This window comes from Sphingomonas sp. M1-B02 (assembly GCF_026167525.1).
Lineage (GTDB): Bacteria > Pseudomonadota > Alphaproteobacteria > Sphingomonadales > Sphingomonadaceae > Sphingomonas.
In genome coordinates this window covers 1,415,430-1,470,224 of sequence record NZ_CP110679.1, presented here as the reverse complement: position 1 = coordinate 1,470,224, position 54,795 = coordinate 1,415,430, and the positions used below count along the sequence as shown (strand labels likewise).

The following is a 54,795-nucleotide window of genomic DNA, read 5'->3' as shown; positions in this document are numbered from 1 at the left end:
ATGTCGTGTTTCCGAAGGTGACGGTAGAGGAGAATGGCAAGGGCGCCTGAGACCCGCTGGGAGGAGATAGGCCGATTGAGGTTGCTCTGCGTCCTCAGCCGCATTAAGTCAGTCCGGTGACCGGCCGCCCGTGAAGGGCGGCCCTTATTGTTTCTGGAGACTAAGATCGTGGCCCAGCCGCTGATGCCGCATGCGACCGCTTCCTGGCTGGTCGACAATACCGCGCTCTCTTTCGAACAGATCGCGGAATTCTGCGGCCTGCATATTCTCGAGGTCCAGGCGATCGCCGACGATACCGCGACCGCGAAGCTTACCGGTCGCGATCCGGTTCGGGCGCATGAGCTGACGATGGAGGAGATCGAGAAGGGCCAGGCCGATCCCGACTATCGCCTCAAGATGCTCAAGGGCCCCGAGCAGGTCCGCCGCACCAAGGGGCCGCGCTATACGCCGGTCTCCAAGCGCCAGGACAAGCCGGACGGCATCGCCTGGATCCTGCGCCATCATCCGGAAATTTCGGACGGCGCGATCGGCAAGCTGATCGGCACCACGCGCACGACGATCTCGGCGATCCGCGACCGCAGCCATTGGAACATCGCCAACATCACCCCGAAGGATCCGGTGACGCTGGGCCTGACCACCCAGCGCGAACTCGACGCTTTGGTCGCGAAGGCCGCCAAGGCCGCCGGCATCGAAGCACCGACCGACACTCGGCTCGAAGGCGACCGCGAAGCGCTGATCGAGCAGCTTCGCGCCGAACGTACCCAGCTTGCCCGCGACGCCGAGGCGGGCGAAGAGGGTGCCGATGTGCCGGTCGAGCGCACGGCGGAGAATCTGTTCCGCAGCTGATCGCTATTCCGGCCTTTTCGACAGGCGATCTGGCAGGCTTGCGAACGGTGGGCGCGCGCATGGCTTGCGTGTAGCCTTCGCCTCGACGACTCGGGCTCGTGCCCGGACTGCGCGCCCAAGGAGAGAGCCATGTGTGACGACCTGACCGAAGCCGACAATGCGCGTTTTGCGGCCGATGGCCTGTCGCGTCGCGCTTTCGGCACCGCTGCCGCGGCCGTCGGGATCAGCGTCTTGCTGCCCAGCCCGGCCAATGCGCTGGCGGTCAAGGGTCGCGATGTCACGATCAAGACCCCCGACGGCACCGTCGACGCCTATTTCGTGGCGCCCGCCAGTGGCAGGCATCCGGCGGTGCTCGTCTGGCCCGACATCTATGGTCTGCGCCCCGCCTTCCGCCAGATGGCCGATCGGCTTGCCGCATCGGGCTATACAGTTCTGACGGTGAATCCTTTTTATCGCTCGACGACAGCCGCCGCGCTCGCCGCCAGCGGAGATCGCACTGCGGTCCGCACCAAGGCCGGCGAAGCGCGCAAGCTGCTTACCCCGCAGGCGGCGGTCACCGACGCCACCGCGTTCGTCGCCTTCCTCGACAAGCAGGCACAGGTTGATACCAAGCGCGGCGTAGGTACCACCGGCTATTGCATGGGTGGCCCGCTGGTCATGCAGACCGCTGCCGCGGTCCCCGGCCGCATTCGCGCCGGCGGCACGTTTCATGGCGGGGGGATGGCATCGGAACCGATGCTCGCGCTGATCCCCCAGATGAAGGCCGGCTTCCTTGTCGCCATCGCCGAGAATGACGATGCCAGGGCGCCGGGCGACAAGGACAAGCTGCGCGTGGCGTTCGATGCCGCCAAGCGCCCCGCCGAGATCGAGGTCTACAAGGGTACGATGCACGGCTGGTGCCCGCCGGACAGCGAAGTCTATAACCAGGTCCAGGCGGAACGCGCCTGGGCGCGGCTGCTCCATCTGTTCGAAACGACCTTGTAACGGCTTGACTTGTCGGCCGTCTTGCGTTCACTTTCTGTTCTATCGAACGAGGAGTCGCTGCGATGGCTGACGATCTGATATTCTACACCAACCCCCAGTCGCGCGGGCGGATCGCCCGCTGGATGCTCGAAGAGACGGGCGCCGATTATCGCACCGAGCTCGTCGACTATTCGGCGATGAAGGATGCCGACTATCTTGCGGTGAATCCGATGGGGAAGGTCCCGGCGATCGTCCATCGCGGCAAGGTAGTGACCGAAGGGGCGGCGATCTGCGCCTATCTGGCCGATGCATTTCCGGAGGCCGGGCTGGCTCCCTTGCCCGAGGAGCGCGCGGATTATTATCGCTGGCTGTTCTTCGCCGCGGGCCCGGTGGAACAGGCCGTGACCAATCATGTCGCCAAGTTCGAGCCTTCGCCTGAACAGTCGCGGATGTTCGGCTATGGCAGTTATACGGCGGCGGTGGACGTCCTCGAGGCGGCGGTAGCCGCGCACCGCTTCATCGCCGGCGATCGCTTCACAGCGGCCGATGTCTATGTCGGCTCGGCAGTGGGGTGGGGCACCATGTTCGGTACCTTGCCCAAGCGGGAGGCTTTCTCGGCTTATTTCGAGCGCCTGAGCGGGCGCGAGGCCTATCAGCGTGCGGCAGCGAAGGACGATGCGCTGATGGCGCAGACGGCAGCGGATTAAGGCCCAGGACTGCGCGAGCGGTTGGCCCGGGCGAGTTGGTCCATCCGTTCGGGCAACGCATCCATCACCACGGCGCGATCCTCGTCCGCGGTAGCGCCCCAGCGCACGATCTCGTCGATGGTCCGGCCGCAGCCGATGCACCAGCCGGTGGGCTCGTCCATCTGGCAGAGCGCGATGCACGGCGACACGATCGGTGCGGCGTGCATGCGCGAACGCTTCAGGCGCCGAGCGTGAACTTCAGGAAATCGGGAACCGGGCCGTTCCAGCCGTCGTCCGGGCCATCCTCGCCGGAGCGGGGCTGGGGGCGGGGCCGCTCCTCGGCTTTCGGGCCGCGGCCGCCGCGGGCGCGACGCGGCGCTTCGCTGCGCTCCCGATCGCGCGGCGGTCCCTCCGCTTTGGGCGCGACAACCGGCTCGGGCTCCGGCGCACGCGCCGTCTCCGCCGGTGCGGCTGCGACAGGCTCGGCCTTGGCAGCGCGCGGCGAACGACCGCGTCCGCGCCCGCTCGGCGCCTTCTCGGTCTCGGCCCTGGCAGGCGCCGGATTGCCCGCCGGCGCGCCGACGCGCTCGATCTTCATCCCCGTGAGCTTCTCGATTTCCGAGATATTCTCGGCATCGTCCGGGGTCACCAGCGTATAGGCAACGCCCGTCGCGCCCGCGCGACCGGTGCGGCCGATGCGGTGGACATAATCGTCCGGATGCCAGGGGGCATCATAGTTGAAGACATGGCTCACGCCCTTGATGTCGAGCCCGCGCGCCGCGACGTCGGAGGCGACGAGGATGTTGACGTCGCCCTTCTTGAATCGCTCCAGCTCGGCGATTCGCTGCGGCTGCTCCATGTCGCCATGGATCTCGCCCGAGCGCAGGCCGAGGCCCTGCAGGCTCTTGTTGAGTTCGCGAACGGTGGTCTTGCGGTTGCAGAAGATGATCGCGTTGGTCACGTCCTCGGCGCGCAAAAGCTCGCGCAGGACCGAGCGCTTGGCGGTCTGCGACGCGACTGGCACGACCCACTGGCGGATGTTGACGTTCGCGGTCGCCGGGCGGGCGACCTGGATCTGCTTGGGATCGGTCAGGAACTTGTCGGCAAGCTTCTTGATCACCGGCGGCATGGTTGCCGAGAAGAGGAGGGTCTGGCGCTGCTTGGGCAGCTTGGTGCAGATTTCCTCGATGTCGGGGATGAAGCCCATGTCGAGCATGCGATCCGCCTCGTCGATGACGAGCAGGCTGCAACCGGTGAGCAGGATCTTGCCGCGGCCGTAAAGGTCCATCAGCCGGCCGGGGGTGGCGATGAGCACGTCGACGCCCTTTTCCAGCGCCTTGACCTGATCGCCCATCTGGACGCCGCCGATCAGCAACGCCATCGAGAGCTTGTGATTGACGCCATATTTGTCGAAATTCTCGGCGACCTGCGCGGCAAGCTCGCGCGTCGGCTCCAGGATCAGCGAGCGCGGCATCAGCGCGCGGGTGCGGCCTTCGCCGAGGATGTCGATCATCGGCAACACGAAGGCCGCGGTCTTGCCCGTCCCCGTCTGGGCGATGCCGATCAGATCCTTGCCCATCAGCACCGAAGGGATTGCCTGGCGCTGGATCGGGGTCGGCTCGGTATAGCCCGAGTCGGTCACCGCGCGCAAAAGTTCATCGGAAAGGCCGAGGTCGGCAAAGCTCATGCGAATGTCCGGATTATGGGCGTGTCCATCCACGCCCTAAAAGCCGTCACGCGCTTGCGGATTCTGGGCGCAATGTCAAGCTGAAGCGCGTCAGCGCGCCGCGGAGAGCGAGGTAAAGGCCTGTACGCCGCACGACCTGCCCGAGCGCGAGCGGATGGCGTCGCGCTTCGCGCAGATCTTCTTGTCCTTGGTCGCGCGGACATAGAAGCCGTTGTAGAAGCCCAGTGCCGGGCATTCCGCGCCGAGCTTCGCGCGCAGCAGCGTCCCGTCCTTCAGCACCAGATCGACGCTGTCGAAGCGATTGACGGTGAAGCCGGCGAGATTCTCCATCTTCACGCAGTCGTCGGCCTTCTTCTCGACGAGCGCGCGCGGACGCGGTGCGCGCATGATGATCGTCGTGCTGGTCACCGTCACGCGCGGGACATGCACGGTTACACGCTGCTGCATCAGCTTCACCGCGCCCTCCCAATCGGGCCGCTGGGGGGCGGGGGCCGGCGAGGCGAGCAACAGCAGCAGGCTGGAAGAGGCAAGCAGCGGATTGAGCATGTCGGCACGCTTCTAGGGCAAAGGTTTGAACGGTGGATGAACTGGGTATCGGCATGCTAACCCGCGGACATGACGCCTGCACAGTCCCAGCTCGTTCGAAGCGTGACGGAACGCTTCGGCCCCAAGGTAGCGATCACCGATCCGGAGGCGATCGCCCCCTGGCTGAGCGACTGGCGCGGCCGCTACCATGGCATAACGCCGGCATTGCTGTCGCCGGGATCGACCGAAGAAGTCGCCGCGATCGTCCAACTGGCGGCGGCCGCGTCGGTCCCCTTGGTCCCGCAAGGCGGCAATAGCGGCATGGTTGGAGGCGCGACGCCGCCGGCGGACGGATCGGCGCTGCTGGTTTCGCTTCGCCGGATGAACCGGATCCGCAGCCTGTCGCCCGCAGGTGGACTGGCGGTGGCCGAGGCCGGGGTGATCCTGGCGGACTTGCGCGAGGCGGCCGAAGCACAGGGTCGCCGCTTCCCGCTCGATTTGGGCGCCCGCGGCAGCGCAACGGTGGGCGGGCTGGTCTCGACCAATGCCGGGGGCACCCAGGTGCTGCGCTTCGGCACGATGCGCAGTCTGGTCGCCGGGGTAGAGGCGGTGTTGCCCGACGGTTCGATCCATGACGGCCTCTCCGCGCTGAAGAAGGACAATCGCGGCTACGACCTCGATCAGTTGCTGATCGGAGCAGAGGGCACCCTGGGTATCGTCACCGCCGCGACGCTGCGACTCGTGCCGGGCGCCACTGCGCGCGCCGTCGCGTGGGTCGGGCTCGATAGTCCCGCGAGCGCGCTGACCCTGCTCCGCCAGCTGGAAGCGCGGACCGATTCGATCGAGAGCTTCGAGATTTTGCCGGACGAGACCCTGGCGCTGGTGCTCGGGCACGTTCCCGGGCTGCGGCCGCCGCTCGGCAGCGCGCATCGCTGGCATGTGCTGATCGAGGCAGTCGTCACCGATGTGGAAGCGGAATCGCCGCTGATCCTGCTCGAACGGCTGCTCGCGCCGGCGCTGGAGGATGGGCTTGCCGGCGATGCCGTGATCGCGGCGAGCGAGGCGCAGGCCGAGAGCTTCTGGCGGATCCGCCACTCGATCTCGGAGGCCGAGCGCAGCGCAGGGCCTGCCGTCCAGCACGACATTTCGGTGCCGGTCGACGATATGCCGCGTTTCATGATCGAAGGCGGGGCGACCGCTGAGGCGCGCTTCCCGGGGACCCAGGCGGTCGCCTATGGCCATCTTGGCGACGGCAACGTCCATTTCCACGTCCGTGCGCCCGTCGGCGCGGATCGGGAGCGCTGGTATGCCGAGGATGGGCCAAGGATCACCCGTCTCGTCCACGATATGGTGGCGGCAGCGGGGGGCTCGATCTCGGCCGAGCATGGCATCGGCCAGATGAAGCGCGCCGAGCTCGAGCGGCTCGGTCCGCCGTCGCGCATCGCCGCGCTGCGGGCGATCAAGCGCGCGCTGGATCCGCAAGGCATCCTCAATCCGGGAAAGCTTGTGGCGCTTGCGCCTGAGCCTTCCAGGCCATAGACCCGCGCCCGATTTAAGGTTCCCCGCAGATCCAGGAGAGTAAGATGGCCAGCGCGCCACAGCAGTCGCTTCCGTTGTTCTACAACCAGCTCGAGCCGCTCTCGAGCCAGACCCATGCCGACTATCGCGTCCGGCCTTTGGACAAGGCTCCGTTCCTTGCCAAGCAGCATGCGGTGCCGGTTACCGTCGAGGAATTTCCGCTCGTTCAGCGCTTCATGCCGATCGTCTTCTCGGTGGGTGACGATCCCGTGCCTCTGGCGCTCATGGGGTTGAACGAAGGCGTGAACACCTTCTTCGATGACGAAGGCAAGATGGACGGCTCGGACTTCTACGTGCCCGCTTATATTCGCCGTTATCCCTATCTTCTGGCGCGGCTGCGTCCCGATAGCGACGAGCTTTCGCTATGCTTCGATCCCACGTCCGACACGATCGGCGCGTTCGAGGAAGGCGAGAAGCTGTTCGACAATGGCGAGCCGAGCGAGATGACGAAGAACATCCTGCAATTCAATGAGCAGTTCGAGCAGGCGGGCGCGCGCACTTCGATGTTCATGAAGGAGCTGATGGAGATGGGCCTGCTGATCGACGGCGAGGTCAGCATCCAGCCCGACGATACGCAGCAGCCCTTCGTCTATCGCGGATTCATGATGGTCGACGAGAACAAGCTCACCGAAATGCGCGGCGATCAGCTTCGCAAGATCGTGCAGAACGGCATGCTTCCGCTGATCTATGCGCATCTTTTCTCGCTGACGATGATGCGCGAGCTCTTCGCCCGTCAGATGCGCGCCGGAAAGATGCCTCAGCCGCAGCTCGTCAACCCGGCCTGATCGCCGCGCGGCGGGCGGCGCGATTGCCGGCGCGATTCCCGTGTCGCCTGCTCGCTGCGCCGCCCGGCGATGTCGGCGAATAATCGAGGCTTTCAAACGGCTTGTCGCTCTCGAAGCACGGTTTCTCGCAACCGCGCGAGAACCCTTGAAGTCTCCGCCCTTCCCCTTATATTCGATCTGTACGGCGTCGTGTTCTCCCCCTTTCGCGGCACCGTGCGACACGCTTTCGAGCGTGTCTCCTCCCTGAACCTTGGCCACCTCGTGGGAAACCACGAGGTGGTTTTTTTGTGGGGTTCACTCGGCGGCGATCGCGCCCGGGAGTGCCTCATCGCTGACGGCGTTGATGATCGCGCGGAGCAAGGCGGCGGAGGCGGGTAGGCCGGCGCCAGGCCCGTCCAGCGTCCCGTCGAGATAGAGCGTCCGGTCGAACTCGAGCTGCACCGCGTGGATGCCGCGCCTGGGGTCGCCGTGGCGCTCGAGGATGTGGCCGCCCGAATAGGGTGCATTGACTGCAGTGGAGACGCCATGTGCCCGCGCCACGCTTTCCACTCTGCCGACGAAGCGGGCTGCCGCCGACTTTCCGAACCGATCGCCCAGCACCAGGCGTGGCGCGCGTTCGGGCGATCCGAGCGGGGGCATCGAATGGATGTCGAGCAGCACTGCGACTCCGAAGCGCGCGTGCGCCGCTTCCAGCGCCGCGGCCAGGGCCATATGATAGGGACGATGATCGGCGAAGATCCGCAGCGCGACTTCGTCGGCGGACAGGCGTCGCTGCCAGATATCGCCTGAATTTCCCACGCGGCGTGGCACCAGTCCCAGCCCGCTGCGCAGCTTCGCGGATTGCGGCACGCCGATCGAGTTCGCGCCGTCGTCGAGCCGCGGGTCGCGCTCCTGCTCGCTGCGATTGAGATCGATCCATGCCCGCGCACGCCGGGCGACGAACATGGTCTCGGTGTCGCGCGCGTCGAGCGCCAGCGCATCGACATATCGGTCTTCGAGCCCCCGCAGCGCGACCAGCGGAACCCGCAGCGCCGCGCGCAGCTGCAGCGGATATTCGCGTCCGGCGTGCGGCACCGACAGGATGATCGGGCTCGGCGGCTCGGCGGATCCGTGACGGTCGAAGGAAAGCGCTGGAATCACCCTTTCCTGACTAGGGACAGCGCCCTGGGGCGGCAATCATGTTCGCGCTGGAAAGTCTTAAGGGCTTGGCGCTATGGTGCGAGCCTTCGATAGGTTGGGGTAGTGATGATCCGGATTTTGCTGGCCGAGGACGACCGCGTGATGCGCGAATACCTCACCCGCGCCTTGGAACGCTCAGGCTATGCGGTCAGCGCCGTCGATCGCGGCACCGAAGCGATCCCCTTGCTCGAGACCGAGCGGTTCGACCTATTGCTCACCGATATCGTCATGCCGGAGATGGACGGGATCGAGCTGGCCCAGCGTGCCGGCGACATCGCCCCCGACATGCGGGTGATGTTCATCACCGGCTTCGCGGCGGTGACGCTGAAGGCCGGCAAGCAGGTCCCGCAGGCGCGAATCCTGTCCAAGCCATTCCATTTGCGCGACCTTGTGCTGGAAGTGGATCGGCTGTTCCAGGCGGAGAATGTCAGCTTGATCTGATTTCGGGCACGGGGCGCTTGCACAGTGCGAATAGCCCCGCTAAAGCCCGCCCTCCTTGGGGGCGTGTAGCTCAGTGGTAGAGCACTGTGTTGACATCGCAGGGGTCGCAAGTTCAATCCTTGCCACGCCCACCATTTTCTCGGCTGACACCAGCGAGATGGACGAGCCCGGCCGTTGCACGGTCGGGCTCGAACCCACTTTCCAGGAAGCTCGAAATCCTTGGTCTGTCGGGCGCCGGCGACGATCCGTATATCTGAACCTCGCTTTGGGCATCGCGCAGGCCGGTGCGCGCTCCGCGGGGCAGATCCCTCGGTCGGCGAGGTCCAGGCCGGGTTCAAGCCTTGCTACGCTCGCCTTTTTGATGCCCTAGGTCTCCATGGACGACACCGATAACGCCTTATTGTGCTTGAGCCAGGCGCTGCGGAGCCGCGGCTACGGCTTCGTCACGCCTACTCCGGCAACGCATGGCCGGGTGGTCGCCCGGCCGGGGCGCAAGCGGGCGCGGGTGCTGACGGACGTGCTGGGGTGGAGCCTGCCCTTCGAAGCGTCGCTGCTCGATCCGGAGATCCTCACCTTGCTCGATCGCGCAAACGGGCTGGAACGCATGGACGGTGCCTTGCTGCGCAGCAGATATCGCATCTCGTCGCTCAAGGATGGGCTGTACATCCATTCGGCCTATCCGACCGAAGACGAGGATGCGGTCTTCTTCGGTCCCGACAGCTATCGGTTTGCAGATCTGATCGAAGCGGAACTGACCCGATTGCCCCCGCGCCCGGGCGCGGCGATCGTCGATATCGGCACAGGATCGGGAGTCGGCGCGATCGTGGCTGCGAAGCTTTGCCCGGATGCGACGGTGGCGATGACCGACGTCAATCCCCAGGCGTTGCGACTGGCCGCGATCAATGCCCGCGCGGCGGGCGTCACGGCCCGTGGCGTTCAGGGTGACGATCTGCGCGGCATCGACGGGGCGATCGACGTCGCGCTCGCCAACCCGCCTTACATCATGGACGAATCGGACCGCACCTATCGCGCCGGGGGGGGCATGCACGGCGGCCAGGTTTCGTTCGACATGACGCGGATTGCAGCCGAACGTCTGGCTCCGGGCGGGCGCGTGATCCTCTACACCGGCAGCGCTATCGTTGACGGCGGGGACGGCCTGAAGGCTGCGCTGCAGCGCTTTGCCGCGCAGGGGGGCCTGGCGCTGGCCTATCGCGAACTCGATCCCGACGTCTTCGGCGAGGAATTGGAACTACCCGCTTACGCCGATGTCGAGCGGATCGCCGTCGTCGCCGCAATCCTTACGAAACCCTAGGCTGGCCCGAACTGCGCAGGGTCTCGTCGAGGATCGTCGCCAGCGTCTCCAGCCGATAGGGCTTGAGCAGGACCGGCCGTCCGCCGGCGCCCGAACGCGCGATTTCGTCGCTATAGCCGGTGGTGAGTACGATCGGCAGCCGCGGGTGCAGCTTGGTCAGCGCGGCGGCCAGCTCCAGACCGCTCATTGCCGGCATCACCACATCGGTCAGTACGAGATCGAAGCGGGCGACCTTGGCCAGTTCGAGGGCTTCTTCGCCGGAATGCGCACGGACAACGCGGTGGCCAAGCTCGCGCAGCAGCGCCTCGGCGAACTCGCCCACTTCCTCATTGTCTTCGACGAGCAGCACGGCGCCGGTCATGCGATCGGGTGAATCGGTGGGCGCGACGTCCTCTGCGACGACTTCGCGGCCGCTGCACGGCAGCAGGATGGTCACCTGCGTGCCTTCGCCGGGGCTGCTTTCGATTCGCAGATCGCCGCCCGATTGCGTCGCGAAACCATAGACCTGGCTCAACCCCAGCCCGGTGCCCTTGCCAGCGCCCTTGGTGGTGAAAAAGGGCTCCATTGCTCGCTCGATCGTCTCGGCGTCCATCCCGGTGCCCTGATCCGAGATACACAATGCGATCATCGCGCCGTCCTCCTCCTCCAGGCGAGCGGTGCCGATGTGCAGCTTGCCGCCGTCGGGCATCGCGTCGCGGCCGTTGACGGCAATGTTGAGCACCGCGGAGACGAGCTGTGCGCGATCCGCCTCGACGGTGCAGGAGCCTTCTGCCAGATCGATTTCGATCTGCACGCGCTCGCCCAGCGCGCGATCGAGCAGCTCGATCATGCCGGTGATCATCGCATTGACGTCTATCACTTCGGGTTGGAGCGGTTGACGCCGGGCGAAAGCGAGCAATTGTCCGGTCAGCGCAGCGGCGCGGGCGGCGGCTTGGACGATCGCGTCGGCGTAGCGGTGGCGGCGATCCTCGGGCAGATCGGGCCGCAGCAGCATGTCCGCCGAGCCCTGGATGACGGTCAGCAGATTGTTGAAATCATGCGCGATGCCGCCGGTCAGCTGGCCGAGCGCCTGCATCTTCTGCGCCTGGCGAAGCTGTTCCTCGGCCTTGGTCCGCTCGGCGATCTGGTGGGTGAGCTCGGCGTTGCTCTCGGCCAGCGCAGCGGCACGCGCCTCGAGCTCGCGATTGACGCGGGTGAGCGCCGCCTGGGCCAGGCCGAGCACCGCAGCGGTTACGGCCGCCATGATCACCAGTAAGCCGATCAGAAGGTAGCGGCGAAGTCGCGTCGAGAGCGGTTGGGAATCGACGGTGATAAAGGCGGTGCCGATCCGCTCGCCGCCGCGGGTAACCGGCACGGTGGCGGCAATCGCTTCGCGGTCGCGGGCGAGCGCCTGTTCCAGCCTGTCGTGGCTGATCTCGCCGTTGCGGGCATAGCCGGCCACCAATGCGCCGCTGCGATCGAAGATGCCGGCGCTGCGGATCTGGCGATTGACCTGCAATGCATCCACGGATTCGCGGGCGGCCGCCGCGTCGCCAAAATCAAGCGCGGCGACGGCACTCGCCGCCAATATCTCGGTCTGCGCCTGCGTCTCGCGCTGCTTTTGCGCGAGATAGGAGGATTCCCCCTGGACGATGACGACGATCCCGCCGAGCAGCAACAGTCCGACCAGGATGGCGGTGATCGCGATCGGGAAGCTGCGCCAGCGCCCGGTAATCTGTTCGATGCTGATCATGGCGTGCGCTGCTTTACGTCTATCGCCAGAGCGAGGAGCCGGGAACTGATCAAGATGCCGCGCGACGCGGCGGCGGCATCGTCGATATGAAAGCGCACGCGCCCCGCGGCCATCACGAAGTGGATCATGCCGCGCGCCGCGCCCTGCCGCGCGTCGGTGATGGTCAGGGTCGACTGCCGTCGCAGAGTCGACAGCATCTGCGCCGATTGCGCGTCATTCTCGCCCGCTACGAAGGCGACATGGCAGCCGGCCACCGCGGGCACGTTGGCTGTCGCAAAGCGCCGCACTGCCACGTTGCGGCCGTCGATCGTTTCGCTGCTCGCGGCGCGATCGACCAGTGCGCCGTACGGATCGCGCCCGATCACGCAGAGATAATAAGGCTGGCCGGTCGCCGGCTGCACATTTGCCGGCAATTCGATGTAGCGGACAAATTTGGGAAGGAATGCTGCCTTCACCGCGGCCTCGCTTGCCTGGGCACGGGCCGTTCCCCCCGAGAGCAGAAGCAGCGCTGCAGAGAGGATGGGCAGGAGGGTCGGATGCGTCAGCGACATCAAAATCGCAGCCGCGTGCCGACGCTGATGCTGCGCTCGATCGGCTGGGTCCGCCCGCTATCGTTGCTTTCGAGATGCGTGGCGTGGAGCAGATTGTCGCCTGCGACATAGAGTTCAATGCCCGGCGCGAACATCCAGCCGATCCGCGCATCGGCCTCGACATAGCCGTCTATGTCCGGATTCTCGATCGCATCGACCGCGCGGATGCCGGCGTCGAGGGTCAGTCCCTGCGGCAATGTGATCTGCGAGCGAAGCGACAATTGATAGCCGGGATCGCGACCGAGGGAGGTCGCGCCGCCGATATCGACGCCGCCGTCGCGGACCTCGAAATTGCGCTTCACGAAGGTCGCGCCGCCCGTCACGCGCCACCAGGGCAGGATCTGCTGCGTCACCCATCCCTCGATGCCATATTGCTGGCCGCCAAGGTCGTTGTTGAGCTGCGCCGGCCAGGGCGCGCCGAGAAAGCGCACGCTGCGCAGGTCGTAATAATGGTGGTAATAGACGGTCGCCGCCAGCGACGTGGCCGGCGACGGCTGGCCGCGATAGCCTGCTTCGAACGCGATCAGCTTCTCCGATGCAAAATCGGGGGCGCCGGCGAGGAATCCGGGGGCGGTCAGGTCGCGATCGATCCGCGACGGCGTGCGCACCGCGCGCGATACGGAGGTCCAAAGCAGCGCCTGATCGCCCGCCTGCCATGCGAGCCGCAAATTGGGCAGCACCTGCAGGCCGGAAAAGGTCGATGCCTCGACCTTGACGCCCGCGATCACCGAAAGGCGGGCCGTGAGCGCGAAGCGATCCTGGATGAAGCCATTGCCGATCCACAGCCGCTCCTTCCGCGGATCGAGCTGGAAGATATTCAACGGGTTGAAGAATTCGTCCCGCGTGGTGCGGATGCCGAGGCCGCCGACCAGATCGTGCGCCCCCGAGCGGAGATTATATTGGGTTTCGAGATCGACCGTCTCCACGCGATCGGCGGTCGATGCGGCGCGCCGCTCCGAATAGTCGTAATAAGCCTGAACCTGAAGCGACGAAGCCTCGCCGAGCGTTCGATTCCAGCGTGCGAGCAGATTATGGCCGCGATTGCCGTCCCCCGGTAGCACGAAGGCGTCGGCATCGAAGACGTCGCCCTGCACCGTCAGGTGACCCGACTCGGCGGCCATGTCGGCGCGGAAGCCCGCCTGCCAACCGCGGATCGCGTCATCATTGTTGGGGCCGAAACCGGGGGGCATGTCCTTCCGGTCGTAATAATTGCCGTAGACGCGCACCTTGGTCGAATCGCCGAGCGCGAAGCCGTAGCGCGCGCCCGCAGTCCGCTCGTTGGCGGAAGCGGTGCCGCGCAGCAGCGCGCCCTGCGTGTCGGCCGCGCTCTTCGACATTATGTTGATCACGCCGTTGACGGCGTTCGGGCCGTACAGCGTCCCGCCCGGGCCGCTGATCACTTCGATCTGTTGCAGATCCTCGAGCAGGGGTGAATGGAGATCCCAGTTCACCCCGGAGTGCAGCGTCGAATAGACGCTGCGCCCGTCGATCAGCACCAGCAGCTTGTTCGAGGTCTCGTAGCCGGCAAAGCCGCGGGCGCTGACGGTGTGCTGGGTGCCGTTGATCCGCTCGACATGAAGATTGGGCGCGAGGCGCAGCACCTCGGGAAGCGACGTGCCATTGGCGCGGGCGATATCGGCATCGGTGATGACGTAGAGCGAGGTCGGCGCCCGGCTAAGCGGCTCCTCGCGCTTCGACGCGGAACTGACCGGCAGTTGCGCCAGCTCCTCGATCGAAAGGCTGGAAAGGTCCTGGGGATCGTTCTCGGTCGCGGTCGCCGGGATCGGGGCGACCAGAAGAAGCGATACCCACCATGGGCGTTGCATAGGATCCGACACTCATTCTGCACGCCCCCCGGCTGCCGGCCTTGTTGAGCCAGACGCGCCGGGGGTCAAGTCGCGCGACTTTCTTAGATGTGCAGTGCGCGCCCATAGGCGGCGAGGACGCTTTCGTGCATCGTCTCGCTGATCGTCGGATGCGGGAATACCGTCTCCATCAGCTCGGCCTCGGTGGTCTCGAGCGTCTTGCCGACGGTGTAGCCCTGGATCAATTCGGTAACCTCGGCGCCGATCATGTGCGCGCCGAGCAGTTCGCCGGTCTTGGCGTCGAACACGGTCTTCACGAAACCTTCGGCCTCACCCAGCGCGATCGCCTTGCCGTTGCCGATGAAGGGGAAGTTGCCGACCTTCACGTCATAGCCCGCCTCTTTGGCTTTGGCCTCGGTAAGCCCGACGCTGGCGATCTGGGGGTGGCAATAGGTGCAGCCGGGGATGTTGAGCGGGTCCATCGCATGCGGATGCTTGCCGGCGATCGCTTCCGCCGCGATCACCCCCTCATGGCTCGCCTTGTGCGCGAGCCAGGGCGGGGCGGTGATGTCGCCGATGGCGTAGAGGCCGTCGATGTTGGTCTTGCAGGCGGCGTCGGTCTTGAGAAAGCCGCGATCGTCCATCGCGACGCCGAGCTCCTTGAGCCCGAGATCTTCGGTGTTGGGAACGATGCCGATCGCGACGATGACATGGCTGAACTCGCTTGGCGTGCTCTTGCCGTCCTTCGTGACGATCGTTGCCTGCACGCCGCTGCCCGACGCCTCGATCTTCTCGATTTTCGCGCTGGTGAGGATGTTCATCCCCTGCTTCTTGAGCGCCTTCTCGAGGTGCGCGGAGATGTCCTTGTCTTCGACCGGGACGATCCGGTCGAGCATCTCGACCACGGTAACGTCGCTCCCCATATCATTGTAGAAGCTGGCGAACTCGATCCCGATCGCGCCCGATCCGATGACCAGCAGCCTGGTCGGCATTTCGGGCGGCGTCATGGCGTGGCGATAGGTCCAGACGCGCTTGCCGTCGGCAGGAAGATTGGGAAGGTCGCGGGCGCGGGCGCCGGTCGCGACGATGATGTTCTTCGCTTGCAGATCGGTGGTCTTGCCGTCGGCGGCGGTGACGGTCAGCTTGCCTTTGCCGGTCAGCTTGCCGCTGCCCATGTGGACCGCGATCTTGTTCTTCTTCATCAGGTGCGTGACGCCCTGGTTGAGTTGCTTGGCGACGCCGCGCGAGCGCTTGACCACGGCTTCCAGGTCCGCGGTGATATTGTCCGCGGCGAGGCCATAGTCCTTGGCGTGCTGCATATAGTGGAAGATCTCGGCCGAGCGCAGCAGTGCCTTGGTGGGGATGCAGCCCCAGTTGAGGCAGATGCCGCCGAGCAACTCGCGCTCGACGATCGCGGTCTTGAGCCCGAGCTGGCTCGCGCGGATCGCGGCGACATAGCCGCCGGGCCCCGAGCCGAGGACGATGAGGTCGTAGGATTCAGCCATGTTGCCTTAGCCTTATATGGTCGTGAGCCGAGATAGGATGTCTCAGGCGGTTGCAGGAGGGGAATCGACGGCGCGCGGCTTGCGCGCCTCGTCGATCGCCACGAACACGAACTGCGCCTGGGTCACCAGGCAGCTTTCCTCGGCATGGCGGGCCCGGCGCCAGGCGGCGACGTCGATCGTCATCGAGGTGCGGCCGACCTTCACCAGATCGGCATAGACCGACACTTCGTCGCCGACCGCGACGGGGGCGTGGAACTTCATCCCCTCGACCGCGATCGTCACCGCGCGGCCGTGCGAGAAGCGCGAGGCGACGAGCCCTGCGGCCATGTCCATCTGGCTCATCAGCCAGCCGCCGAAAATGTCGCCATAGGGGTTCGCGTCGGCGGGCATCGTGGTGACGCGGATCGCCGGCTGCCCCGTGGGCAGTTGCTCAGCCATGGGTAAGGTTATTCCTCTTGCGGAGTTTCTCGCGGTCGAGCGCATAGGCACGGCGCAGCGGGCCGATGCCCATCAGCACCACGGCCGCCATCGCGATATAGGCCACCAGCCAGATGTCGGACCGGGCGAGCGGATAGGACCAGGCGGCGCACCAGGCGATCAGCATCGCGACGGCAAGTCCCACCGCGATGTGGATCACTTCGATGAGGACTCGCACTTGGCCGGCGCCCTTACGCGATCATGCCCATCGGCGATTCGACCAGTTCCTTGAACAGCTTCATCAGGGCCGCGCCGTCCGCCCCGTCGATCGCGCGGTGATCGAAGCTGCCGGTCGCCGACATCACCGTCGCCACCGCGAGCGCATCGTCGACGATATAAGGCCGCTTCTCGCCCGCGCCGACCGCCAGGATCATCGCCTGGGGGGGATTGATCACCGCGTCGAACGCCTTGATCCCGAACATCCCCATGTTGGAGATGCTGGCGGTGCCGCCCAGATACTGCTCGGGCTTGAGCTTGTTGTCCTTCGCCAGCGCGGCGAGTTCCTTCATCTCGACCGAGATCGCCGAGACGCTCTTGTTCGCGGCGTCGCGGATGATCGGGGTGATCAGCCCGGTGGGGGTCGATACCGCGACCGAGACGTCGGCGCGGCTATATTTGATGAGGGTGTCGCCGGTGTAGGTGACGTTGCACTTGGGGCTCTGGACCAGCGCGACGCCCAATGCCTTGATCAGCAGATCGTTGACCGAAAGCTTCACGCCGCGGCCCTCGAGCGCCTTGTTGAGCTCGCCGCGCAGCTTGAGCATCGCATCGAGGCGGATGTCGACGGTGAGATAGATATGCGGGATCGTCTGCTTCGACTCGGTGAGGCGGCGCGCGATCGTCTTGCGGATGTTGGAGAGCTTTTCGACCTCGTGCGGGATCGTTTCGTCGAACCAGACCGCCTTGTGCTCGGCAGGCGCGGCGGGGGCGGGGGGCGTGGCGGGAGCTGCAGCTGCGGCAGTTGCTGCGGGTGCGGGCGCAGGGGTGCCGGCCTTGGCGCCTTCGAGATCCGCCTTGACGATGCGGCCGTTGGGGCCCGAGCCGGTGAGAGTCGCGAGATCGACGCCCTTTTCGGCGGCAATGCGCTTGGCGAGGGGGCTGGCCTTGACGCGCTCTTCCCCTCTCCCGTTGGGAGAGGGGGGAGCCGCTTTAGCGGCGACGGGTGAGGGCGAGGGCGATGAAGTGGCGGTCTTTTCCGGCTCACCCTCACCCCGCGGCGCTTGCGCGCCTTGCCCTTCTCCCAACGGGAGAGGGGAAGAAGCGGTCTCGCCATCCTCGCCGGCCATCACCGCGATGACCGTACCCACCTTCACATTGTCGGTGCCTTCGGGAACCATGATCTTGCCGACCACGCCTTCGTCGACGGCTTCGAATTCCATCGTCGCCTTGTCGGTCTCGATTTCGGCGAGCAGGTCGCCCGATTTGACGGTGTCGCCTTCCTTGACGAGCCACTTGGCAAGCGTGCCCTCCTCCATCGTGGGGGACAGCGCCGGCATTTTAATTTCGATCGACATGGGGGTTCCCGTCGTTGGTCCTGGATTAGGCCTTCGTCTCTTTGCCGCGAGCTTCCCTAGGGTCAACCCCTTGGGCTTGCGTCGAACGCAATCGCGCGGCACCTGATGCATTCAAACGCTTCGAGCGGGGGGGGGGAGGGCAGCATGCGCACCTATCTGGTGGTGATCGACGAGACACCCGAAGCGGAGATCGCGCTGCGCTTCGCTGCGCGGCGCGCAGTGAAGACCGGCGGCAATGTCGAGATACTCGCGCTGATCCCGACCCCCGAATTCGTCCAGTGGGGCGGCGTGATGGCGACGATCGAGGAAGAAGCGCATCAGCGCGCCGAGGCGCTGGTGACGCGCGCGGCGGGGACCTTGTTCACCGAATCAGGGCTGAAGCCGTCGATCACGGTGCGCGAGGGCGACGGCGCGAAGGTGGTGCGCGAGATGATCGGCGCCAATGGCGACATTGCCGCTCTGGTGCTGGGCGCGGCGGCAAGCGGCCCGCCGGGCAAGCTGGTCACGCACTTCACCGGGGCGGATGCGGGAACGATGAGCGTGCCGGTGATGATCGTGCCGGGATCGCTCGACGTCGAGGCGATCGATCGGCTAAGCTGAGGGGGCTCACCCGGGACCCACATTATCCACTAGCCGTCATCCCGGCGGAAGCCGGGATGACGGTTTAAGGGAGGTGTCGGTGCCTCAGCGGCAGACGCACACGCAGCACTTGGGCTTCGGCTTGGGCTTCGGCCGCCACTTGCGGGCCGGGGCGCGGCGGACCGTGCGGGGCGCGGTGCGGACGTGGGTGGTGACGACTTCCTCGATAATCTCTTCGGTCACGACCGTCGTGGTGACGACCGGGGCCGGGTTGATGATCACCGTGGTGGTCGTCGCGCCGCCGCCATAGGCATAGCCGCCGCCGCTGTAATAGCTGCTGCTCTGCTGCGCGCTGCCGCCGTAGAAGGTGCCGCCCTGATACGCGCCGCCCTGATAGGTGACCTGGCACGACTGAACGCAAGGCTGCGGATAGTGCACCGCCGGCGGCGGGGGCGGAGGATAGCCGCCGGGATGCGGCGCGGGGATCGGCGCGTCATAGCCGCGCGGCCGATCGTCATAATAGCGATCGGGGTCGACCGGCTGGATGTGCGGCTGGCGATAGCCGGCGCCGACGTCCGAATAGTCTTCGGAGTAGGAATAGCTGCTGGAAGCGCCGCCGCCCCAGCCGATGCCGCCGACCGTATCCCAGACCTGCCCGCGATCGTCGGCCAGGACCGCGTCGTCATAATAGCGGACCCAGTAATAGCCGCGCGGCGGGGCGCCCAGGCCGAAGCTGTGATAGTCGTTGATCCGGAAGTTCGCGCCGCGCCAATATTGGGGCAGCGAATGGCCGCGGTTCAGCCGGCGATAGGCGTTCCAGCCGCCAGGCGCGCGATTGCCGCCGTCCCAGCGACCGTTGGTGACCGGTCCCCAGCGATTGCCATTGGTGAGCATCACGCGCGGGGCGTTGCGCTGGGGCATCACGACCCAGCGGCCATCCTGCCAGACGCGTTGGGCGGTGGCAGGAGTCGCGCATGCGAGCCCCGCCAGCACTGCTGCCGCCATCCAGATCTTGCGCACCACTGTTCACTCCTCGAAAACGCCCGCCCGGCTCGATTAACGGACCAGTAACGATTTTTGCGCTGTCCCGAAATCGGAAGTGATGCTTAACGCCGTCCCGATCCGGGTCAGCGCAGGGGTGGCGTTAATCTGGGGGCGAGAATCCGCATCAATGCCTCGCATCCGGCGGCGTCGCCGGCATCGAAGCGGGCGGGGGTGGGCGAATCGAGATCGAGCACGCCGAGCAATTCGCCCTGGTGGACGATCGGCACCACCAGCTCGGAGCGGCTGGCCGCATCGCAGGCGATATGGCCGGGGAAGGCGTGGACGTCCTCCACCAGCTGCGTCTCGCGCGTCGCCGCGGCGGCGCCGCAGACGCCCTTGCCGAACGGGATGCGGATGCAGGCGGCCTTGCCCTGGAAGGGGCCGAGGACGAGCTCGTCGCCCAGGTTGCGATAGAAGCCGCACCAGTTGAGATCGGGGAGATGCTGGCCGATCAATGCCGAGACATTGGCCATGTTGGCGATGGCGTCGGGCTCGTCGGCGGTGAGCGAATCGAGCGCGGCGGCGAGATCGCGGTAGAGCTCGGCCTTGGAGGCGGCGGTGACGGTGAAGGTGTACATGCTGTCCATATAGCTATCCTCCCCGGCACGGGGAGGGGGACCGCGTACGAAGTGCGTGGTGGAGGAGGCGGGCCGCAGGCGGGTCGCTCGTGGAGAGCCCCCTCCGTCAGCGCTTTGCGCTGCCACCTCCCCGTGCCGGGGAGGATCAGTCGACGCTGACCTTCCCCCGGCCCGCCTTGATCGTGCTGCGCCCTTTCTTCTCGTCCACCCGCCGCGCCTTGGCCCCCTTGCTCGGCTTGGTCTTCACCCGCCGCGCCTGGCGCTCCAGCGCCTTGTCGATCAGCTCGGCGACCCGCTCGCGCGCGTCGGTGCGGTTTGCGTCCTGGGTGCGGAATTTTCGCGCGGTGATGACCAGCTCGCCGCCATTGGTCAGCTTGGTGCCGGCCAGCGTCTTGAGCTGCTGATAGGCATAAGGCGGCAGCCCCAGGCGGAAAACGTCGATCCGTAGCTGGACCGCGGTCGCGACCTTGTTGACATTCTGACCACCGGGACCCGAGGCGGCGAGGAATTTTTCCTCGACGATCGCGTCGTCCGGAAAGGGGTCCGTACTCACTGCCCGCAATGGCCGTGATCGTCCGGAGACGGGCGTTGGCAAGGAAGGTCACGCGGCGCGGGCTGGTGGCCCGTGCAAGTGAGCTGACGCAGTCCAGCGCTCGTCTCCGGACGACCGCGAAGCGGCGGGCCAATTTTGGCGCTGGGCGGCGTCATTCGTCGGTCTCGATGGCACCGCATCGCTCCCTCCTCATTCCTTGCCCAGCGCCAAAATTGGCTCCGTCCCGGCCATTGCGGGCAGTGAGTACGGACCCCCTAGCCACGCCCGAAGCCGATATTGCCGAAGCGCACCGGCAGCGGTGCTTCGGCGCGGATGTCGGGCTTGCCTTCGCGCGGGATGGTGAGTTCGGCGCCGTGGAGCATCACCGCCGGGCCGCCCTTGCCATAGACGGGATCGCCGACGATCGGGATGCCGAGCCCCTCGGCGGCGTGGACGCGGATCTGGTGGGTGCGGCCGGTCTCGGGGAAGAAGGCCAGCATCGCGCGGCCCTTGATGCGCTCGATCACCTGCCAGCGCGTGCGCGCGGGCTTGCCCTCGGGATCGCCGATCATCCGCCAGCCCTCTTCCTCGGTCGAGACCTTGATCAGCGGCAGGTCGATCATGCCCTCGTCGGCCTCGGGCTCGCCGTCGAGGATCGCGAGATAGCGCTTGGTGACGAGGCCCGCTTCGAACGCCTGGCCGAAGCGCTTGTGCGCCTTGGGATTGCGCGCGAGCAACAGGCAGCCGCTGGTGTCGCGATCGAGCCGGTGGACGGGCAAAGGGAGGCGCTGGAAGCCGAAGGTCAGCTCGCCGAGCATGTCCTCAAGGGCTTGCGAGCGATCGCGCGGGCGATCGACGGGGAGCCCGGCGGGCTTGTCGATCACCAGCGCTTCGCCGTCGAGGAAGAGGATGCGGTCTTTGAACATGGAGCCGCCTATAGGGCGCATGACATGCTTTGTAACTGGACAGCGAGCTAAGGGAATTTACCGTCAGGGCGGAAGAAGGGGGAAGCGGTGTGCGGGCGATCCTGGCAATCCTATTCGCCATATCCTGCCTCGTCGGTGCCGCGCAGGCCGCCGCGCAGGGCGGCACACAAGCGCCAGGCAATTGGCAGCCCGAGCCGACACCGAGCATTCCTGCCTATACCGGATCCGGCGCGAGTATCGGGCGGCAGTGCGCGACCGCCCTGCAGACGGCCAGCGCAACGCCGTTTCAGACGGCGCTGACCAAGGAGCGCATCGCCGGCACGACGATCGATCCCAAAGTGGCGCTGCTCGGCGCGACGTTCCGGATTAGCGCGAAGCCCTATCCATTCCTCGAGCAGGCGATCGTCGATCGCGGGCCGATCCTGACCGCGCGGCTCACCTGCCGGAGCGACCCGCAGGCCGCCCGGATCGCCCCGGCCGAGCTTCGGCGCGTGATCGGCCTGTTCGCGAAGGAAACCCCCCAGCGCGTCTCGATCTGCGTGCCGATGCGCAACGCGGCGATCGCGATCCTCCAGCGCGAGACGGTCGCGCTCAATGCCAAAGCGGGGAAGACCTTCACGCCCTTCGAAGTGAATCATTATCTCCGCCAGGCGGCCGGCGTGCAGGAGATGCTGGACGATCTGAAAGCGCTTTGCCCGGCGTCCGACATCGCCGCGATGCAGACGCGCGCCGGCCAAATCCGCTCGACGATGGAAAAGCTGCTCCCCGCCGTGCTTACCCATGTCGATTTCAACGGGCCTTTGCTCGCCGTGGTGAAGAACGCCACGCTTGCCAGCGAAGCCGCGATGCGGCCCGGCCCGCCCGACACCGTGGGATGCGGCATCCTCACCGTGACCTATGACACGCTGCGCAGGGCGTCGGGATATGCGCTTGCTGCCTATCTGCAGTCGCCGCAAACCCCGCCGCGGCACAAGGCGGCGCTCAAGCTGGCGGATGCCTGCTGGCAGTCGCCCGAGGCCGTGCGTGCCGTTGCGAAGGACTTTCCGGCGCGCTGACGCCGAGTGCAACGCAAAGCGGCGGCCGGACCAGTGTCCGACCGCCGCCCTTCGAAACCGTCTGGGGGGAACTAGGCGGTTTCGGCCTCGCGCGCCGGGGTGGGCGCTGCGATCTTGTTGGCGAGCTCGGCGATGCGGCGGCCCTGGTAGCGGGCGCCGTCGAGCTCGACCGGGCTCGGCATGCGGCTGCCGTCGCCGTCGGCGATCGTCGTCGCACCGTAAGGCGAGCCGCCCTTGACCTCGTCGACGCCGCTCTGGCCCGCAAAGCCGTAATCGAGCCCGACGATTGTCATGCCGAAGTGGAGCAGGTTGGTGAGGATCGAGAAGAGCGTCGTCTCCTGGCCACCATGCTGCGACGCGGTCGAGGTGAAGGCGCCACCGACCTTGCCGTTGAGCGCGCCGGTGAACCACAGGCCGCCGGCGCGATCCAGGAATGCCGCCATCTGGCTCGGCATCCGGCCGAAGCGCGTGGGAGCGCCGACGATGATGCCGTCATAATTTGCGAGCTCGCCGACGTCCTCGATCAGCGGGTGGCTTTGATCGGCGATAAAGCCGGCAGCGGCGGCGACTTCGGCGGGCGCGGTTTCGGGAACGCGGCGGACGTCGACTTCGGCGCCGGCGCTGCGCGCGCCCTCGGCGACGGCGTCGGCCATCTGGGCGAGGTGCCCGTAAGAGGAGTAATAGAGGACCAGAATCTTGGACATGGGGGAATTCCTTCAAGTTCCCCTCCCGCTTGCGGGAGGGGTTAGGGGAGGGGTTTCAAATCCCGCGGGGACGGAGCCACAGCCCCTCCCGCAAGCGGAAGGGGGAGCGCTAGCTATTCGGCGTCCACCAGAACGATCTCGGCGTCCTGGATCGCGGTGATGGTCACCGTCTCGCCGCCGCGCAGGGCGGCGCCGTCGCGGGCGTTCACTTGCACGCCGTCTATCTCCACTGCGCCGTCGGCGAGGACGAGATAGGCGTGGCGGCCGTCGCCGACCGCGTGCTGGACGCTTTCGCCGGCCTTGAGCGTGGCGCCTAGGACGCGGGCATCCGCGCGGATCGGCAGCGCGTCGTCATCCTCCGCGAAACCGCTGGCAAGGGTGACGAACCTGCCCGAGCGATCGCCCTTGGGGAACGGCTTTGCGCCCCAGCTCGGCTGGCCGCCGGCCTCGCGCGGCAGGATCCAGATCTGGAAGATGCGCGTGGTCTCGGGCTCGAGATTATATTCTGCATGGCGCACGCCGGTGCCGGCGCTCATCACCTGGACGTCGCCGGCCTGGGTACGGCCCTTGTTGCCCAGATCGTCCTGATGGGTGATCGCACCCGAGCGGACATAGGTGATGATCTCCATATCCTTGTGCGGATGCGCCGGGAAACCGCTGTTCGCGGCGATCTCGTCGTCGTTCCAGACGCGGATGCTGCCCCAGCCCATCCGGGCGGGATCGTAATAATTGGCGAAGCTGAAATGATGGCGTGCGTTGAGCCAGCCGTGGTCGGCATGGCCCAGGGTTTCGAATTTGCGTGTGTCGATCATGATGTGATCCCTTAGCTGTTGCAGCCAAGATAGGGATCGGGATTGGATCGTAAATGGAAACGTTGGAAACTGATTGTTTCCATGATACGCTAGCGGAATGAAGTTACCCGATTTCGAAGCCTGGGCGGTGTTCGCCGCCGTCATCGAGCATCGCTCGTTCAGCGGGGCTGCGACCGCGCTGGCGGTTTCCAAGGCGACCGTATCGAAGGCGATCACCCGGCTCGAGGCGCGGCTGGGCACCAGCCTGTTCCACCGCACCTCGCGCCGGCTGACGCTCACCGAGAGCGGGCGTGCGCTCGCGGATCATGCCCAGCGTATCCGCGCCGAGGGCGAAGCGGCCGAGGAGGCGGCGTTCGAATCCGCCACCGCGCCCGCCGGGCTGGTGCGGGTCGCGGCACCGCTGACCTTCGGCATCCAGGCGGTCGCGCCGATCGTCGCCGAGTTCATGGCACTGCATCCGGGGATCCGCGTCGACCTGCGGCTTTCGGACGCGCTGATCGACATTGTCGGCGACGGGATCGACATCGCGCTGCGAATCGCCGAGCTTCCGGACAGTTCGCTCCGTGCGCGTAGCCTGGGGCCGGTCAGGGTTCATATCGTCGGCGCGCCCGAATATTTCGCGCGCGCCGGGCGCCCGCGCCACCCCGCCGATCTCGCGAACCATGCCTGCTTCGTCTATACCAATATGGCCACGCCCGATCTGTGGCGCTTCCGCCGCGCGGGGGGCGAGGAAGCGGGGGTCCATGTCGAGGGGCCAATGCGCACGGACAGCGGCGATGCGATGCTGCCGGCATTGCGCGCGGGGCTCGGCATCGCCCGGTTGCCCGAATTCCTGGTGGGCGAGGATCTCGCCGCAGGCCGACTGGAGACGGTGCTCGACGATTGGTCGAGCGGCGCGGCGGGGCTCCATCTGCTGACGCCGCCGGGCACATTGCGGCCGGTGCGGGTCGAGGCGCTGATCGACTATCTCGCCGACCGTCTCCGCCGCATCTGCAACAAAGTGCGTTAAGGACTCGACTCCGCGACCGGAACGACCCGCGACCTACGTAGATTCCCTGCGACTCGTGGGTTCAGGCCGGTTAGCGAGAAATTAACCTTTTGCCTTCAGACCCGCTTAGGTTAATGAATTCGTCCAACGCGGGGTCACAGGGGCCAGTTCGCGTGTCAGGACAGGGGAACCGGCGATGCGCGTATTGCTGATCGAAGACGAGCCGTCGACCGCCAAGGCGATCGAACTCATGCTTTCGACCGAGGGCTTCAATGTCTATACGACCGATCTTGGCGAAGAGGGTTTGGACCTCGCCAAGCTCTATGATTACGACATCATCCTGCTCGATCTGAACCTGCCCGACATGCACGGCTATGACGTGCTCAAGAAGGTCCGCGTCGCGCGCGTCTCGACGCCGGTGCTGATCCTTTCGGGCATCAACGAGATGGACAGCAAGGTGCGTTCCTTCGGCTTCGGCGCCGACGATTATGTCACCAAGCCCTTCCACCGCGAAGAGCTGGTCGCGCGCATCCACGCCGTCGTCCGCCGCTCGAAGGGGCATAGCCAGTCGGTCATCCGCACCGGCAAGCTGGCGGTCAATCTCGACGCCAAGACCGTCGAAGTCGATGGCGCGCGCGTGCATCTGACCGGCAAGGAATATGCGATGCTGGAGCTGCTCTCGCTCCGCAAGGGCACGACGCTCACCAAGGAAATGTTCCTCAACCACCTCTATGGCGGGATGGATGAGCCCGAGCTCAAGATCATCGACGTCTTCATCTGCAAGCTGCGCAAGAAGCTCAGCATGGCGACCGAAGGCGAAAATTATATCGAGACCGTCTGGGGCCGCGGCTACGTGCTGCGCGAGCCCGAGGGCGGCGAAGAGGCGATCGCCGACGTCGCCTGACCCGAACACGCAGCGGGGGCTGTAGGAGGGCCGCGGTTCGCAAGGACCGCGGCCTTTTTGCGTGGCTCGGTTAGTCCCTCTCCATCGTCATCCCGGCGAAAGCCGGGATCCAGAGCCGCGGAGGACATAGCTTGCGACCCTGGATCCCGGCTTTCGCCGGGATGACGGGTTAGCTTTTGGAGGAAGCCTCGCGCCACGTCCCCGGCGCGATACCCTCGATCGACCAGTCCCCGATGCGCCAGCGTATCAGCCGCAGCGTGGGCAGTCCCACCGCCGCCGTCATCCGCCGCACCTGGCGGTTGCGCCCCTCGCGGATCGTGAGGCGGAGCCAGCAATCGGCCACGCTCTTGCGGAAGCGGACGGGTGGGTCGCGCGGCCAAAGATCGGGCGTGGGGATGCGCTCGGCTTCGGCGGGAAGAGTGGGGCCATCCTTGAGCACGACCCCCTTGCGCAACGCGTTCAGGCTCGCCTCGTCGGGATCGCCTTCCACCTGGACGAGATAGGTCTTGGCCATCTTGAACTTTGGATCGGCGATCCGCGCCTGGAGCCGGCCATCGTCAGTGAGCAGCAACAGCCCCTCGCTGTCGAGATCGAGCCGGCCTGCCGGATAGACGCCCGGCAAATCGATGAAATCGGCTAGCGTGGGCCGCGGCGGGCCGGTGCGCTCGTTGCTGAACTGGCAGAGCACGCCATAAGGCTTGTTGAACAGGATCAGCCGGGGCACCGATTACCGCCCCAGGCTCTGCGCCAGCGCCTCGGCCACCTTGATCCCGTCGACCGCGGCCGAGAGGATGCCGCCGGCATAGCCCGCGCCTTCGCCGGCGGGGAACAGGCCGGCGGTGTTGAGGCTCTGGAAATCGTCGCCGCGGGTGAAGCGGACCGGCGACGAGGTGCGCGTCTCCACCCCCGTCATCACCACGTCGGTATGATCATAGCCGGGGATCTGCTTGCCGAAGACGGGCAGCGCCTCGCGCATCGCCTCCACCGCATAGTCGGGAAGGCAGGCGGCGAGATCGGTGGGGGTGACGCCGGGACGATAGGAGGGGACGACCGAGCCCAGCGTTTCCGAGGGGCGGCCGGCAAGGAAATCGCCCAGCCGTTGCGCCGGCGCCTTATAGTTCGAGCCGCCGGCGACATAGGCCGCCGACTCCCAGTGGCGCTGGAAAGCCAGGCCGGCGAGCGGATCGCCCGGATAGTCGCGCGCCGGATCGATCGCGACGACGAAACCCGAATTGGCGTTGCGCTCGTTGCGCGAATATTGGCTCATCCCGTTGGTGGCGACGCGGCCTTCCTCCGAGGTCGCCGCCACCACGGTGCCGCCCGGACACATGCAGAAGCTGTAGACGGTGCGACCGTTCCGGCAGTGGTGCGAGATATGATATTCGGCGGCGCCGAGGATCGGATTGCCGGCGTCGGCGCCGAAGCGCGCCTTGTCGATCCAGCTCTGCGGATGCTCGATCCGCACCCCGATCGAGAAGGGCTTGGCCTCGACATATACGCCGGCCTCATGGAGCATCGCGAAGGTATCGCGCGCGCTGTGGCCGACCGCGAGGATGACATGGCTCGCCTCGATATAGGCGCCATTGTGGATGTGGAGCCCGCGCATCCGGCCCTGGTCGATGTCCAGCCCGGTCACGCGATGCTCGAAGCGATATTCGCCGCCGAGTTCCTCGATCGTCGCGCGGATGCTTTCGACCATCGTCACCAGGCGGAAGGTGCCGATATGCGGGTGCGCCTCGGTGAGGATCTCTGGCGGGGCGCCGGCCTTGACGAACTCGGTCAGCACCTTGCGGTCGAGATGCCGCGGGTCCTTGATCCGGCTGTAGAGCTTGCCGTCGGAGAAGGTGCCGGCGCCCCCTTCGCCGAACTGGACGTTGCTCTCGGGGTTGAGGATGCTCTTGCGCCACAGGCCCCAGGTATCCTTGGTCCGCTCGCGCACCACCTTGCCGCGATCGAGGATGATCGGTTTCAGCCCCATCTGCGCCAGGATCAGCGCCGCCATCAGCCCGCACGGGCCCGCGCCGATCACCACCGGGCGCGGTGCGCCGGCGGGGAGCGGCAAAGGGGTGATCTTGTAATGGGTGTTGGGGGTGCGCTGGAGGTTGCGGTCCTTGCGGAAGCGGGCGAGCAGCGCGTCTTCATTCTTCACGTTGATATCGACCGAATAGACCAACTGGATGTTGTTCTTGTCGCGCGCGTCGTGGGCGCGGCGGGCGACGACATATTTGACCAGCTCGCGCGGGGTGATGCGCAGCCGCTTGCAGATCGCGGCGGGGAGCGCCTCGTCGGGATGGTGGAGCGGGAGCGAGAGTTCGGTCAGGCGGAGCATGGCGGGCCTTTAGCGCGGGCAGGCTAGGCTTTGCGAGGCTTTCGCGCGCGGCGGGCGTCGCCATGGCGCTCGGCGGCTTCGAGCAGCGCGCGCAGATCCTCGCGGCTGATGTCGAAGCTTTCGTCGGCCTCGGCCAGCGCGGCATCGACGTCGGCATCGGTCAGGCGTCGCATATCGACCGGCGCGGCGCGGTGCGGATAGCTGTGTCCCGAGATGCGATGGAAGGCGAGCCCCGCCCCGACGAGCAGGATCGCGTCGAGCCCGACCGGCACCAGCGCGAAGGCATAGCTCTGCGCGACGATTGCGGGTCCCCCGAGGATCGCGAGCAAGGCGGTCGCGCCGCCCGAGGGATGCAGGCAGCGCAGCGCCGACATTGCGAGGATCGCGGCGAACAGCGCGACGCCGGCGGCAAGCGCGCCGTGCGCCAGCAGGTTTGCGATGCCAATTCCGACCAGCGCGGAGACGACATTGCCAGCGATCACCGGCCAGGGCTGCGCCATCGGGCTCGACGGTACCGCGAAGATCAGCACCGCGGAGGCGCCCATCGGCGCGACCAGCAGCAGCCCCGCCCCGGGGGCGCCCATGAATGTCGTGCTTATCCAGGCGGCAATCCCGATGCCGAGTGCCGCGCCGATCGCGGCGACCCCGCGCTCGCGCCATTTGGCCCCGGCGAGCAGGGGAGTCCGATCGAACCAGTTGTACATGAGCGGTCGACTATTTCTTCTTCCAAGCCCGATCGCCGCCGACCCACGTCTCGATCACCTGCGTCGCGCGCAGCTCGCCGGGCGAGGCGAGCAGAGGGTCGCGGTCGAGGATCAGGAAATCGGCCCGCATGCCCACGGCGATGCGGCCGATCTTGTCCTCGGCGAAGCCCGCATAAGCGGCACCGGTGGTGAAGCCGGCCCAGGCCTGTTCGCGAGTCACCGCTTCCTGCGGGCGCCAACCGCCGAACGGCTGGCCCTGCGCGTCCTGACGGGTAAAGCCGACCGCCCAGCCGGCCCACGGATCGGGGCTCTCCACCGGAAAGTCGGAACCGAAGGCGAGCTTCGATCCGTTCTGCAGCATCGAGCGCCATGCATAGGCACCGGCGAGCCGCGCTTCGCCGAGCCGCGCCTCGGCCATCGTCCGGTCCGACGTCTGATGCACCGGCTGGACCGAGGCGATCGTGCCGAACTTGCCGAAGCGGGCCATGTCGCGGGGATCGACCACCTGGGCATGCTCGATGCGCCAGCGGCGGTCCTTATAGGTCTCCGACAGGATCTCGATCGCGTCGAGCGCCTGCTGGTTGGCGCGGTCGCCGATCGCATGGACCGCGATCTGGAAGCCGTCCATCGATCCGCGGATCATCAGGTTGAGCAATTGATCGTCGCTGAGGAAGCCGAGCCCCTTCTGGCCGGGCGCGTCGGCATAGTCGGCCTTGAGCCAGGCGCCGCGGCTGCCGAGCGCGCCGTCGCCATAGAGCTTGATCCCGCCCATCCGCAGCCTGTCGGCATAGAGCCAGGGCGTGGGCCCCTGGCCGGCGATGGTCAGCGCGGTGTCGACGCCGCTGGCATAGCTCATGATCCGCACCTTGAGCAGGTTGATGTCGCCCATCCGCCGATAGGTGAGCCAATCGTCGACGCTGGTGCCCATATCCGCCGCGGCGGTGATGCCCATCGAGAGGAGCCGTTCCTGCGCCGCGAGGAAGATCGCGTTGCGCTCGCGCGGGGTGGGGGCGGGGATGATCTTGGTCACCTGCTCCATCGCCGCATCGACCAGAACGCCCGAAGGCTTGCCGCCGGGGCCGCGCTCGATCAGGCCGCCCGTCGGCGCCTTGCTGACGGCGGTGACGCCCGCCATCTCCAGCGCGCGGCTGTTTGCCCAGCCGGCATGGCCGTCGACGCGCTCCATCCAGACCGGACGATCGCCGACCGCGGAATCGAGCTCGGCGGCGGTGGGGAAGCGGCCGAGCTTCCAGCGCTCCTGGTTCCAGCCGCGGCCGAGGATCCACTTGTTGGGATTTGCGGCGGCATAGGCCTTGATCCTGGCCAGCGCCTCGTCGAGCGAATTGGTCTCCGACAGATCGAGCTGGAGCAATTGCATGCCCAGCCCCATGACGTGGCCATGCCCGTCGATCATGCCGGGGACCAGCGTCTTGCCGCCCATGTCGATCTTCCAGTCGACTTTCTTGGGGCGGCGCTCGCCGCTCTTGAGCAGCAGGCTGATCTTGCCGTCGCGGTTCATCATCAGCCCGGTGAAGCGGACGACCTGGCCCTTTTCGTCCAGGGTGATGCCGTTGACATTGTCGATCAGCGCATCGGCCCGCGCCGCGGGGGCGAGGAACAGCGCGGAGAGCGCAAGCAAAGGAGCCAGCAGGCGGGCGAGGCGGTTCATTCTGGGCATAGGCTATCGCGCATAGGGCCTGTTCCCCCGCCGCGCCAGATGGTCTAGGTCCGCACCACTATGGCCACCAAAGCAGCTCCGGCGACCGCGCCGCTCCCCGTTTCGATCGACGACGTCCGCGCAGCAGCCCAGCGCATTGCCGGCTCGGTGGTGCGAACGCCGACGCTGATCAGCAAGACGCTGTCCGACCTCACCGGCGCGACCGTCTATCTTAAGTTCGAGAATCTCCAGTTCACCGCGGCCTATAAGGAGCGCGGCGCGCTCAACACGTTGCTCCAGCTCGACGACAGCGTGCGCGCCAAGGGCGTGATCGCGGCATCGGCGGGCAATCATGCGCAGGGCCTTGCCTATCACGCCACCCGTCTGGGGATCCCCAGCACGATCGTGATGCCCAAGAATACGCCCACGGTGAAGATCACCCAGACCGAGGGGCATGGCGCCAACGTCATCCTCCACGGCGAGACCTATGACGCGGCCTATGCCCATTCGCGCGAGCTGGAGGCCGAGCATGGCTATGCCTTCGTCCATCCGTTCGACGACGTCCGCGTCATCGCCGGGCAGGGCACCGCGGCGCTCGAAATGCTCGAGGACGTGCCCGAGATCGACACGCTGGTGATCCCGATCGGCGGCGGCGGGCTGATCTCGGGCTCGGCCACGGTTGCGCGGGCATCGGGCCGGCAGATCGAGGTCGTGGGGGTCGAGGCCGAGCTGTTCCCCTCGATGTACAACCGCATACACCATACCGACATGCCCTGCGCCGGCGATACGCTGGCCGAGGGGATCGCGGTCAAGGAGCCGGGGGTGATCACGTCGCGGATGGTCGAGGCGCTGGTCGACGATATCGTGCTGGTGAGCGAGCGGCGGCTTGAGGAGGCGGTGAGCCTGCTCCTCCAGATCGAGAAGACCGTGGTCGAGGGCGCGGGCGCCGCGGGGCTGGCCGCGCTGCTTGCCGAGCCTGAGCGCTTCCACGGCAAGGTCGTCGGCACGATCCTGTGCGGTGGCAATATCGACACGCGGCTCCTCGCCAACGTGTTGTTGCGCGATCTCGCCCGCTCGGGCCGCCTGGCGCGGCTGCGCATCCGGCTGCAGGACCGCCCCGGCGCGCTCTATCATGTCGCGCGCATCTTCCACGAGCAGGGCGTCAACATCATCGAAGTCTATCACCAACGCGTCTTCACGACGCTGCCGGCGAAGGGGCTGATCACCGACATCGAATGCGAAACGCGCGATCGCAACCATCTCGATCGGCTGATGACCGCGCTGCGCCGCGCGCAATATGAAGTGAGCCAGGTCGAACTGGCCTGAGCGACTTCCCGACAATCTGACGAAGCGAATCGCAGGCGCGGCGAACCGAGTCGCGGCGGGATTCACGCGAGTCCGGCGCTGCGATATAGTCGCGCTCGAACAGGGTTGGGACTGCGGCTGCGCGCCGCTCGGGCTTGCGTAAACAGGGTAAATCCCGCCGCTTCGCGTGCCATCGCGGAACGGCCCGGACCGGCGTTTTCCGTCGATTCCGGCAAGCCTTAATCGTTAACTCTCTTTCATGGTAAAGCCGCTTTTCATCGTATGAATCCCGCTCCATAGTCGTGTCGAGAGGCCCATTCGGCGGGCTCAGCAGGGGACTCCGACGCGGTGACTGCACTTTCCCGTTTCCCGCGATTCTTCGTGACCAGTCCGAGCCCGTGCCCCTATCTGCCGGGCCGGCAGGAGCGGAAGATCTTCACCGAACTGAGCGGGCTGCATGCCGGCGAGCTCAACGATGCGCTGGGGCGGATCGGGTTTCGCCGCAGCCAGTCGGTCGCCTATCGGCCGAGTTGTGCGGGCTGCACCGCCTGCGTGTCGGTGCGCGTGGTCGCCGATCAGTTCGTCGCCAACGCCACCCAGCGCAAGCTGCTCAAGCGCCATTCCGACCTCGAAGTCACCGCGTGCAAGCCCTGGGCGACCGAGGAGCAATATGCGCTGCTCCACCGCTATCTGAAGGCGCGCCACCCGGGCGGCGGCATGGCGGCGATGGACGACAGCGACTATGCCGACATGGTCGAGCAATCGCCGGTCAGCTCCTATGTGATCGAATATCGCGAGCCGAGCGTGGACGGCGTGCCGGGCCGCCTGGTCGGCGCCTGCATCACCGATCAGCAGGCCGATGGCCTCTCGATGATCTACAGCTTCTTCCAGGCGGAGGGCGACAGCCGCCCGGGCTTGGGCAATTACATCATCATGGACCACATCCTGCGCGCCCGCGCGGCGGGGCTGCCCTATGTCTATCTCGGCTATTGGGTGAAGGGCTCGCAGCGCATGGCCTACAAGACGCGCTATCGCCCGATCGAGGTGCTCGGCCCCAATGGCTGGTCGCTGCTGACCGACGATGATGTCGAGTTCGCGATGCCGATGCCGGCGCGGGTACGCGAACTGGTTTGAGCTTCGGCTCCGCGCCTTGAGATACCCACTCCGTCGAAGGCCCCGGCCTTCGCCGGAATGGAGTTTCTAGGCGATTGGATGAGGCATGATCCTATTCCTCGCCGCTGACCCGATCGACGTTCAAATCGACATCGAGCTCTTCCTTGCCATGTCCGATCCGGGTGCCCGCGATCGATGCGGCGCCGGCGGCGTCGAGGCCGACCGCCACCCGGACATAGCTGTCGTCGGGCGATAGCCCCGTGACCGGATCGAACCCAACCCAGCCGAGGCCCTCGACACAGGCCTCGGCCCAGGCGTGGGGCGCGATGTGGGTCGTGTCGTCTATGCGATAGCCCGATACGTAGCGGGCCGGCACTTCCAGGCTGCGCGCGGCGGCGATGAACATCTGGGCCACGTCGCGCGAAGTTGCCTTGCCCGCCATGAAGGCTTCCGCCGCGGTCACCCCGGTGTCGGGCGCGTCGGGCGCGCAGGGGAAGCGCTTGTGCAGCGCCGCGTTGAGCCGGTGCATGCAATCGAGCGGATCGCGGGCCCCCGATATGCTCTCCGTCGCAAAATCGGGCAGGCCGTCGCCGGCAGTGGTGCGCGGGGTGGGGCGAAGATAGACGATGGGTGCCAGCGGCTCGGACGACCCGTGGACGACACCCGAGGTGCGATTGGTGAGGACTTCGCCGGTCACGCTGATTTCGAGCGATTCGATCGGCCCGTCGGCATAGAGCATCGTCACCTTGTTGCCGAAGCCGTCATGCGACTCGCGCAGCCGCGCGTCGCAATCGACGCCGACCATCCAGCTCACCACCGTCTGGTCCTGGGTGTCGCAAGGGGTGAGCCGCAGCAATTGGATGATCCGCGCCTGCGGCTTGCTGAAGCGGTAAAGCGTGCGGTGATCGATCGCGATGCGCATGATGCTGCCTAAATGAACCTGAACTGGCGGGCGATCGCGGCGTCGAGCATCGCATTCTCGCTGATGAAGGCCTTCAGATATTCGTGCAGCCCGCTGACGATCACCTGCGAGGTCTGCGTCTTCTGCATCCGCGCCATTCGCGCGCGCGCCATCCGATCCGCCTCGCCCTGCAGCCCGGTGCGCTTGGCGAGCTGGCTGAGGAGCCCGACCGCTTCCTCGACGCAGGCGGCGAGGCTGCGCGGCAGTTCGAAGCGATTGATCAGCAGGTCGATCACGTTGGAAGGCCGCAGCCCCTCGCTGTAGAGCCAGCGATAGGCGGTGACCGCCGAGACGGTCTGCAGGATCGTCGTCCACTGATCGCGGTCGACCGCGCCGCCGACACGCTCGCCCTTGGGCAGCAGCAGATGATATTTGACGTCGACCAGCCTTGCGGTGTTGTCCGCGCGCTCGACGGCGGCGCCGAGCTGGATCAGCCAGGTCGCCTCGTTGCGCATCATCCGGTGGATCGAGCCTTCGAAGCCACGGGTCTCGCCCTTGACCTGCTCGACCAGATTGAGCGTCTGGGTCGCACCGCCGGTGGAGGTGCGGCTCTGGAACAGCCACCAGGCGCGGTTGATCGCGGTCCAGGCGTCGCGGGTGAGCGCGGTGCGGACTGCGCGGGCATTGTTGCGCGCCAGCTCCAGGCAGCGGACGATCGATCCCGGGTGGCTGGCATCGAGCGTGAGAAAGCGCGCGACATTGGCCTGGGTCATCGCCTGGCCGGTCGCAGCGAAGGCCTCGTCGGTATAGGTGACGGCCAGCGCGCTCTGCCAGGCGGCCTCGCCCGCGGGTCGCGCGGAAAGCGCGTCGAGACGGACGGTGGCCTCGACCAGCCGCGCGATGAAATCCGCGCGCTCGACATAGCGGCCGAGCCAGTAGAGCGCCGACGCGGTGCGGGAGAGCATCAGCATGCTGATCCTCCCCGGCACGGGGAGGATAAGGTGCGGCCCGCTCATTGCGACTGGCTCTGCGACTGCGACTGCGCCACCTCGGGCACATTGTCGTCGAGCAACACGAAACTGTCCTTGGTCCCACCGCCCTGGCTCGAATTCACCACTAGCGATCCTTCGCGCAGCGCGACGCGGGTCAGCCCGCCGGGGACGACGTTGACGCCCTTGCTCCCCGTCAGCACGAAGGGCCGGAAATCGACGTGGCGCGGGGCCAGGCCCGACTCCGCCATCGTCGGCACGGTGGAAAGCGCCAGCGTCGGCTGGGCGATGTAGCGGTGCGGCTCGGCGATCAGCGCCGCGCGGAAATCGGAGATCTGCGCCTTGGTCGCGGTAGGGCCGACCAGCATGCCGTAGCCGCCCGAACCATCGACCAGCTTGACGACCAGCTTCTCGAGATTGTCGAGAACATATTGCAGCATCTGCGGCTCGCGGCAGCGGAAGGTCTCGACGTTGGGGAGCTTCACCTCCTCGCCCGAATAGAAGCGGACGATCTCGGGCATGTAGCTGTAGATCGCCTTGTCGTCGGCGATGCCGTTGCCGGGGGCATTGATCAGCGCGACATTGCCCGCGCGATAGGCCGCGATCAGTCCGGGCACGCCCAGCATCGAATCGGCGCGGAAGGTGAGCGGATCGAGATAATCGTCGTCGATCCGGCGATAGATCACGTCGACCTTCACCCGGCCGGCGATCGTCTGGACCCAGACCACGTCGTCGTCGACCACCAGGTCGGCCGCCTCGACCAGCTCGACCCCCATCGAATCCGCCAGGAAGCTATGCTCGTAATAAGCCGAGTTGAAATGGCCGGGCGTCAGCACGACGCAGACCGGCTTGGGATTGTTGCCCGGCGCCACCGAGCGCATCGTCTCGAGCAGCATGTCCGGATAGCTGTCCACCGGCGCCACGCGGAAATCGCGGAACAGTTCGGGGCAGAGCCGGATCATCGCCTCGCGATTTTCGAGCATGTAGGACACGCCCGAAGGGGTACGGGCATTGTCCTCGAGCACGAAGAATTCATCCGGACCGGTGCGGACGAGGTCAATTCCGCAGATATGCGCCCACACGCCGTGCGGCGGGCGGATGCCGGCGACTTCGGGCCGGAACTGTTCGTTGCGATAGATCAGCTCGGGCGGGATCAGCCCTTCCTTCAGGATCCGGCGCTCGCCATAGATATCCTCGAGGAAGGCGTTGATCGCTTCGACTCGCTGGACAAGACCCGCGCAGAGCCGGGTCCACTCGCTCTGCAGGAACACCCGGGGCACGATGTCGAACGGGATGATCCGCTCGGCGGCGTCGCTGTCGCCATAGACGGCAAAAGTGATGCCCAACTGGCGGAATGCGGCCTCCGCCGATTGCTGGCGGCGCTGAAGTTCGGTGACTGGCGTATCCGCCACCCATTTCGAAAGCGCGGCAAATTCCGGCCGCGGTGTGTCGGGGCCGCCCTCTCCCCAGATTTCGTCGAACGCGCCCCGTGTTGCCATCAAGGCTCCCAATTACCCAACCCGTCTGCAAGTTCCATGCTGCAACGCTTTGCTGCGTCGCACAAGTGGGCGTGCGGTTGGTCAGCCCCCGGCGGCGAGGTCGCGCAGCATCGCCTGCGTGAGGATTTGGGGCAAGACGCGCGGCGTAGCTTCGCCGGGCTTGTACCAGAGATAAAGCGGAACGCCTGCGCGATCATGCTTTTCGATGAAGCGGCCGAGCACCGGATCGCCGTCGGTCCAGTCGCCCACCAGCACCGCGACCTTGGCGTCGGCGAGCGCCCGGGTGACCGTTTCGGTCTCGATCACGGCTTTCTCGTTGACCTGGCAGGTGACGCACCAGTCGGCGGTGAAATAAGCGAAGACCGGGCGGCGCTGGCGCTGGAGCTCGGCCAGTTTCGCCTCGCTGAACGCCTCGGCATTGCCGGCGGGGCGGGTCTCGGCGGGGGCGGGGTGGACCAAGGCAAGAGCCGCGACGGCTGCAACCAGGAGCGGCAGGGCGGGCAACCAGGCGCGGTCGAGCCCACGCGCCTGCCGCCGTCCGGCCCACCACAGGCCGAGCGTGGCGAGCAATGCCGCCGCAAGCCCGATCGCCATGCCGTCCACTCCAGCCTGCCGCCCCAGCACCCAGGCGAGCGCGAGCGCGGTGAGGAACATCGGGACTGAGAGGATGCGGCGCAGGCGATCCATCCACGCGCCGGGCTTTGGCAGGCGCCGGCGCAGCGCGGGGACGAAGCCGAGCAGGAGGAAGGGGAGGGCTATGCCCAGCCCCAGCCCTCCGAACACCGCCAGCGCGGCGGGCCAGGGCAGGATCAGCGCGGCGCCCAATGCCGCGCCCATGAACGGCCCGGTGCAGGGCGTCGCGACGAAGGCGGCGAGCGCGCCGGTGAGGAAGGCGCCGCCCGAGCCGCGGTTGGCGGCACGGTTGACGAAGCGCGGGGTCGGCAGCTCGAACAGCCCGGCGAGGTTGAAGGCGATGCCTGTCACCAGCAACAGCAACAGCAGGATGACGCGGGGATCCTGCAACTGGAACGCCCAGCCGACCGCCGATCCCCCCGCGCGCACCGCGAGCAAGGCGCCGCCCAGCGCCAGGCAGGTGAGAACGACACCCGCGGTATAGGCCAGCGCCTCGCCGCGCGGATTGCCTTCGCCGTCATTCGCCTTGGCAAGGCTCAGCGCCTTGAGGCTCAGGATCGGGAAGACGCAGGGCATGATGTTGAGGATCAGCCCGCCCAGCACCGCGCCGGCAAAGGCCGCCAGCGCCGCCCAGAGCCAGCCGTCCTCCGCCTGCGCGGAAGCGGAGGCGGGGGGTACGGTTCCGGCGACGGCGCTGAGCGCGAACCCCTGCGTGCCGAACGCCAGCACGCCCTCGATCGTGCCGCTCGGCCGCTTGGCCGGGGCCTCGACCACGATGCGGTCACCGTCCCGGACGACGCGCTGGGGCGCGGCATAGTCGATCGCGGCGTCGGTCAGCGGGAAGAAATAGCCTTCGCCCGTGGTGGTCGCGGCGGCGGGGAAGGGGACCGCGAGGCGGAGCGTCTTGCCGTCGAGCTGGTAGGTCGCCTGCGTGCCCAAGGGACGGGGAAGCGCACCGCGCCACGCGTCGAACCGCGCGCGGCGATCGGCGGGCAGCGCGCCGTCGCCGACGGTCAGCACCGTCGCCAGCTCGGCCTTTTCGGGGACGCAGATCTGATCGGTGCAGACCAGATACTCCAGCTTCACCCGCACCGGCAGCGGCCGGCCGGCGCGGGCGTCGGCCGGGACCTTGAGCGTGGTCAGCAGCGCGAAGGGGCCCTCATAGACATAGTTCATCAGCCCCGAGATGATCAGCCGCTGGGGAACCGGGTAGCGGATGTCCCCCGCGCTTGCGCCGGCGGGCAGGTTCCATTCGGCGCGCGCCGGCAGCCCCGCGTCGCCCGGATTCTGCCAATAGGCGTGCCAGCCTTTCTCCGGGGTCGCCGCGAATGCCAGGGCGACCTCGCTGCCGGGCGCGGGGCGATCGGTCTCGGCGACCAGTTCGATGCGGACATGCGGCGCCTGCGCCGCGGCGCTGCCCAGGGTCAGCCACGCAGCGAGCGACATCAACAGGTAACGAAGCCAGGCCATGGCCCGTCCTTGCCCAGGAACGGCCAATCGACAATAGCTGGCCTACGCTTTCTCGACACCGGAGTGCCCCCATGAAGCTAGCATTTTCCCTCGCGGCCGGATTGGCGCTGCTCGCGGCCACCCCGGCCGTTGCGCAGGAAGTCCCCGCGGCGGCCCCGCGGCCCGCGCCCAAGCTGCTCGTGGTGATCTCTGTCGACCAGCTCTCCGCCGATCTGTTCGCCGAATATCGCGGCCAGTTCAGCGGCGGCTTCGCACGGCTGCTGAGCGGCGGGGTGTTCCCCTCGGGCTATCAGAGCCACGCCGCGACCGAGACCTGCCCCGGCCATTCGACGATCCTGACCGGCGCGCGCCCCTCGCGCAGCGGCATCGTCGCCAACGACTGGACCGATCTCGGCGCGGAGCGTGCGGACAAGACCATTTACTGCGCCGAGGATGAGAGCATCGCCGGCAGCAGCTCTTCCAAATATACCGTCTCGGACGTGCATCTGAAGGTGCCGACACTCGGCGAATGGATGAAGGCGGTGAACCCGGCCACCCGCGTCGTATCGGTCGCGGGCAAGGATCGCGCCGCGGTGATGATGGGCGGCCACAAGGTCGACGAGCTCTGGTGGTGGGACGGCAAGCAGCTGGCCTCCTACGCCGGCCGCGCCGAGCCTGCCCCGGTCACGCAGATGAAGGCGGGCATCGCCGCGCGGATCGCGCAGGCGCAGGAACCGATGGAGATGCCGCCTTTCTGCCAGGCGCGCAGCCGGGCGATCGCAGTGACCCCGACGATGCGGATCGGCGACGGCCGCTTCGCCCGCGCCGCAGGCGACGCGCGCGCCTTCCGCGCCTCGCCCGAATTCGACGAATCGATCCTGGCGCTCGGCGCCGGGCTCGCCGACGCGATGAAGCTGGGGCAGGGGCCGCAGACCGATCTGCTCATCGTCGGCGCCTCGGCCACCGATTACATCGGCCACAGCCTGGGCACCGAGGGCAGCGAGATGTGCCTCCAGATGTTCGCACTCGATCGTTCGCTTGGCAAATTGTTCGCGTCGCTGGACGAGAGCGGCGTCGATTATGCCGTCGCGCTCACCGCCGATCATGGCGGCAACGACATGCCCGAGCGCCAGCGCGATCATGCTGCCCCCGATGCCCAGCGCGTCGACCGCACCTTCAGTGCCGGCGCGATCGGCAAGGAGATCGCCGCGCGGATGGGCCGCGCCGATCCGGTGCTGGTCGGCGGCACGTTCGGCGACGTCTATATCGATCGCACGCTGACGAAGGCGCAGCGCGCCGCGGTGCAGGCCGAGGCGATCCAGCGCTTCGGCGCGCATCCCCAGGTTTACGGCGTCTACACCGCCGCGCAGATCCAGGCCGCGCCCGCGCCCAAGGGCCCGCCCGAGACCTGGTCGATGCTCGATCGCGCCAAGGCGAGCTATTTTCCGGGACGCTCGGGCGATCTGGTGGTGGCGCTGCGCCCGCGGGTGACGCCGATCCCGGTGCCGGGCCCCGGCTATGTCGCGACGCATGGCAGCTTCTGGGATTATGACCGCCGCGTGCCGATCCTGTTCTGGCGCAAGGGGATGACCGGCTTCGAGCAGCCGCTGTCGGTGGAGACGGTCGACATCGCGCCGACGCTGGCGGGGCTGATCGGGCTCAAGGTGCCGGTGGTGATCGACGGGCGGTGCCTGGACCTGGATGCGGGGCCGGGGACGACGTGTGGCTGACTTTGGGGCCCCAGGCGGCTGAGCGAACCCGCCTCAAAATCGTCATCCCGGCGAAAGCCGGGATCCAGGTTCACAAGCGACGCACTGCCTGGCTCTGGATCCCGGCTTTCGCCGGGATGACGGTTTGGGTCGAAGGCGGGCCCAAGGCTTACCGCCGCCGCTCGAACATCCGCATGCCGGGCCCGAGCTGGTTATTGGAAACCGCGAACTGCTGGCCGCTCAGGTCCGCGACGAACGCCGGGTTGCCCGTCGCGCCCGGCGCCATCGTCGCGCTGTTGCCCTCGACGCGCAGGCCCGCGGACGAATAGGTCTTCCCCTCGGGCGCCACCACGATCAGGCCTGAATTGTTCTCCTTGTTGCGGCCCTGGACGAAGACGTTGCGGGTGATCAGCCCGCTCGCGCCTTCGGAGAGGTCGATCATGTAATTGGTGCCCTTGCCGCCGCTGTCGTCGAAGCTGTTGTCGGCGATCTGGACGTCGGGCACGCGCAGTTTGACATAATGGCCGCCGGTGCCGCGGTCGAAGCGCGAGCGGGTGATCGTCACTCGGCCGTTGAAGCCGAGATAGATGGAATGGCTGCAATTCTCGGTCTCGCACTGGCCGAGGCCCGAGAAGGTCGAGCGATCGATCGTGATGTTGCGCGTGCTGGGATGACCGCCGCCGAGAATGCCTTCCTGGCTGTCGAGGAACATCGTATTGGTGACGGTCAGGTCGCCCATCTCGATGCGGATGCCGGCGCCGTTGCCGTCATTGACGCTATAGCCGCGGAAGACGATGCCATCGACCGTCGAGCCGCGCCCGCGCAGGACGAAGGCGGCCTTGTCCTCGCAGGTCTCCGATTCGAAGATCGCGGTGCCGGGCTGGACCGCCTTGAAGGTGATCTTGCCGCCGGCCTGGACGGTGCATTGGCGATAGGTGCCCGGCGCGATCAGGATCGTCGCGGTATCGTCGCGCACGGCAGTCACCGCCTCGTCGATCGTGGCGAAGCCCTGGCCGGTTTCGGCGATGACGAAGGGCGCGCGCTGCTGCTGGGCGGCAGCAGGGGCGGCGAGGGCGAGGAGCAGGATGAGCGTGCGCATGCGCTTATCTTGCACGTGGGAGAGCAAACAGGCGGTTAAAGCCCGGTCATTTGCCCGTCCACTGGCCCGGGCGCTTCTCGACGAAGGCGGCCATGCCTTCCTTCTGGTCGGCGGTGCCGAAGAGCGCGTGGAACAGCCGGCGCTCGAACTGGACGCCCTGTGTCAGCCCCGTCTCGTACGCGGCGTCGACCATTTCCTTGTTCGCCTTGGCCGCCAGCGGCGCCATCGCGGCGATCGTGGCCGCGGTCTTGAGCGCGTCGTCAAGCAGGTCGGCGGCGGGCAGCACGCGACTGACCAGCCCGGCGCGCTCGGCCTCGGCCGCGTCCATCATCCGGCCGGTGAGCACCATCTCCATCGCCTTGGACTTGCCGACGGCACGCGTAAGCCGCTGCGATCCGCCCATGCCGGGCGAGACGCCCAGCTTGATCTCGGGCTGGCCGAACCTGGCGCTGTCCGCCGCCAGGATGAAGTCGCACATCATCGCCAGCTCGCAGCCGCCGCCCAACGCATAGCCCGAGACCGCGGCGATGATCGGCTTGCGCGTGCGGGTGAACGCGTCCCAGCCGGCGAAGAAATCATGCCCGTACATGTCGGCGAAGCCCTGGGCCTGCATCTCCTTGATGTCGGCGCCCGCGGCGAAGGCCTTCTCGCTGCCGGTGATCACCGCGCAGCCCTGCGACGGATCGGTGTCGAACGCGCGCATCGCTTCGAGCAATTCGCTCAGGATCTGCGAGTTCAGCGCGTTGAGCGCCTGCGGGCGGTTGAGCGTGACGAGCGTCACGGCGCCCTTCTGCTCGACGAGGATGGTTTCGTAGCTCATCTCAAATCCTTTTCTTCGTCATCCCGGCGCAAGCCGGGATCCAGGGTCGCAAGTGACGTCCTTCGTGGCTCTGGATCCCGGCTTTCGCCGGGATGACGGCGGTGGGTCAGGCCGGTGCCCAGGCCTCTGCCTCGGGCAGGGGGGCGAAAATCTGGTCGATGACATGGTCGCTGACGCCCTCGGGGGTGGCGGGCTGCCAGCGGGGGGCATTGTCCTTGTCGATGATGACGGCGCGGACGCCCTCGGCGAAGTCTGGGCGCTGCACGACGCGGGTCGCGACGGCATATTCCTGGCGCATCTCGTCCTCGAAGGTCGGCATGTGCCGCGCCTGCTGGAGCAGGTGGAGCGAGACCTTGCACGCCTGCGGCGATTTGGTGCGCAGCGTGGTGCGCTGCTGCTGCGCCCATTCGCCGCCGTCTTCCTCGAGTGCGGCAAGGATCTCTTCGAACCTCTCGCCGGCGAACAGCCGATCGATGTCGGTGCTGTGGGACAGGATCGCGGCTTCGGGCGCAGGGGCAGCAAGCGAATCGAGGATTTCGGCAATCGTCCGCGGATCGGCAGCGATTCGGCTCTTGGCCTCCTCCAGCCGCTCGGCAGGCAGAAAATGCGTGGCCAGCCCGAGCGCCAGGCATTCGCCGCCGTTCAGCCGGGCGCCGGTCAGCGCGACAAACGCGCCCATCTTGCCCGGCAGCCGCGAGAGATACCAGCCGCCGCCGACGTCGGGGAACAGCCCGATCCCGGTCTCGGGCATCGCAAAGCGGGTGTTTTCGGTCGCGACGCGGAACCGGGCGGGCATCGCGATGCCGACGCCGCCGCCCATCGTGATCCCGTCCATGAAGGCGACGACCGGCTTGGCGTAAGTGAACAGCCGGTGGTTGAGCTGATATTCCACCCGGAAGAAATCGCGCGCCGCAGCCCCGTCCGCCGCGCCGCTGTCGGCGATCATGCGGATGTCGCCCCCGGCGCAGAAACCGCGGCCCTCGGCATGGTCGATCAGCACGGCCTCGACCGCGGGGTCGTCGCGCCAGTTGCCGAGGGCTTCGAGCATCTCGGCGCACATCGCGCTGTTGAGCGCGTGGAGCGCCTTGGGGCGGTTCAGGCGGATGCGGCCGATCTGGCCTTCGGTGAGGGTCAGGACGTCGGTCATCACTGCCGCACCAGCTCGCGCCCGACGATCATCCGCATCACCTGGTTCGTCCCCTCAAGAATCGAATGCACCCGCAGATCGCGCCAGAAGCGTTCGATCGGATAGTCCATCAGATAGCCATAGCCGCCATGCAGCTGCAGCGCGCGATCGACCACCGACGAGCCGGTGTCGGTCGCGAAGCGCTTGGCCATCGCCGCGAAGCGGGTCTTGTCCGGCGCATTGGCCGTGACCTTCGCTGCGGCGAGATAGAGCAAGGCGCGCGCCGCCTGGAGCTCGGTGTCCATGTCCGCCAGCGTGAACTGGGTATTCTGGAAGTCGGCGATGGCCTTGCCGAACTGCTGGCGATCCTTGGTATAGGCGATCGCCTCGTCCAGGCAGCGTTGCGCGCCGCCCAGCGAGCATGCGCCGATATTCAGCCGGCCGCCGTCGAGCCCCATCATCGCGATGCGGAACCCCTCGCCCTCGGCACCGACCAGATTCTCCGCCGGCACGCGGACATTGTCGAGATTGACCTGCGCAGTGGGCTGCGAATGCCAGCCCAGCTTGCGCTCCTGCGCGCCGAAGCTGACGCCTTGCATGTCCTTCTCGATCACGAGGCAGGAAATGCCCTTGGGCCCCTCCTCGCCGGTGCGGACCATCGTGACATAGATCTCATTCTCGCCGCCGCCCGAGATGAACTGCTTGGTGCCGGTGACGAGATAGTCGTCGCCGTCCTTCACCGCGCGCGTCTTGAGCGCCGCCGCGTCGGAGCCCGAGCCCGGCTCGGTCAGGCAATAGCTGGCGAGCTTGTCCATGGTGATCAGCGACGGCAGATATTTGTCCTTCACCGCCTGCGCGCCGAAGCGATCGATCATCCAGGCGGCCATGTTGTGGATCGAGATGAACGCGCTGGTCGAGGGACAGCCATAGGCCATCGCCTCCATGATCAGCGCCGATTCGAGCCGCCCGAGCCCGATCCCGCCGCTCTCTTCGGAGACGTAGATCGAGGCGAAGCCGAGTTCGGCCGCGGCGCGGATCGTCTCGCGCGGGAAGATATGCTTTTCGTCCCATTCCGCCGCATGCGGGGTGATGGCGTCGGCGGTGAAGGCGCGCGCCATCTCCTGGATCTGGCGCTGCTCGTCGGTGAGTTCGAACTGGGTCATTGGGCCTCTTGGTGCAATACGCGCGCCGCGAACAGCGCGTTGGCGATCTTGGTGTCGTTGCGCGCATACCAACGCGGCGCGGGCAGCTTCTTCTCCCAGGCCAGCGCCTCGGTGAGCGTGCCGGCGGCCCAGGGGGTGTCGGGCATCGCTTCGTGGATCGGGTCGGCATAGGCGCGGTCGGGGGAGATGATCTCCCAGCCATCCTTGCGCAGCGCCGCGATCAGGTCGCCGATATAGAGTGCGGCGAGGTCGGTTTCGTGGAGGAGCATCACCTGCGCGGGAGCTCGGCCGATCGCCTGCTGCATCAGCCCGTGCGCGAAATTGGCCGATTCCACATGCGTCTCGACATAGAGGTCGCGCAGCGCTGCCCGGTCGATCGTCTTGCCGGCCTTCACCGCGTCGATCGTTAGCTGCTCCATGTTCCAGTCCGAGCCGTCGACGGTGACATAGCCGTTCTGCAGCCCGCGCGCCTTGAGCCCGGCGCGCACCGCATCGCGCTTGGCCTTGTCGGGCCCGCCTTCGTCGAGGAATGGGAAGCGGAACCAGGGGCGATAGCCGGGGCGGCCCTTCAGCCAGGTCTCGGCCTTGTCGATGTCGGCGAGATAGGCGGCGGCGTCGGTCGATTTCAGGTGCGGGTGAGTGAAGCTGTGATTGGCGAGGACATGGCCGGCCGCGGCATAGCCTGACAGCCGCGCGGTATCGGCCTCGCCCTTCACAGCGCCCGGATTGACGAAGAAGGCGACCTGGCGAACGCCCGCCGCCCTGAGCGCCGCGAGCAGCCGCTTGCCGCGTTCGTCGGGCGTGAGGAAGGCGCCGGGCGCGCGGGGAGCATCGTCGAAGGTGAGGGCGATGCGCTTTGCCGGCACCCCGGCGCTCTGGGCCATCGCATCGGCGCGGACCAGCAGCATCGACGCCGCAAGGAACAGGAACAGGCGGGTCGCCGCGATGCGCATGATGGTCTCCCCCGGGGTTCGAGGCGCGAATCGCCTTCCTGTAATTATCTTGCGTCGCACAGCGCGACGCCGCTGTCAGCCCTTCGAGCGACCGATCGGTACCGGGAGGAGACGACCTTGCTCGTCGGGGATGACCATCACCTCGACGCCGAACGCCTCGCGGAGCGGCTGGTGCGACAAGGCCTCGGCGGCGGTTCCGAACGCCACGACCTTGCCGCCTTTCAGCAGCAGCACATCGTCGGCGGCGCGCGCGGCCTGGATCAGATCGTGGAGGACGATCACCACCCCCATCCCCGACGCGGCGAGCGCGCGGAGCTGATCGAGCAGGGCCAGCTGGTGGACCGGATCGAGGCTTGCCAGCGGCTCGTCGGCGAGCAGCCACTGCGGCGCGCCGGCCAGTACCCGCGCCAGCAGGACGCGCGCGCGCTCGCCGCCCGAAAGCTGGTCGGTGCCGCGATCGGCGAGGGGGAAGGTGTCGGTGGCGGCCATCGCCGCCCCGATCGCCTCGGCGTCTTCGTTCGACCTGCCAGCAAAGGGCGAGCGGTGGGGGAGGCGGCCGAGCGCGACCAGTTCGCGCACCGCCAGGTTCCAATGCACCACCGGGTCCTGCGGCAGGTAGCCGATCAGCCGTGCCCGCTCGCGCGGCTCGATCCGGCCCATGTGCCGCGTGCCTAGCCTCACATGGCCGGCATCGGCGTCGAGCAGCCCCGCGAGCGTGCGGACAAGCGTCGATTTGCCCGATCCGTTGGCGCCGAGGATCGCGGTGACGCGGCCCGGCTGGAAGCTGGCGTCGACTCCCTCGAGCACGCGGCGGTTGCCCAGGCTCACGCTGAGGTCGCGGACGGTCAGCTCCATGCCCACCTCCGCATCCGCAGCAGCAGGACGAAGAAGAAGGGCGTGCCGAGCAGCGCCATCGCCACGCCGAGCCGGATCTCCGACGCGCCGGGGCCGAGCCGGACGAGGCTGTCCGCCGCGAGCGTCAGCGCCGCGCCGCCCAGCGCGCTGGGGAGCAGGAGGGCCGAGGGCCTGGCCCCGGTCAGCGGGCGCAGCAGATGCGGGACGATCAGCCCGACGAACCCGACTACCCCGGTCACCGCAACGCTGGCGCCGACCGCGAGGCCGGTGCCGAGCACGATCAGCAGCTGGGTGCGCGCCAGCCGGACTCCGAGCGAGCGGGCGGCATCCTCGCCCAGCGTCAGCGCGTCGAGCGCGCGGCCGGTGCAGAGGAGCAGCGCGCAGCCGATCGCGATGAAGGGCAGTGCAAGCTCGACCTCGGCGAAGCTGCGATCGGTCAGCGAACCCATGATCCAGTCGATGATCTCGGCGGTGGCGAAGGGATTGGGGGCGATCGAGATCAGGAAGGCAGTGAGCGCGCCGCTCAGGCTGGCGAGGACGGTGCCGGCGAGGATGAAGGCGACTGCGCTGTCGGCGCGCCACGCGAGGCCTGCCAGCAGCAGCATCGATCCGCACGCGGCGAGCATCGCGCAGGCGAAGATGACCAGCGGCGCGCTGGCGGACAGCAAGACGATCGCCGCGACGGCGCCCAGCGCCGCGCTCGACGAGACGCCGACGACCGCAGGGTCCGCCAGCGGATTGCGCAGATAGCCCTGCAGCACCGCGCCGGTCAGCCCCAGCGCCGCGCCGATCGCAAGGCCCAGGATCGCGCGCGGCAGGCGCAGCTCGGCGATGATCCACCAGCGCGGATCTGCGGAGAACCAGGCGTCAAAGGGAACCCACGCCTTGCCCGCCATTAGCGAGCCGGCGAAGAGGAGCGCCACCAGGGCGGCGAGGGTGGTGAGGAGGAGCGGGCGGTTCACAGCCCCTCACCCTCACCCTTCCGGCGCTTTGCGCCTCCCTCCCTCTCCCAACGGGAGAGGGAAGGGGCCCATCGCGATAGAGTTGGGAAGGGTGAGGGTGACCAGCGGATCACTCTCCCACCTCGCGCCGGACTTCGGCAAGCCTCGTCATGGCCTTGGCGATCACCGGTCCTCCGCAATTGGCAAGGCTGCGCGGGAAGTGCGCCTGGTGGACCTTGGCATTGCTGCGCGCGATCGCCCAGGCCCGCATCTGCGCCGCGCGCGAATCGGCGTCGCGCCCGGCGGCATCGGGCACCAGCATTACCCGCGGCGGATCGATCAGGACATGCTCGATCGGCAGATAGCCGGTATTCTGAAGCCCATAATGCGCGGCATGGTCCGAGAAACCGGCCTTGACCATCATCTCGTGCAGCAAGGTGCCGCCCCCCGAGACGAGGTTGCCGCCGATCCACAGGAGGGCAGGGACCTGCGGCCCCGAGGGCGATGTTGCTGCCAAGGCGTGATCGATCCGCGCGATCATCGCCTGGCCCGCGGCGATCGCACCCACCGCCGCGGCGAGTTCGCGGACCTGCTTCTTGCTGGCGTCGATCGTCACGGGGGAATCGAGATACAGGGTCTTCATCCCGGCCCGCGCGAAGGCCTCGCGCGTCGAGGGGGACGTGAAGGCGCTCGCGACCACCAGATCGGGCCGCATTGCGATGATCTCCTCCGCAGTCCCCGCATTGGTGCGGAAGCGGCGGGCCAGCGCCAGGTCGATCGAGGTCGCGGCGGGATCGGCCGAATAATGGCTGATCGACGCGATCCGATCGTGCGGCACCAATTCGACAAGCATCGCGTCGGCGCAGGGGTTGGTCGAGACGATGCCGCCCCCGCGCGGCGGCTGGTCGGCGCACGCCGCCGCCAGCAGGCACAGCAAGACGGGCCCCGTGCGCAGCGCTTTCGAAAGGGCAGGCAGCAGCAACGACACCCGGCAAAGACACCTCTTGCAGGGCCGCCGCCTCGACGGACGCAGCGACCCGGTACGGCGTCGCTCACACGGAGGTTTCTCCCCCCGTTCGCCCGGTGCACCCCGCCCGCGCAAAGGAATCGACTGCGACCGGCAGGTCTCCTGGCTCCCGGGTCGCTGCCTTGGCGCCGCCTTCCCGGAATGCCTCCAGTGGCTTGTTGGCGCGCCGGCTCGCCGGTTACAGTTGCGGGGGCAGCTCCGGGTTCGAACCGGATTCCCTTTTCATCCCTTGCGGGACACCTGTCGCAGGCACTGCCCTAGGTCGCGGGCGGGCTTGCTGCAATCGCGAAATAAATCTGCTTTGTCTTCCTACTGTAACCAACGGTAAATTCGCTCTTTACCGTCTCCACTTAGACCGAGCCCATGCAAAGCGCGCCGCTCGTCTCCGTCGAACCCCAGTCCACGCCGCAAATCCGGCTCAGCAGGAGCGAGGCGGCGCCCGTCCGGCTGACGCTCCAGGATTCGCTGTTCCAGGCGGTCGAAAGCTTCAATGCCGATATCGATCTCCGCCTGATTCCGGTGGTGGACGAGGACCAGCGGCCGATCGGCGCGATTTTCGAGAAGGATGTGCGCAAGCTGCTGCTCAATCCGTTCGGCCATGCCTTGCTCCAGAATCCGAGTTACGGCCACGGCGTGCGCCAGCATGTCCGCGCCTGTCCGACCGCCGAGATTTCGTTACGCGCGAGCGAGATCGTGGCGCAGTATCGCGCGTCCAACGGATCCGAGGGGATGATCCTGACGCGGGGCGGGCAGCTTCACGCGATCTTAAGCAATCGCCGGCTGATGCACATCGCCGCCGATACCGAACGCGCGACCTCGGCCGCCCGCATCGCCCGCGCCGAACGGATCGAAGTCGCCAGCGAGAATTTCGAGGCGCAGGTGACTGCGCTTTCACGGGCGATGACGGCGCTTTCGGAGCAGATCGAGCATAGCGCCGCCGCGACTGCAGAGCGGGCCGCAGACACCGGCGATCGTGCCATCGCGGTGGCGTCCGCCGCGTCGCAGACGAGCCTGAACATCAGCGAGATCGCCGATCGTGGCCGCGATCTGGCGGGGTCGCTGGGGATGATCGCCCGGAGCAGTGCAGAGGCAAAGGCCGCTGCGGCGACAGCCTCAAATCTCGTCGCCGCCGGCAGCGAGCGCACCCGCGAGCTTCTCCGCTCGGCGCAGACGATCGATTCGGTCATCGGGCTGATCGGCGAGATCGCGCGGCAGGTGAACCTGCTCGCGCTCAACGCCACGATCGAAGCCGCGCGTGCAGGCGAAGCGGGACGCGGGTTCACCGTCGTCGCCAATGAGGTGAAGCTGCTCTCGTCGCAAACCGGCACCGCGGCGGCGCGGATCGCGCGCCACGTCGACGAGATACGAATCGGTATCGACGAAGTGGCGCTTGGCCATGCGCAGGTCGAACGCGCTATCGAGGCGATGGCCGCGCTGGCAGGTGGCGTCGAATCCGCGGTCGCCGCACAGGAGGTCGCCACCCGCACCATCGCGCGCAATGTCGAGGAGGCCGTGGATGCCAGCACCGGGATCCGCCACGATGTCGAGGCGATCGGCGGCACTTCGCGTGCGGCCTCGGCCAGTGCCGGAGACATGGAAACCTTGTCGTTGCGGCTGCGCGACGGCGCTGGTGCGCTTGCGGGCCAGCTCGATTTCTTCCTCGCCGAACTCCGCGCCGCCTGATCGCCTCACCGCAGAAAGCGGAACAGCGACCCTCGGGCTTCGTTGGTCCTGCTTCACAGGGAGGATTTCGATATGAAGACTTTAGCCATTCTGGCGTTCGCGCCCATGCTCGCTCTCGGCGCGTGCGGCGGCAACGACACCGCCATGACCAACAGCAATGCCGACAATATGATGGCAACCGATCTCGGCACCGAAGCCAACCTGGCTGACAATGCGATGATGGCAGACGCGATGATGTCGCCCTCGCAGACCTTCGTTAACGCCGTCGGCGCCAGCGACTATTTCGAAGTCGAGGCCGGCAAGCTGGCGCAGGAGAAGGCAACGGCCGCTCCGCTCAAGCAATTCGGCGCGATGATGGTCGAGCAGCATAATACCTCGACGCAGAAGCTCATGGCTGCCGCCGGCAAGGCTACGCCTGCGATCGTCCCGAATCCGGCGCTCACCGCCGAGCAGGAGGCCAACCTCTCGGCCCTGCGCGCGGCGGAGGGCACTGCCTTCGATACGCTCTACAAGACCCAGCAGATCGCGGCGCATGAAATGGCGCTGTCGCTGGTGCAGGGCTATGCAACGAGCGGCGACGTGCCCGAGCTCAAGACGTTCGCGACCGACGCCGGCAAGCTGATCCAGGCGCATCTGACCAAGATCCAGGACATGTGATCCTATCGCTCTCCGTCAGGGAGAGCGGCGAAGTAGAAAAGGCGCGGTCCCAGATCGGGGTCGCGCCTTTCTGCATTCGGGCGTCAGGCGGCTTCGTCGGCGGCGGGCGCGAGCGGAGTGCTGGGCACGGCGCGCGGCCCCGCGGCGGCGCTCGCGTCGATCGAGCTCATATGCTTGAGGCGGCCGTCGACATGCCCGCCATTCTCGATCGTGATATTCTCATATTCGACATCGCCGGTGATCTTGGCCGAACGCTCGATGGTGAGCTGCTTGACGCGGACGGTGCCTTCGATCGAGCCGGCGATCCGTGCGGTGTCGGCGGTAACGCTGCCGAAAATCTGGCTCTCGGCGCCTTGGGCAAGCGTCCCGCAGGTCACGTCGCCCTCGACCCGGCCATCGATATGAAGGTCGGCGCTGGCAGTGACGGCGCCCGTGACCGTGACGTCGGGGCCGATCACCGAAAACATGCCGCGGGCGCCGCGGCTGGTCTGTTGCGATGGGGCAGGGGGGGCGGCGCGCTCGTCGCGGCTGTTGCGGTGGCTGTTGAACATACGCTCAGTCCCCTTGGCACGGGCTTCGACTCCCGCCTCGTTGCCTAGCATAAGCGGCGCCTTCGGGCAGCCTCATAATGTCACGCATCCGTTCCAATCCCGGATCGTCGTTTCCGGCGGGTTTCCCGCTCCGATGCAGCGAAAGCCAGGCCGCGGCCAGCATCGCGATCGACGCGCCGCTCCCGAGCCAGGCATTCCCCAAGCCGGCAGCGGCAAGGCCGGCGAGCGTGCCGAGGGTGGCGATCAGGCCTGCGTCGCGTTGCTCGGGCACCCGGCGCGCGAGGATGACGGCAATCGCCAGCGGGGGCAGCAGGGCGGCGACGCCCATCGCAGGAATCGCCGCTGCCGGGATCAGGAAAGCGGGCAGGGCCGCCTTGGCGAACGACGCGCGGCCGAGCGGGACGGCGGTAAGCTGGGCCAGGTGGCAGGCGAGCAGGCCGGCGCCGCCTGCGAGCACAAGGCCGAGCAGCGGAAGCAGCCCCAGCGCGCCGAGCAGCTCCCAAAGTCCCGGCATCGCGGGGCCCGCGACTCCGAGGAGCAAGGTCCCGCCAAGTGCATAGAGTGCGATGGCCAGCGGCCGGAACCTGGGGTAAGGGAGCATCACGAACATCGCCCGGGCATAGACCGCAACCCGTTAGCGCTCCGTTATGCCGGAGTGCGGCGGAAGCGTCCCCCGGGCATTGACCGACAGGCCGAGCGCCGTTATAGGCGCCACCGTTCCACAAGGGGGCCTCACGGCCATTTCCCCTCGCGGAACAAAGAGCTGAACGTTGCTGGAGACGCAATGGCCCGGGGGGTCGAGTACACCCGGGGCCTTTTCGTATTCTCTCGTTATCCCAGCAAAGTAACCTCCGGAGCATCCGGGCAACACAAGGTGAAGGGCTTTCATGCCAACGATCAACCAGCTGGTCCGCAAGGGCCGCGAGCCGCAGAAGGCCAAGTCCAAGGTCCCTGCGATGGAAGCAAATCCGCAGAAGCGCGGCGTTTGCACCCGCGTTTATACGACGACTCCGAAGAAGCCGAACTCGGCTCTGCGCAAGGTGGCCAAGGTCCGCCTGACCAACCAGCGCGAAGTCATTTCGTATATCCCCGGTGAGGGCCACAACCTCCAGGAGCATTCGGTCGTGCTGATCCGCGGCGGTCGCGTTCGCGATCTTCCCGGCGTGCGCTACCATGTCCTGCGCGGCGTGCTCGATACACAGGGTGTCAAGGATCGTCGCCAGTCGCGTTCCAAGTACGGCGCCAAGCGTCCGAAGTAAGCCAAAGTAAGCCCCGGACAGGTTCCGGATCGGCTGAAGAACAAAGGAATTTGAAATGGCACGTCGTCGCCGCCCAGAAAAGCGCATAATCCTGCCTGATCCCGTTTACGGTGATGAGGTCCTGTCGAAGTTCATGAATTCGGTGATGCTGGACGGAAAGAAGTCCGTCGCCGAGAACATCGTCTATTCGGCAATGGAAACCGTCGAGCAGCGCGCCAAGCGCGAGCCGATCGGCGTGTTCCATGACGCGCTGAACAACATCAAGCCGGGCATCGAAGTCCGTTCGCGCCGCGTCGGCGGTGCGACCTACCAGGTCCCGGTCGAGGTGCGCCCCGAGCGCGCCCAGGCGCTGGCGATCCGCTGGCTGATCACCTCCGCCCGCAATCGCAGCGAGCACACCATGTCGGCACGCCTCTCGGGCGAGCTGATGGATGCCGCCAACAACCGCGGCAACGCAGTGAAGAAGCGCGAAGACACGCACCGGATGGCCGAAGCCAACCGCGCCTTCTCGCACTACCGCTGGTAAGCGGGCTTATCAGCGCCGCTGGTAATTGCTATATAGGCCTTCGAGAGGTAGCGCATGGCAACTCACATTGGCAGCGATCAGTTCGATTTTGACGAGCGACTCGCACGCCTTCGTGAGATCATGTCCAACAGCGAGAAGCTGCAACTCGAAGGCCAGAAGCTTCAGGCGGAACGTCTGAAGTTGGAAGCCGAACGGCTCAGGATAGAGGCAGAGCGTCTGAAGGCAGGCGTCGATACCAAGATCCTGCCCTTCGCCACCGTCTTCCAGGGTCTGATCGCCATCGCAGCGCTTCTGGGCGCTGGAGCGGCGATCGCGAAGCTCTTTTTTCCCTGAGCGTCCAGGCGCTCATCACACTATTATCTAGCAAGGACCACGATCATGGCCCGCAGCCATCCGCTCGACCGCTATCGTAACATCGGCATCATGGCGCATATCGACGCCGGCAAGACGACGACGACCGAGCGCATCCTCTATTACACCGGCAAGTCCTACAAGATCGGCGAAGTGCATGAAGGCACCGCGACGATGGACTGGATGGAGCAGGAGCAGGAGCGCGGGATCACGATCACGTCCGCCGCGACGACGTGCAAGTGGCGTGCCGCCGAAGGCAAGGGCGAAGAGCATCTGATCAACATCATCGACACGCCGGGCCACGTCGACTTCACGATCGAAGTCGAGCGTTCGCTGCGCGTGCTCGACGGCGCGGTCGCCTGCTTCGACGGCGTTGCCGGCGTCGAGCCGCAGTCCGAGACCGTGTGGCGTCAGGCCGACAAGTACGGCGTGCCGCGGATGTGCTTCATCAACAAGCTCGACCGCACCGGCGCCGACTTCTATTTCTGCGTCAACTCGATCATCGAGCGCCTCGGCGCGCGTCCGGCGGTGCTGTATCTCCCGATCGGCATGGAAGGCGGCTTCAAGGGTCTCGTCGACCTGGTCGAGAACCGCGCGATCATCTGGCTCGAGGAGAGCCTGGGCGCGAAGTTCGAATATGCGGACATCCCTGAGGATCTCGCCGACAAGGCCGCCAAGTATCGTAGCGAGCTGATCGAGATGGCTGTCGAGCAGGACGACGCCCTCATGGAAGCCTATCTCGAAGGCAATGAGCCGTCGGTCGCCGACCTCAAGGCGCTGATCCGCAAGGGCACGCTCAGCATGGCGTTCGTGCCGGTGGTGTGCGGCTCGGCGTTCAAGAACAAGGGCGTGCAGCCCTTGCTCGACGCCGTGGTCGACTATCTGCCTTCGCCGCTCGACGTTCCCGCGATCCAGGGCCTCAAGCTCGACGGCGTGACGCCGGACGAGCGTCCTTCGTCGGACGACGTGCCTTTCTCGGCACTGGCGTTCAAGATCATGAACGATCCGTTCGTCGGCACGCTGACCTTCGCGCGCATCTATTCGGGCAAGCTCGAGACCGCGTCGCAGGTCACGAACTCGGTCAAGGACAAGAAGGAAAAGGTCGGCCGCATGCTGCTGATGCATGCCAACGACCGCGAGGACATCCAGGTGGCCTATGCCGGCGACATCGTCGCATTGGCGGGTCTCAAGGACACCACGACCGGTGACACGCTGTGCGCCATCAACGCGCCGATCATTCTCGAGCGGATGGAATTCCCCGAGCCGGTGATCGAGCTGTCGGTGGAGCCCAAGACCAAGGCCGACCAGGAGAAGATGGGCGTCGCGCTCAATCGCCTGGCGCGCGAGGATCCGTCGTTCCGCGTGTCTTCGGATGCGGAGAGCGGCCAGACCATCATCAAGGGCATGGGCGAGCTCCATCTCGAGATCCTGGTCGATCGCATGAAGCGCGAGTTCAAGGTCGAGGCCAATGTCGGCGCGCCGCAGGTGGCGTATCGCGAATATCTCGGCAAGCCCGTAGATATCGACTATACCCACAAGAAGCAGTCGGGCGGCACCGGCCAGTTCGGTCGCGTGAAGGTCAAGCTGACCCCGGGCGAGCGCGGTTCGGGCATCATCTTCAAGGACGAGATCAAGGGCGGTAATATTCCCAAGGAATATATCCCCGCGATCGAGAAGGGCTTCCGCGAGACGGCAGCCACGGGCTCGCTGGTCGGCTTCCCGATCATCGACTTCGAGATCCTGCTGTAT

Annotated in this window: 56 protein-coding genes, 1 tRNA gene and 1 riboswitch (2 of these 58 running past the window's edge); of the genes, 22 read left to right on the top strand and 35 right to left on the bottom strand. The window is 66.9% G+C overall.

All coding sequences use genetic code 11. The features are described 5' to 3' along the window. From OKW87_RS07120 to OKW87_RS07105, 4 genes are all read left to right on the top strand, one after another. Nucleotides 1-50 carry the 3' end of a hypothetical protein gene (locus OKW87_RS07120; protein ID WP_265543432.1) on the top strand. Its footprint begins 496 nt before the window's first position, so the window shows 50 of its 546 coding nt (coding positions 497-546); its start codon lies beyond the left edge, outside the window; the stop codon is at nucleotides 48-50. 118 nt (nucleotides 51-168) lie between these two features. Continuing rightward, a complete protein-coding gene (locus OKW87_RS07115; RefSeq protein ID WP_265543430.1) occupies nucleotides 169-846 on the top strand; it encodes a DUF1013 domain-containing protein in 678 nt (225 codons plus the stop codon). Between the two features lie 129 nt (nucleotides 847-975). Further along, nucleotides 976-1,830: a dienelactone hydrolase family protein gene (locus OKW87_RS07110; protein WP_265543429.1), complete on the top strand. Its 855-nt coding sequence runs from the start codon at nucleotides 976-978 to the stop codon at nucleotides 1,828-1,830. Nucleotides 1,831-1,892: 62 nt separating this feature from the next. Further along, nucleotides 1,893-2,516 (top strand): glutathione S-transferase family protein, encoded by a 624-nt coding sequence (locus OKW87_RS07105; protein ID WP_265543428.1) that lies wholly within the window; start codon nucleotides 1,893-1,895, stop codon nucleotides 2,514-2,516. On the opposite strand, the gene OKW87_RS07100 is transcribed toward OKW87_RS07105, so the two are convergent. The 3 genes from OKW87_RS07100 to OKW87_RS07090 all read right to left on the bottom strand — a co-directional run bounded on the left by OKW87_RS07100 (nucleotide 2,513) and on the right by OKW87_RS07090 (nucleotide 4,728). Next, nucleotides 2,513-2,722, bottom strand: coding sequence for a DUF1289 domain-containing protein (locus tag OKW87_RS07100; RefSeq protein ID WP_265543427.1), 210 nt, complete (start codon nucleotides 2,720-2,722; stop codon nucleotides 2,513-2,515). The two genes, OKW87_RS07105 and OKW87_RS07100, sit on opposite strands and share 4 nt — an antisense overlap. An 11-nt stretch (nucleotides 2,723-2,733) precedes the next feature. Continuing rightward, a complete protein-coding gene (locus OKW87_RS07095) occupies nucleotides 2,734-4,182 on the bottom strand; it encodes a DEAD/DEAH box helicase (protein WP_265543426.1) in 1,449 nt (482 codons plus the stop codon). 90 nt (nucleotides 4,183-4,272) lie between these two features. Then, nucleotides 4,273-4,728 carry a hypothetical protein gene (locus OKW87_RS07090; protein WP_265543425.1) on the bottom strand — a complete coding sequence of 152 codons (456 nt, stop codon included), beginning with the start codon at nucleotides 4,726-4,728 and terminating at the stop codon, nucleotides 4,273-4,275. A 69-nt stretch (nucleotides 4,729-4,797) separates the two neighbouring features. Here OKW87_RS07090 and OKW87_RS07085 point away from each other — a divergent pair, with 69 nt between their 5' ends. Beyond that, entirely contained in the window at nucleotides 4,798-6,246 is a 1,449-nt protein-coding gene (locus tag OKW87_RS07085; protein WP_265543424.1) for an FAD-binding oxidoreductase, read from the top strand. Nucleotides 6,247-6,290: 44 nt separating this feature from the next. Further along, complete coding sequence (locus OKW87_RS07080; protein WP_265543423.1) at nucleotides 6,291-7,070, top strand: SapC family protein; 780 nt, start codon at nucleotides 6,291-6,293, stop codon at nucleotides 7,068-7,070. 294 nt (nucleotides 7,071-7,364) lie between these two features. On the opposite strand, the gene OKW87_RS07075 is transcribed toward OKW87_RS07080, so the two are convergent. Then, nucleotides 7,365-8,210, bottom strand: a complete 846-nt coding sequence (locus OKW87_RS07075) for an N-formylglutamate amidohydrolase (protein ID WP_265543422.1) — start codon at nucleotides 8,208-8,210, stop codon at nucleotides 7,365-7,367. A gap of 105 nt (nucleotides 8,211-8,315) precedes the next feature. On the opposite strand from OKW87_RS07075, the gene cpdR reads away from it, so the two are divergent. The 3 genes from cpdR to OKW87_RS07060 all read left to right on the top strand — a co-directional run bounded on the left by cpdR (nucleotide 8,316) and on the right by OKW87_RS07060 (nucleotide 10,002). Further along, on the top strand, nucleotides 8,316-8,690 hold the full coding sequence (gene cpdR / locus OKW87_RS07070; protein ID WP_265543421.1) for a cell cycle two-component system response regulator CpdR: 375 nt from the start codon (nucleotides 8,316-8,318) through the stop codon (nucleotides 8,688-8,690). A gap of 59 nt (nucleotides 8,691-8,749) precedes the next feature. Next, nucleotides 8,750-8,824 (top strand) — tRNA-Val (locus tag OKW87_RS07065). Between the two features lie 242 nt (nucleotides 8,825-9,066). Then, nucleotides 9,067-10,002 carry a class I SAM-dependent methyltransferase gene (locus tag OKW87_RS07060; RefSeq protein WP_265543420.1) on the top strand — a complete coding sequence of 312 codons (936 nt, stop codon included), beginning with the start codon at nucleotides 9,067-9,069 and terminating at the stop codon, nucleotides 10,000-10,002. Here the strand turns inward: OKW87_RS07060 and OKW87_RS07055 are convergent. The 7 genes from OKW87_RS07055 to OKW87_RS07025 all read right to left on the bottom strand — a co-directional run bounded on the left by OKW87_RS07055 (nucleotide 9,989) and on the right by OKW87_RS07025 (nucleotide 17,625). Beyond that, a complete protein-coding gene (locus OKW87_RS07055; protein WP_265543419.1) occupies nucleotides 9,989-11,734 on the bottom strand; it encodes a response regulator in 1,746 nt (581 codons plus the stop codon). The two genes, OKW87_RS07060 and OKW87_RS07055, sit on opposite strands and share 14 nt — an antisense overlap. Continuing rightward, nucleotides 11,731-12,285 carry a YfiR family protein gene (locus OKW87_RS07050; protein ID WP_265543418.1) on the bottom strand — a complete coding sequence of 185 codons (555 nt, stop codon included), beginning with the start codon at nucleotides 12,283-12,285 and terminating at the stop codon, nucleotides 11,731-11,733. Before OKW87_RS07050 ends, OKW87_RS07055 begins: the two co-directional genes overlap by 4 nt. Beyond that, nucleotides 12,285-14,150: a TonB-dependent receptor plug domain-containing protein gene (locus tag OKW87_RS07045; protein WP_265543417.1), complete on the bottom strand. Its 1,866-nt coding sequence runs from the start codon at nucleotides 14,148-14,150 to the stop codon at nucleotides 12,285-12,287. Before OKW87_RS07045 ends, OKW87_RS07050 begins: the two co-directional genes overlap by 1 nt. Nucleotides 14,151-14,233: 83 nt before the next feature. Then, on the bottom strand, nucleotides 14,234-15,634 hold the full coding sequence (gene lpdA / locus OKW87_RS07040) for a dihydrolipoyl dehydrogenase (RefSeq protein WP_265543416.1): 1,401 nt from the start codon (nucleotides 15,632-15,634) through the stop codon (nucleotides 14,234-14,236). A gap of 42 nt (nucleotides 15,635-15,676) precedes the next feature. Beyond that, nucleotides 15,677-16,072 carry an acyl-CoA thioesterase gene (locus OKW87_RS07035; protein WP_265543415.1) on the bottom strand — a complete coding sequence of 132 codons (396 nt, stop codon included), beginning with the start codon at nucleotides 16,070-16,072 and terminating at the stop codon, nucleotides 15,677-15,679. Continuing rightward, entirely contained in the window at nucleotides 16,065-16,289 is a 225-nt protein-coding gene (locus tag OKW87_RS07030) for a hypothetical protein (RefSeq protein ID WP_265543414.1), read from the bottom strand. The genes OKW87_RS07035 and OKW87_RS07030 overlap by 8 nt, the downstream gene beginning before the upstream one ends. Before the next feature lie 13 nt (nucleotides 16,290-16,302). Further along, entirely contained in the window at nucleotides 16,303-17,625 is a 1,323-nt protein-coding gene (locus OKW87_RS07025) for a pyruvate dehydrogenase complex dihydrolipoamide acetyltransferase (RefSeq protein WP_265543413.1), read from the bottom strand. 144 nt (nucleotides 17,626-17,769) lie between these two features. On the opposite strand from OKW87_RS07025, the gene OKW87_RS07020 reads away from it, so the two are divergent. Further along, nucleotides 17,770-18,225 (top strand): universal stress protein, encoded by a 456-nt coding sequence (locus tag OKW87_RS07020; protein WP_265543412.1) that lies wholly within the window; start codon nucleotides 17,770-17,772, stop codon nucleotides 18,223-18,225. Between the two features lie 84 nt (nucleotides 18,226-18,309). On the opposite strand, the gene OKW87_RS07015 is transcribed toward OKW87_RS07020, so the two are convergent. The 4 genes from OKW87_RS07015 to OKW87_RS07000 all read right to left on the bottom strand — a co-directional run bounded on the left by OKW87_RS07015 (nucleotide 18,310) and on the right by OKW87_RS07000 (nucleotide 21,284). Further along, nucleotides 18,310-19,227 carry an RcnB family protein gene (locus OKW87_RS07015; RefSeq protein ID WP_265543411.1) on the bottom strand — a complete coding sequence of 306 codons (918 nt, stop codon included), beginning with the start codon at nucleotides 19,225-19,227 and terminating at the stop codon, nucleotides 18,310-18,312. A 104-nt stretch (nucleotides 19,228-19,331) separates the two neighbouring features. Further along, nucleotides 19,332-19,826 carry a GAF domain-containing protein gene (locus OKW87_RS07010; protein ID WP_265544033.1) on the bottom strand — a complete coding sequence of 165 codons (495 nt, stop codon included), beginning with the start codon at nucleotides 19,824-19,826 and terminating at the stop codon, nucleotides 19,332-19,334. A gap of 145 nt (nucleotides 19,827-19,971) precedes the next feature. Beyond that, nucleotides 19,972-20,379, bottom strand: a complete 408-nt coding sequence (arfB, locus tag OKW87_RS07005) for an alternative ribosome rescue aminoacyl-tRNA hydrolase ArfB (RefSeq protein WP_265543410.1) — start codon at nucleotides 20,377-20,379, stop codon at nucleotides 19,972-19,974. Nucleotides 20,380-20,633: 254 nt separating this feature from the next. After that, a complete protein-coding gene (locus OKW87_RS07000; protein ID WP_265543409.1) occupies nucleotides 20,634-21,284 on the bottom strand; it encodes an RluA family pseudouridine synthase in 651 nt (216 codons plus the stop codon). An 89-nt stretch (nucleotides 21,285-21,373) separates the two neighbouring features. On the opposite strand from OKW87_RS07000, the gene OKW87_RS06995 reads away from it, so the two are divergent. After that, complete coding sequence (locus tag OKW87_RS06995) at nucleotides 21,374-22,339, top strand: hypothetical protein (RefSeq protein WP_265543408.1); 966 nt, start codon at nucleotides 21,374-21,376, stop codon at nucleotides 22,337-22,339. A gap of 71 nt (nucleotides 22,340-22,410) precedes the next feature. Here the strand turns inward: OKW87_RS06995 and wrbA are convergent, their stop codons facing one another. Then, on the bottom strand, nucleotides 22,411-23,043 hold the full coding sequence (gene wrbA / locus OKW87_RS06990; RefSeq protein ID WP_265543407.1) for an NAD(P)H:quinone oxidoreductase: 633 nt from the start codon (nucleotides 23,041-23,043) through the stop codon (nucleotides 22,411-22,413). Between the two features lie 113 nt (nucleotides 23,044-23,156). After that, nucleotides 23,157-23,855, bottom strand: coding sequence for a pirin family protein (locus tag OKW87_RS06985; protein WP_265543405.1), 699 nt, complete (start codon nucleotides 23,853-23,855; stop codon nucleotides 23,157-23,159). 97 nt (nucleotides 23,856-23,952) lie between these two features. On the opposite strand from OKW87_RS06985, the gene OKW87_RS06980 reads away from it, so the two are divergent. Both OKW87_RS06980 and ctrA read left to right on the top strand, forming a co-directional pair. Next, nucleotides 23,953-24,864: a LysR family transcriptional regulator gene (locus tag OKW87_RS06980; RefSeq protein WP_265543403.1), complete on the top strand. Its 912-nt coding sequence runs from the start codon at nucleotides 23,953-23,955 to the stop codon at nucleotides 24,862-24,864. A gap of 175 nt (nucleotides 24,865-25,039) precedes the next feature. Then, nucleotides 25,040-25,747: a response regulator transcription factor CtrA gene (ctrA, locus tag OKW87_RS06975; protein WP_265543401.1), complete on the top strand. Its 708-nt coding sequence runs from the start codon at nucleotides 25,040-25,042 to the stop codon at nucleotides 25,745-25,747. Between the two features lie 169 nt (nucleotides 25,748-25,916). On the opposite strand, the gene OKW87_RS06970 is transcribed toward ctrA, so the two are convergent. Genes OKW87_RS06970 through OKW87_RS06955 form a run of 4 tightly spaced genes read right to left on the bottom strand, consistent with a single transcriptional unit; the run spans nucleotide 25,917 to nucleotide 30,449 of the window. Beyond that, entirely contained in the window at nucleotides 25,917-26,471 is a 555-nt protein-coding gene (locus OKW87_RS06970) for a pseudouridine synthase (RefSeq protein WP_265543399.1), read from the bottom strand. A gap of 3 nt (nucleotides 26,472-26,474) precedes the next feature. Beyond that, on the bottom strand, nucleotides 26,475-28,076 hold the full coding sequence (locus tag OKW87_RS06965; protein WP_265543396.1) for an NAD(P)/FAD-dependent oxidoreductase: 1,602 nt from the start codon (nucleotides 28,074-28,076) through the stop codon (nucleotides 26,475-26,477). A 23-nt stretch (nucleotides 28,077-28,099) separates the two neighbouring features. Continuing rightward, nucleotides 28,100-28,780, bottom strand: a complete 681-nt coding sequence (locus OKW87_RS06960) for an HPP family protein (protein WP_265543394.1) — start codon at nucleotides 28,778-28,780, stop codon at nucleotides 28,100-28,102. 10 nt (nucleotides 28,781-28,790) lie between these two features. Next, nucleotides 28,791-30,449: an amidohydrolase gene (locus tag OKW87_RS06955; RefSeq protein WP_265543392.1), complete on the bottom strand. Its 1,659-nt coding sequence runs from the start codon at nucleotides 30,447-30,449 to the stop codon at nucleotides 28,791-28,793. 69 nt (nucleotides 30,450-30,518) lie between these two features. On the opposite strand from OKW87_RS06955, the gene OKW87_RS06950 reads away from it, so the two are divergent. Continuing rightward, on the top strand, nucleotides 30,519-31,763 hold the full coding sequence (locus OKW87_RS06950) for a threonine ammonia-lyase (RefSeq protein ID WP_265543390.1): 1,245 nt from the start codon (nucleotides 30,519-30,521) through the stop codon (nucleotides 31,761-31,763). 327 nt (nucleotides 31,764-32,090) lie between these two features. Further along, nucleotides 32,091-32,876, top strand: coding sequence for an arginyltransferase (locus OKW87_RS06945; RefSeq protein ID WP_265543388.1), 786 nt, complete (start codon nucleotides 32,091-32,093; stop codon nucleotides 32,874-32,876). Between the two features lie 91 nt (nucleotides 32,877-32,967). Here OKW87_RS06945 and OKW87_RS06940 read toward each other — a convergent pair whose 3' ends face one another. The 4 genes from OKW87_RS06940 to OKW87_RS06925 form a co-directional block, all read right to left on the bottom strand. Beyond that, complete coding sequence (locus tag OKW87_RS06940; protein ID WP_265543386.1) at nucleotides 32,968-33,777, bottom strand: transglutaminase family protein; 810 nt, start codon at nucleotides 33,775-33,777, stop codon at nucleotides 32,968-32,970. Between the two features lie 8 nt (nucleotides 33,778-33,785). Then, nucleotides 33,786-34,721 carry an alpha-E domain-containing protein gene (locus OKW87_RS06935; protein ID WP_265544032.1) on the bottom strand — a complete coding sequence of 312 codons (936 nt, stop codon included), beginning with the start codon at nucleotides 34,719-34,721 and terminating at the stop codon, nucleotides 33,786-33,788. 47 nt (nucleotides 34,722-34,768) lie between these two features. Next, complete coding sequence (locus OKW87_RS06930) at nucleotides 34,769-36,244, bottom strand: circularly permuted type 2 ATP-grasp protein (RefSeq protein ID WP_265543384.1); 1,476 nt, start codon at nucleotides 36,242-36,244, stop codon at nucleotides 34,769-34,771. A gap of 81 nt (nucleotides 36,245-36,325) precedes the next feature. Further along, nucleotides 36,326-38,347, bottom strand: coding sequence for a protein-disulfide reductase DsbD family protein (locus OKW87_RS06925; protein WP_265543383.1), 2,022 nt, complete (start codon nucleotides 38,345-38,347; stop codon nucleotides 36,326-36,328). Nucleotides 38,348-38,418: 71 nt separating this feature from the next. On the opposite strand from OKW87_RS06925, the gene OKW87_RS06920 reads away from it, so the two are divergent. Then, the gene (locus tag OKW87_RS06920) at nucleotides 38,419-40,056 is read left to right on the top strand and encodes an alkaline phosphatase family protein (protein ID WP_265543381.1); all 1,638 of its coding nucleotides are present in this window, start codon (nucleotides 38,419-38,421) and stop codon (nucleotides 40,054-40,056) included. Nucleotides 40,057-40,204: 148 nt separating this feature from the next. On the opposite strand, the gene OKW87_RS06915 is transcribed toward OKW87_RS06920, so the two are convergent. The 8 genes from OKW87_RS06915 to OKW87_RS06880 all read right to left on the bottom strand — a co-directional run bounded on the left by OKW87_RS06915 (nucleotide 40,205) and on the right by OKW87_RS06880 (nucleotide 47,980). Beyond that, on the bottom strand, nucleotides 40,205-41,134 hold the full coding sequence (locus tag OKW87_RS06915; RefSeq protein ID WP_265543380.1) for a right-handed parallel beta-helix repeat-containing protein: 930 nt from the start codon (nucleotides 41,132-41,134) through the stop codon (nucleotides 40,205-40,207). A 46-nt stretch (nucleotides 41,135-41,180) separates the two neighbouring features. Beyond that, nucleotides 41,181-41,954: an enoyl-CoA hydratase gene (locus OKW87_RS06910; protein WP_265543379.1), complete on the bottom strand. Its 774-nt coding sequence runs from the start codon at nucleotides 41,952-41,954 to the stop codon at nucleotides 41,181-41,183. A gap of 106 nt (nucleotides 41,955-42,060) precedes the next feature. Further along, entirely contained in the window at nucleotides 42,061-43,101 is a 1,041-nt protein-coding gene (locus tag OKW87_RS06905; RefSeq protein WP_265543378.1) for an enoyl-CoA hydratase/isomerase family protein, read from the bottom strand. After that, complete coding sequence (locus tag OKW87_RS06900; protein WP_265543377.1) at nucleotides 43,101-44,243, bottom strand: acyl-CoA dehydrogenase family protein; 1,143 nt, start codon at nucleotides 44,241-44,243, stop codon at nucleotides 43,101-43,103. Before OKW87_RS06900 ends, OKW87_RS06905 begins: the two co-directional genes overlap by 1 nt. Then, on the bottom strand, nucleotides 44,240-45,196 hold the full coding sequence (locus tag OKW87_RS06895) for a polysaccharide deacetylase family protein (protein WP_265543376.1): 957 nt from the start codon (nucleotides 45,194-45,196) through the stop codon (nucleotides 44,240-44,242). The genes OKW87_RS06900 and OKW87_RS06895 overlap by 4 nt, the downstream gene beginning before the upstream one ends. A gap of 75 nt (nucleotides 45,197-45,271) precedes the next feature. Next, a complete protein-coding gene (locus tag OKW87_RS06890; RefSeq protein WP_265543373.1) occupies nucleotides 45,272-46,051 on the bottom strand; it encodes an ABC transporter ATP-binding protein in 780 nt (259 codons plus the stop codon). After that, a complete protein-coding gene (locus OKW87_RS06885) occupies nucleotides 46,042-47,013 on the bottom strand; it encodes a FecCD family ABC transporter permease (RefSeq protein WP_265543371.1) in 972 nt (323 codons plus the stop codon). Before OKW87_RS06885 ends, OKW87_RS06890 begins: the two co-directional genes overlap by 10 nt. Nucleotides 47,014-47,122: 109 nt before the next feature. After that, nucleotides 47,123-47,980, bottom strand: a complete 858-nt coding sequence (locus OKW87_RS06880) for an ABC transporter substrate-binding protein (protein WP_265543370.1) — start codon at nucleotides 47,978-47,980, stop codon at nucleotides 47,123-47,125. 114 nt (nucleotides 47,981-48,094) lie between these two features. Then, nucleotides 48,095-48,278: riboswitch (cobalamin riboswitch) on the bottom strand. Nucleotides 48,279-48,382: 104 nt separating this feature from the next. Between OKW87_RS06880 and OKW87_RS06875 the strand changes: the two genes are divergently transcribed. Beyond that, on the top strand, nucleotides 48,383-49,702 hold the full coding sequence (locus tag OKW87_RS06875; protein ID WP_265543369.1) for a methyl-accepting chemotaxis protein: 1,320 nt from the start codon (nucleotides 48,383-48,385) through the stop codon (nucleotides 49,700-49,702). A gap of 72 nt (nucleotides 49,703-49,774) precedes the next feature. Beyond that, the gene (locus OKW87_RS06870; protein WP_265543367.1) at nucleotides 49,775-50,359 is read left to right on the top strand and encodes a DUF4142 domain-containing protein; all 585 of its coding nucleotides are present in this window, start codon (nucleotides 49,775-49,777) and stop codon (nucleotides 50,357-50,359) included. An 83-nt stretch (nucleotides 50,360-50,442) separates the two neighbouring features. On the opposite strand, the gene OKW87_RS06865 is transcribed toward OKW87_RS06870, so the two are convergent. Together OKW87_RS06865 and OKW87_RS06860 are read right to left on the bottom strand one after the other, a co-directional pair. Further along, nucleotides 50,443-50,910, bottom strand: a complete 468-nt coding sequence (locus tag OKW87_RS06865) for a bactofilin family protein (protein WP_265543365.1) — start codon at nucleotides 50,908-50,910, stop codon at nucleotides 50,443-50,445. Nucleotides 50,911-50,914: 4 nt separating this feature from the next. Continuing rightward, nucleotides 50,915-51,520, bottom strand: a complete 606-nt coding sequence (locus OKW87_RS06860; protein WP_265543362.1) for a hypothetical protein — start codon at nucleotides 51,518-51,520, stop codon at nucleotides 50,915-50,917. Between the two features lie 277 nt (nucleotides 51,521-51,797). Here OKW87_RS06860 and rpsL point away from each other — a divergent pair, with 277 nt between their 5' ends. The 4 genes in view from rpsL to fusA are tightly spaced (at most 55 nt apart) and all read left to right on the top strand, a layout consistent with a single transcriptional unit that may run on beyond the window. After that, nucleotides 51,798-52,169: a 30S ribosomal protein S12 gene (gene rpsL / locus OKW87_RS06855; RefSeq protein ID WP_174292690.1), complete on the top strand. Its 372-nt coding sequence runs from the start codon at nucleotides 51,798-51,800 to the stop codon at nucleotides 52,167-52,169. Between the two features lie 55 nt (nucleotides 52,170-52,224). Beyond that, nucleotides 52,225-52,695 carry a 30S ribosomal protein S7 gene (gene rpsG, locus OKW87_RS06850; RefSeq protein ID WP_265543361.1) on the top strand — a complete coding sequence of 157 codons (471 nt, stop codon included), beginning with the start codon at nucleotides 52,225-52,227 and terminating at the stop codon, nucleotides 52,693-52,695. 54 nt (nucleotides 52,696-52,749) lie between these two features. Beyond that, nucleotides 52,750-53,028 carry a hypothetical protein gene (locus OKW87_RS06845; RefSeq protein WP_265543359.1) on the top strand — a complete coding sequence of 93 codons (279 nt, stop codon included), beginning with the start codon at nucleotides 52,750-52,752 and terminating at the stop codon, nucleotides 53,026-53,028. A gap of 45 nt (nucleotides 53,029-53,073) precedes the next feature. Beyond that, nucleotides 53,074-54,795: the 5' portion of an elongation factor G gene (gene fusA, locus OKW87_RS06840; RefSeq protein WP_265543358.1), read on the top strand. 375 nt of this gene lie beyond the right edge of the window; the window shows 1,722 of its 2,097 coding nt (coding positions 1-1,722); it begins with the start codon at nucleotides 53,074-53,076; the stop codon falls past the right edge of the window.

Bases quoted from the DNA above. Each gene is read 5' to 3' on its own strand.
- OKW87_RS07110 (WP_265543429.1), top strand. From the start codon at position 976: ATGTGTGACGACCTGACCGAAGCCGACAATGCGCGTTTTGCGGCCGAT.
- OKW87_RS07105 (WP_265543428.1), top strand. From the start codon at position 1,893: ATGGCTGACGATCTGATATTCTACACCAACCCCCAGTCGCGCGGGCGG.
- OKW87_RS07100 (WP_265543427.1), bottom strand. From the start codon at position 2,722: ATGCACGCCGCACCGATCGTGTCGCCGTGCATCGCGCTCTGCCAGATG.
- OKW87_RS07095 (WP_265543426.1), bottom strand. From the start codon at position 4,182: ATGAGCTTTGCCGACCTCGGCCTTTCCGATGAACTTTTGCGCGCGGTG.
- OKW87_RS07090 (WP_265543425.1), bottom strand. From the start codon at position 4,728: ATGCTCAATCCGCTGCTTGCCTCTTCCAGCCTGCTGCTGTTGCTCGCC.
- OKW87_RS07085 (WP_265543424.1), top strand. From the start codon at position 4,798: ATGACGCCTGCACAGTCCCAGCTCGTTCGAAGCGTGACGGAACGCTTC.
- OKW87_RS07080 (WP_265543423.1), top strand. From the start codon at position 6,291: ATGGCCAGCGCGCCACAGCAGTCGCTTCCGTTGTTCTACAACCAGCTC.
- cpdR (WP_265543421.1), top strand. From the start codon at position 8,316: ATGATCCGGATTTTGCTGGCCGAGGACGACCGCGTGATGCGCGAATAC.
- OKW87_RS07060 (WP_265543420.1), top strand. From the start codon at position 9,067: ATGGACGACACCGATAACGCCTTATTGTGCTTGAGCCAGGCGCTGCGG.
- OKW87_RS07055 (WP_265543419.1), bottom strand. From the start codon at position 11,734: ATGATCAGCATCGAACAGATTACCGGGCGCTGGCGCAGCTTCCCGATC.
- OKW87_RS07050 (WP_265543418.1), bottom strand. From the start codon at position 12,285: ATGTCGCTGACGCATCCGACCCTCCTGCCCATCCTCTCTGCAGCGCTG.
- OKW87_RS07045 (WP_265543417.1), bottom strand. From the start codon at position 14,150: ATGCAACGCCCATGGTGGGTATCGCTTCTTCTGGTCGCCCCGATCCCG.
- lpdA (WP_265543416.1), bottom strand. From the start codon at position 15,634: ATGGCTGAATCCTACGACCTCATCGTCCTCGGCTCGGGGCCCGGCGGC.
- OKW87_RS07035 (WP_265543415.1), bottom strand. From the start codon at position 16,072: ATGGCTGAGCAACTGCCCACGGGGCAGCCGGCGATCCGCGTCACCACG.
- OKW87_RS07025 (WP_265543413.1), bottom strand. From the start codon at position 17,625: ATGTCGATCGAAATTAAAATGCCGGCGCTGTCCCCCACGATGGAGGAG.
- OKW87_RS07020 (WP_265543412.1), top strand. From the start codon at position 17,770: ATGCGCACCTATCTGGTGGTGATCGACGAGACACCCGAAGCGGAGATC.
- OKW87_RS07010 (WP_265544033.1), bottom strand. From the start codon at position 19,826: ATGTACACCTTCACCGTCACCGCCGCCTCCAAGGCCGAGCTCTACCGC.
- OKW87_RS07000 (WP_265543409.1), bottom strand. From the start codon at position 21,284: ATGTTCAAAGACCGCATCCTCTTCCTCGACGGCGAAGCGCTGGTGATC.
- wrbA (WP_265543407.1), bottom strand. From the start codon at position 23,043: ATGTCCAAGATTCTGGTCCTCTATTACTCCTCTTACGGGCACCTCGCC.
- OKW87_RS06985 (WP_265543405.1), bottom strand. From the start codon at position 23,855: ATGATCGACACACGCAAATTCGAAACCCTGGGCCATGCCGACCACGGC.
- OKW87_RS06980 (WP_265543403.1), top strand. From the start codon at position 23,953: ATGAAGTTACCCGATTTCGAAGCCTGGGCGGTGTTCGCCGCCGTCATC.
- ctrA (WP_265543401.1), top strand. From the start codon at position 25,040: ATGCGCGTATTGCTGATCGAAGACGAGCCGTCGACCGCCAAGGCGATC.
- OKW87_RS06965 (WP_265543396.1), bottom strand. From the start codon at position 28,076: ATGCTCCGCCTGACCGAACTCTCGCTCCCGCTCCACCATCCCGACGAG.
- OKW87_RS06960 (WP_265543394.1), bottom strand. From the start codon at position 28,780: ATGTACAACTGGTTCGATCGGACTCCCCTGCTCGCCGGGGCCAAATGG.
- OKW87_RS06955 (WP_265543392.1), bottom strand. From the start codon at position 30,449: ATGAACCGCCTCGCCCGCCTGCTGGCTCCTTTGCTTGCGCTCTCCGCG.
- OKW87_RS06950 (WP_265543390.1), top strand. From the start codon at position 30,519: ATGGCCACCAAAGCAGCTCCGGCGACCGCGCCGCTCCCCGTTTCGATC.
- OKW87_RS06940 (WP_265543386.1), bottom strand. From the start codon at position 33,777: ATGCGCATCGCGATCGATCACCGCACGCTTTACCGCTTCAGCAAGCCG.
- OKW87_RS06935 (WP_265544032.1), bottom strand. From the start codon at position 34,721: ATGCTCTCCCGCACCGCGTCGGCGCTCTACTGGCTCGGCCGCTATGTC.
- OKW87_RS06930 (WP_265543384.1), bottom strand. From the start codon at position 36,244: ATGGCAACACGGGGCGCGTTCGACGAAATCTGGGGAGAGGGCGGCCCC.
- OKW87_RS06925 (WP_265543383.1), bottom strand. From the start codon at position 38,347: ATGGCCTGGCTTCGTTACCTGTTGATGTCGCTCGCTGCGTGGCTGACC.
- OKW87_RS06920 (WP_265543381.1), top strand. From the start codon at position 38,419: ATGAAGCTAGCATTTTCCCTCGCGGCCGGATTGGCGCTGCTCGCGGCC.
- OKW87_RS06915 (WP_265543380.1), bottom strand. From the start codon at position 41,134: ATGCGCACGCTCATCCTGCTCCTCGCCCTCGCCGCCCCTGCTGCCGCC.
- OKW87_RS06910 (WP_265543379.1), bottom strand. From the start codon at position 41,954: ATGAGCTACGAAACCATCCTCGTCGAGCAGAAGGGCGCCGTGACGCTC.
- OKW87_RS06905 (WP_265543378.1), bottom strand. From the start codon at position 43,101: ATGACCGACGTCCTGACCCTCACCGAAGGCCAGATCGGCCGCATCCGC.
- OKW87_RS06900 (WP_265543377.1), bottom strand. From the start codon at position 44,243: ATGACCCAGTTCGAACTCACCGACGAGCAGCGCCAGATCCAGGAGATG.
- OKW87_RS06895 (WP_265543376.1), bottom strand. From the start codon at position 45,196: ATGCGCATCGCGGCGACCCGCCTGTTCCTGTTCCTTGCGGCGTCGATG.
- OKW87_RS06890 (WP_265543373.1), bottom strand. From the start codon at position 46,051: ATGGAGCTGACCGTCCGCGACCTCAGCGTGAGCCTGGGCAACCGCCGC.
- OKW87_RS06875 (WP_265543369.1), top strand. From the start codon at position 48,383: ATGCAAAGCGCGCCGCTCGTCTCCGTCGAACCCCAGTCCACGCCGCAA.
- OKW87_RS06870 (WP_265543367.1), top strand. From the start codon at position 49,775: ATGAAGACTTTAGCCATTCTGGCGTTCGCGCCCATGCTCGCTCTCGGC.
- OKW87_RS06865 (WP_265543365.1), bottom strand. From the start codon at position 50,910: ATGTTCAACAGCCACCGCAACAGCCGCGACGAGCGCGCCGCCCCCCCT.
- OKW87_RS06860 (WP_265543362.1), bottom strand. From the start codon at position 51,520: ATGTTCGTGATGCTCCCTTACCCCAGGTTCCGGCCGCTGGCCATCGCA.
- rpsL (WP_174292690.1), top strand. From the start codon at position 51,798: ATGCCAACGATCAACCAGCTGGTCCGCAAGGGCCGCGAGCCGCAGAAG.
- rpsG (WP_265543361.1), top strand. From the start codon at position 52,225: ATGGCACGTCGTCGCCGCCCAGAAAAGCGCATAATCCTGCCTGATCCC.
- OKW87_RS06845 (WP_265543359.1), top strand. From the start codon at position 52,750: ATGGCAACTCACATTGGCAGCGATCAGTTCGATTTTGACGAGCGACTC.